Origin of the sequence: Streptomyces sp. NPDC057136 (assembly GCF_042670885.1) — a bacterium.
In the GTDB taxonomy this organism is placed as follows: domain Bacteria; phylum Actinomycetota; class Actinomycetes; order Streptomycetales; family Streptomycetaceae; genus Streptomyces.
In genome coordinates this window covers 57,672-115,342 of the sequence record NZ_JBHUUV010000003.1, presented here as the reverse complement: position 1 = coordinate 115,342, position 57,671 = coordinate 57,672, and the positions used below count along the sequence as shown (strand labels likewise).

Below are 57,671 nucleotides of genomic sequence, written 5' to 3'. Positions count from 1 at the left end.
AGGGCGACCGTCGATGTGGAACCACACCGCGGCGTCGTACCTGTGGGCGAACTGGAAGATGCCGGCGCGTCGGCCCAGGCTGATGCACTGGCCGGCGAAAACCTGGTTGAGGGTCGAGGGCTGCTCACCCGCGATCCGGCTGAGCACCGTGTCGGCGGCCCGCGCGCCCAGAGGCATCGCGGCCTGACAGCTCATCCGCAGCGGCAGGTCCGACGGTGCCGCCGAGTCACCGGCCGCGACGATGCGCACGTCGTCCACGCTGGTCAGCGTCTCGTCCGTGAGCAGGCGGCCCAGGGCGTCGGTGCTCAGCCCGCTGCGCACGGCCAGGTCCGGCACGCCGAATCCGGCGGTCCAGATGGTCACGTTGCTCGCCAGCTCGCGGTCACCACTGAGCTGCACGGCATCGCGGGTCACAGCCGTCACCTTCGCGTCGGGGCCGTCGAGCACGGTCACACCGAGCTTGGCCAGCCGCTTGGCGACCGAGCGTCGGCCCCGAGGGTGCAGGTACGGGCCGAGCACCGCTCCGCAGACCAGGGTCACGGCGCGGCCCGCCTCCGCCAGTTCGGCGGCGGTCTCGATGCCGGTCGGACCGGCTCCGACAACCGTCACCGCGGCCGTCGCGGGCGCGGCGTCGAGGACCGGCCGTAGCCGCTCCGCCTCCTCCAGACTGCCGATCGGGTAGGCGAACTCGGCCGCTCCGGGCACGCGCGGGTCGGCGCTGCCACTGCCCACCGCGTAGATCAGATAGTCGTAGCCGACCGTGCCGCCCGACGCCAACGTCACGCTGCGCCCGGCCGCGTCGATCCGGGCGACGGTGTCGACCACCAGCCGGACGCCCTCGCCCAGGACCTCTCGGTAGTCGACAACCGCGTCGTCCGACCCGCCCACCAGCTGGTGCAGGCGGATCCGCTCGACGAAGGTCCGACGCGAGTTGATCAGCGTCACTGTCACGTCGTCGCGCCGCATCAGGCGATTGGCCGCCATGACGCCGGCGTATCCGCCGCCGATCACGACCACTTGGGTGTTCTCAGTCATGGTGACTCCTTCGTATCCAGGGGTTCGGCCTCAAGACACCGCGCGATCGATCGTTGTGACAGCTTGTGAGGCAGATCACTTCCATGTCGCGTCCAGGACTTCGGTCGCCCGCGTACGCACCGGGGCCTTGCCTTGACGTCCGCGTCAAGGATTACCGTCGAGGTATGCGAATCGGGGAGCTGGCCGAACGGGCCGGGACGACCACGCGGACTCTGCGCTACTACGAGTCACGCGGGCTGCTTCACGCACGGCGGGCGGTGAACGGCTACCGCACGTACGACGAGGACGATCTGCGGATGCTCCAGCAGATCCGGACTCTGCAGGACTTCGGGTTCGATCTGGAGGAGACCCGCCCGTTCGTCGAATGCCTGCGCGCCGGCCACCCGGCCGGTGACGCATGCCCCGCCTCCCTCGCCGTCTACCGCCGCAAACTCGGTGAACTCGACACGCTCATCGAGCAGTTGCAGACGGTCAGGGCGGAAGTGGGTACGCAGCTGGCCCGCGCCGAACTGGAGGCGTCGGCCGACCTGCCCGGCGGCCCCGAACCACGTTGCGAACTGGGAGGATGACGAATGATTCACGCAGAAGGTGTGGCCGAGGTCACCGACGCGACCTTCGACGAGGAGGTACTGGGAGCGGTCCTCCCGGTCCTGGTGGAATTCACCGCCGACTGGTGCGGCCCCTGCCGCCAGCTCGCCCCGGTGCTCAGCGCCGTGGCGGCGGAGGAGAGCGACCGGATCAAGGTCGTCCAGATCGATGTGGACGCCAACCCGGGCATCACGTCCCGGTACGCGGTGCTCTCGATGCCGACCCTGATGGTGTTCCACGGGGGCGAACCCCTGAAGTCCATGGTCGGCGCCCGCCCCAAGCGCAAGCTCCTCCAGGAACTGGAGGACGTGTTCACGCCGGCTTGAGTGCCGCACCGGACCGCAGCGTCGGAATGCCGGCCGGGACCCGGCCGCCGCGTCTGCCGCGGGGAGGCGCCGGGCGTACTCCTGGGGGAGCGGTCGGGCAGCTCGGGGCCGGAGTGGGGCCCGTTGCTTACCTCGCGGGGGGTATCCCACAAATAAGTAGGTTCTTGGCGGGAGTCGTTGCCGCGATGACCATGGTGCGTATGACGACGCCTACGAACACCTCTTCCACTCCTGTCACAGTCATCGGCCTCGGCGCCATGGGTCAGGCTCTCGCCGGAGCCTTTCTCGACGCAGGTCTCCCCACCACCATCTGGAACCGCTCCGCGGACAAGGGCGAGGCGCTCGTCGGACGTGGGGCGGTCCGTGCCGCGTCCGTCGAAGAGGCCGTGCTCGCCTCCGAGTTGGTCGTCGTGTGTGTCGTCGACTACGACGCCGCGCAGAAGATCCTTGCTCCGCTGGCGGACGTCCTGGCCGGGCGAGTGCTGGTCAATCTGACCTCGGACACCCCGGAGCGGGCCCGTGAAGCCGCTGCCTGGGCCGAGGCGCACTCCCTCGACTACCTCGACGGCGCGATCATGGTGCCGGTCCCGGTCATCGGCGGGCCGGAGGCGCTGATCTTCTACGCGGGGGCCCGGGCGGCGTACGAGCGGTACGAGTCCGTCCTCAAGACGCTCGGTGCGCCCGCGGCCTTCCTCGGCGAGGACCACGGGCTGGCCGCCGCCTACGACATGGCGATGCTCGACTTCTTCTACGGGGCCATGGGTGGCCTGGTGCACGCCTTCGCGCTGGCCCGTGCCGAGGGGGTGGAGGCCGCGGCGCTCGCGCCGTATCTGAACACCATCGCCGGCATCCTGCCGCCGATCGTGGCGTCCACGGCCACGGACATCGACGCGCGTACGTACGACGGGTCCGGCGCCAATCTCGCCATGATGACCGCGAGCGTCGACCACATCCTGCACACCGCACGCGGGCGGGGCCTGGACACCGCGCAGTTGGAGGCGGTGAAGGCGGTCTCGGAGCGGGCGATCGCGAAGGGGCACGGCCGCGACTCGTGGGCGAGCACCTTCGAGGCCCTGGGCGGCGCGTGAAAGGGTGCCCGCACCGGCGGATGCGGTGCGGGCACCCAGGCGTGGGCTCAGCCGGTCAGGCAGGCCGGAAGTACACCGTGGCCAGCGGCGGCAGAGTCAGGAGCACGCTGGTCTGCCTGCCGTGCATGGCCACCGCCTCCGGCTTCAGCGGCTCCTCGTTGCGTACGTCGCCACCGCCGTAACGAGCCGCGTCCGTGTTGAGGACCTCCACCCAGCTCTCGAAGCCCTCCGGTACGCCGACGCGGTAGTCGTGGCGTACCACCGGGGAGAAGTGCGAGATCGCCAGGAGCGGCGAGCCGTCGGCGTCGTAGCGCAGGAACGCGAACACGTTGTCCTCGTACGCGTTCCCGTCGACCCAGGCGAAGCCCTCCGGCACGGTGTCGCGCTGCCAGAGGGCGGGCACCGCCCCGTACACCGCGTTCAGATCGCCCACCAGGGTGCGTACACCGCGGTGGTCGCCCGAGGCCTCGTACGAGGGGTCGAGCAGCCACCAGTCGGGGCCGTGCCCCTCGGACCACTCCGCTCCCTGGGCGAACTCCTGGCCCATGAAGAGGAGTTGCTTGCCCGGGTGGGCCCACATGAAGCCGAGGTAGGCGCGGTGGTTGGCGCGCCGCTGCCACCAGTCGCCCGGCATCTTGCTGACCAGCGCCTGCTTCCCGTGCACCACCTCGTCGTGCGAGATCGGCAGGACATAGTTCTCGCTGTACGCGTACACCATCGAGAAGGTCATCTCGTTGTGGTGGTACTTGCGGTGCACCGGCTCCTTCGACACGTATACGAGTGAGTCGTGCATCCAGCCCATGTTCCACTTCAGCCCGAAACCCAGGCCCCCGAAGCCGCCGGGACCGACATGGTGCGTGGCGCGCGTGACGCCGTCCCAGGCGGTGGACTCCTCGGCGATCGTGACGACACCGGGGTTACGCCGGTAGACGGTCGCGTTCATCTCCTGGAGGAAGGCGACGGCATCCAGATTCTCCCGGCCGCCGTGCTCGTTCGGCGACCACTGCCCGTCCTCGCGTGAGTAGTCGAGGTAGAGCATCGAGGCCACCGCGTCGACCCGCAGGCCGTCGATGTGGAACTCCTCGCACCAGTACGTGGCGTTGGAGACCAGGAAGTTGCGGACCTCCTTGCGGCCGAAGTCGAACTCCAGCGTGCCCCAGTCCGGGTGCGCGGCCCGGGACGGGTCCGAGTGCTCGTACAGCGGGCGGCCGTCGAACTCCGCGAGCGCCCAGTCGTCGCGCGGGAAGTGCGCGGGAACCCAGTCGATGATGACCCCGATGCCCGCCTGGTGGAGGGCGTCGACGAGGTGCCGGAAGTCGTCCGGGCCGCCCATGCGCGAGGTCGGGGCGTAGAAGCCGGTGACCTGGTAGCCCCAGGAGCCGCCGAAGGGATGCTCGGAGACCGGCATCAGCTCGACATGCGTGAAGCCCAGATCGCGTACATAGGCGGGGAGCTGGGTTGCAAGTTGGCGGTACGTCAGTCCCGGTCGCCAGGAGGGGAGATGGACCTCGTACGCCGAGAACGGGGCCTCGTGCACCGGGCGGTCGCCCCGGTGCGCCATCCAGTCCGCGTCCCGCCACTCGTAGTGCGAGGCCGTGACCACCGAGGCGGTGGCAGGGGGAACCTCCGCCTGCCGGGCCATCGGGTCGGCGCGCAGCGTGTGCGAGCCGTCCGGGCGGCAGATGTCGAACTTGTACAGGGCGCCCTCGCCGACCGCCGGGACGAACAGCTCCCATACGCCCGATGAGCCGAGCGAGCGCATCGGGAGGCCCTTGCCGTCCCAGTAGTTGAAGTCACCGCTGACCCGCACCCCGCGGGCGTTCGGCGCCCACACGGTGAAGCGGGTGCCGGTCACGCCCTGGTGCTCCATCGGCTGGGCGCCGAGAGCGGTCCACAGCTCCTCGTGCCGGCCCTCGCCGATCAGATGCAGGTCGAGTTCACCGAGCGCCGGAAGGAAGCGGTACGGGTCGTGGACCTCGATCTCGTTGTCCTCGTAGGCGACCGCGAGCTGATAATCGGGGACGGTGGACATCGGCAGGACCCCGGCGAAGAACCCGTCGCCGTCCTCGTGCAGTTCCGCCCGCAGCCCCTTGGCGAGCACGGTCACCGAACGCGCGAAGGGGCGCAGCGCACGGAACTCCACCCCGCCCCGGGTCAGGTGCGCGCCCAGCAGGTCGTGCGGGGCGTGGTGCTCACCGGCGAGCAGCCGGGCCCGGTCCCCGCCGTCCATGGCGACGGCGGGGAGCACGCCCTTGCTGCCACCGCCGCGCCGGGGACGGGGCGGCGTGGCGCCGGTCCGTGTGGCCCGGGTCTGCTTGGCCGGCGGCGCGGTGGCCGGGGTGGCCGCGGTCGCGGGTGCGCCCTTCGGCGCGGGTGCGGCGGGTGCAGCGGGTGCGGCAGAGGCGGTCGGGGCGGAGACCTCGGTGGTCACCGGCTGCTGGACGGGCGGGACCTCGATGGGGTCCGACGTTTTGCGGGACGGCTTGCGGGACGGCTTGCGGGCGGTCACAGGGACTGCCTCCTCGGAGGGGGAGAAGTGGGAAGAGCGGGTGGGGTTCAGTCGGTCGCCGTGGCCAGGCGCTGGATCGCGGCCATCGGCACCGGCAGCCAGTCGGGCCGGTTCCGTGCCTCGTACAGCACCTCGTACACCGCTTTGTCGGTCTCGTAGGCGCGGAGCAATTCCGGTTCGCCGCGCGGATCGGAGCCCGAGGCCTGCGCGTATCCCTCGCAGTACGCGGCGCGGCAGCGCGCCGCCCACTCGTCGTTCCACGGGCGGTGCGAGCGGGCCGCGTAGTCGAAGGAGCGGAGCATGCCCGCGACATCGCGCACCGGCGGCTGCGGACGGCGGCGTTCCGGAAGGGGCCTGGCGGGCTCCCCCTCGAAGTCGATCAGTGACCAGAAACCGTCCTCGGCGCGCAGCGTCTGACCGAGATGGAGATCGCCGTGGACCCGCTGGACCGCCCAGCCGGTGTCCTCGTGACCGAGCGCGGCGACGGCGTCGAAGGCGGTACGCAGCCCCGGCACGTAGGGCACGAGTGCCGGCACCGCCCGGGCGGCGGCCGCCAGCCGCTCCGTCATCCCGTCGACGAGCTGTCTGGTCTGCGAGCGGCGCAGCGCGGGCGTCGGCAGCGCGGCGGCGAGCGCGATGTGCACCTCGGCCGTGGCCCGGCCCAGGGCGTGGGCCTCCGGTACGAAGTCCCGGCCGGCCGCGAGCGCGCCGAGGGCGAGCTGCCAGCCGTCCCGCGCGCCGCGCAGGAATGGCTGCAGCACACCGAGCGTCACCGGCTGCGGAGCGGTGGCCTCGAACCAGGCGACCGGGGCGGGCACCCGTCGGCAGCCTTCGCGGGTGAGGGCGAGCGGCAGCTCCAGATCGGGGTTGGTGCCCGGGAAGACCCGGCGGAAGATCTTGAGGATGTAGGCGTCGCCGTAGACGAGCGAGGAGTTGGACTGCTCGGCGTCGAGCACCCGGGGCGCGAGCCCGGCGGGGATCGCGGTGGCCTGGTCGAAGCGGATCGGACCGAGGGGGCCGGGGCGGCGGAACCGTTCCAGCAGAAGTTCGGCGACGCGCGGGTCGTGCAGACCCTCGTAGACCGTGAGGCCGGCCAGCGGCCCGTCCTGGAGCCGGCCGATCCGGGCAGCGGCCAGCCGGGGCGGGAGCATGGCCCGCACCCCGAGCAGGAGCTGATAGCAGTCGCCCGGCGCGTTCGCGGGCAGACCGGGCTGATGGGCCCTGACCAGCAGATGGAGCAGCCCGGGACCCGTGCCGGCAGAGCTCACCGGCAGTATCTCGGTCGCCGACACGAGCGAGAAGCGGGTGACCGGCTGCCCCTTGCCCGCGAACCAGCGCTGGCCCGGCAGCCAGGCGTGGAGCAGGGGAGCGAGGGAGGACAGCAGAGCCGCGCCGTCGGCGGTACTGTCCGCCGCACCCGCCCCGGAGCTCGTCTGCGGCGGCGGGGCGCTCATGGTCGTGCTCGTTGTTGTGCTCTTCGTTTTACTTTTCGATGTGGCGACTCGAGTGGATGCAGCCTCCGACATGGCATCGCGTCCTTTCCCCGGGCACACCACAGGATGCGAAGAGTGTCCCGGATTGCGGCAATGGCTGTCCGGCTGTGCGGGACGTGTCGGGAGAGGAAGGTCCGTACGGACTCGATCTTTGGCCCGTAAAGGACCGGAGGAGACCGGAAGAGCTCGATATGGGGGAGAGTGCCCCCTGCGGGGCGGCGGAAACCGCCCCGCGAGAGGTCGTACGCAGCAGCTCGTCGTCAGGCGACGGGCGGGTCCTTCCGCAAGCGGAACCAGTAGAAGCCGTGCCCCGCGAGGGTGAGCAGGTAGGGCCACTGGCCGATGGCCGGGAAGCGCACCCCGCCGATCAGCTCCACCGGGTGACGGCCGTTGTACGCCCGCAGATCCAGTTCCGTCGGTTGTGCGAACCGCGAGAAGTTGTGGACGCACAGCACCAGATCGTCGGTGCCGTCGCCGTTCGGCGGGGCCTCCCGGATGAAGGCCAGAACGGCCGGGTTCGAGGACGGCAGTTCCGTGTACGAGCCCGTACCGAACGCGTGGTTCTGCTTGCGGATCTCGATCATCCGCCGCGTCCAGTGCAGCAGCGAGGACGGCGAGGCCATCGACGCCTCGACATTGGTGACCTGGTAGCCGTAGACCGGGTCCATGATCGTGGGGAGATACAGGCGCCCCGGATCGCTGGAGGAGAACCCGGCGTTCCGGTCGGGGGTCCACTGCATCGGGGTGCGTACGGCGTCGCGGTCGCCGAGCCAGATGTTGTCGCCCATCCCGATCTCGTCCCCGTAGTAGAGGATCGGGGAGCCGGGCAGGGACAGCAGCAGCGCCGTGAACAGCTCAATCTGGTTGCGGTCGTTGTCCAGGAGAGGCGCCAGCCGGCGGCGGATGCCGATATTGGCCCGCATCCGCGGATCCTTGGCGTACTCCGCGTACATGTAGTCGCGTTCTTCGTCCGTGACCATTTCGAGCGTGAGCTCGTCGTGGTTGCGCAGGAAGATCCCCCACTGGCAGTTCTTCGGGATCGCCGGGGTCTTCGCGAGGATTTCCGAGACCGGGTAGCGGCTCTCGCGCCGTACGGCCATGAAGATGCGGGGCATCACCGGGAAGTGGAATGCCATGTGGCACTCGTCGCCGTCGGCCTGGAAGTCACCGAAGTAGTCGACGACGTCTTCCGGCCACTGGTTGGCCTCGGCCAGCAGCACGGTGTCCGGGTAGTTGGCGTCGATCTCCTTGCGGACCCGCTTGAGGAAGGCGTGGGCCTCCGGCAGGTTCTCGCAGTTGGTGTTCTCGCTTTGGTAGAGATACGGCACGGCGTCCAGTCGGAAGCCGTCGATACCCAGGTCCAGCCAGAAGCGCAGCGCCGAGATGATCTCTTCCTGCACCGCCGGGTTCTCGTAGTTGAGATCGGGCTGGTGCGAGAAGAACCGGTGCCAGTAGTACTGCTTGCGCACCGGGTCGAAGGTCCAGTTGGACGTCTCGGTATCGACGAAGATGATCCGCGCGTCCTGGAACTGCTTGTCGTCGTCGGCCCAGACGTAGTAGTCGCCGTACGGCCCGTCGGGGTCGGTGCGGGACTGCTGGAACCAGTCGTGCTGATCGCTCGTGTGGTTCATGACGAAGTCGATGATCACGCGCATACCGCGCTGGTGCGCGGCGTCGACGAACTCGACGAAGTCGGCGAGGTCACCGAACTCCGGCAGGACGGCGGTGTAGTCGGAGACGTCGTAACCACCGTCGCGCAGCGGCGACTTGAAGAACGGCGGCAGCCAGAGGCAGTCGACGCCCAGCCACTGCAGATAGTCGAGTTTGGCGGTGATGCCCTTGAGGTCGCCGATGCCATCGCCGTTGGAGTCCTGGAAGGACCGGACGAGGACCTCGTAGAAGACGGCGCGCTTGAACCAGTCGGGATCGCGGTCCTTGGCGGGAGTGTCCTCGAACGTGTCGTGGACGGGCTCGTTGACGATCATGGTGTGGGTGACCCTCCGGTCGGCGGGGACGGTCGCAGAACGACGATGTGCGCGGGTGTCACGCCCGGCTCCAGACGCACATAGAAGGTCCTGCCCCAGTGATAGGTGTCGCCGGTGAGCTCATCGCGCACCGGTACGCGCTCATGCCGGTCGAGGCAGAGCTGTGGCATGTCCAACGAGACCGTGGCCTCCTGGGTGTGGTGGGGGTCGAGGTTGACGACTACCAGAACGATGTTCGGACCCGAGCGCTTGCTGTACGCGATCAGGGCCTCGTTGTCGACGGAGTGGAAGTGCACGTCGCGCAGTTGCTGGAGCGCCGGATGGCGTCGTCTGATCCGGTTGAGCGAGGTGATCAGAGGCGCCAGCGAACGGCCCTCGCGCTCCGCCGACTCCCAGTCCCTGGGCTTGATCTCGTACTTCTCCGAGTGCAGGTACTCCTCGCTCCCGGAACGCACCGGGGCGTTCTCGCACAGCTCGAATCCCGCGTACACGCCCCAGGACGGCGACAGGGTCGCGCCCAGGACGGCCCGCGCCTCGAAGGCGGGGCGGCCGCCCTCCTGGAGGTAGCCGGGAAGGATGTCGGGGGTGTTCACGAAGAAGTTGGGACGCATGTACGAGGCGGAGTCGCCCGAAAGCTCTGTGACGTACTCGGTGAGTTCCTGCTTGGTGTTACGCCAGGTGAAGTACGTGTACGACTGCTGGAAGCCCACCGCGGCGAGCGTGCGCATCATCGCGGGCCGGGTGAACGCCTCCGCCAGGAAGATCACGTCCGGATCGGTGCGGTTGATCTCGCCGATCACCTTCTCCCAGAAGACCACCGGCTTGGTGTGCGGATTGTCGACGCGGAAGATGCGCACGCCGTGGTCCATCCAGAACCGCAGGACGCGGACGGACTCCGTGACCAGCCCGCGCAGATCCTTGTCGAAGGCGATCGGGTAGATGTCCTGGTACTTCTTGGGCGGATTCTCCGCGTAGGCGATGGAGCCGTCGGGGCGGTGGTGGAACCACTCCGGGTGCTCGGTCACCCAGGGGTGGTCGGGGGAGCACTGGAGGGCGAAGTCCAGCGCGATCTCCATGCGCAGGGTGCGGGCGGTCTCCACGAAGTGGTCGAAGTCGTCGAGGGTGCCGAGCTCGGGGTGGACGGTGTCGTGGCCGCCCTCGGCCGAGCCGATCGCCCAGGGCACACCCGGGTCGTCCGGGCCGGGGGAGAGGGTGTTGTCAGCGCCCTTGCGGTGAGTGGTGCCGATGGGGTGGATGGGCGGGAGGTAGACGACGTCGAAGCCCATCGCCGCGACGGCGGGCAGCCGTTCGGCGGCCGTGCGGAACGTGCCGCTGATGATCCGGGTGGCGGGCGGCTGTGCCTTCGCGGCCTTGCCCGCCCGGCCCTTCTTCGTGTCCTTCGGCGGCTTGACCTCCTCGGTCCGCGCGCCTTCGGAGCGCGGGAACAGCTCGTACCAGGAGCCGTAGAGGGCCCGGCGGCGCTCCACGGTCAGGGGCAGCGGGCGGGAGGCGGTGACCAGTTCGCGCAGCGGGTGGCGGCAGAGCGCCTCGTCGGCGGCGGGGGCGAGCGCCGCGGCGAGCCGGGAGGCCGCCGGGCGCATGGTGTCGCGCAGGGCGTCGGCGGCGGCGAGCACCGCCTCCCGGCCGTCCTTTTTCGGTACGTCATCGGCGGCCCGCTCGTAGAGTGCGGCGCCCTCGGCCAGGACCAGTTCGGTGTCGATGCCCGCGGGGATCTTGATCTGGGCGGCGTGCCGCCAGGTGGCCACCGGATCGCTCCACGCCTCCACCGTGTAGGTCCACCGGCCTTCGGCCGACGGGGTGACGTCGGCTCCCCAGCGGTCCGTGCCGGGTGCCAGTTCACGCATCGGAGTCCACGGCCCCGGACGCCCGCTGGGGTCGTGCAGGACGACGTTGGCGGCCACGGCGTCATGGCCTTCGCGAAAGACGGTGGCGGTGACCTGGAAGGTCTCACCGGCAACGGCTTTCGCCGGCCTTCTGCCGCAGTCGACGAGCGGACGGACGTCGAGGACGGGAATGCGACCGATCATGGAATCACCTGGGGGCTGGAGCTGGGGAGGCGCGGGGCACGACGAAGCTGCGGAGAGCTGTACGGGCGTGTCGCGCTTGTTGGGGCTTGTCCTTTGTAGCCGCTCTGCTGTCGGCTGGCTGGCTGTGGGCATGGCCGCTCCTGTCCGCGTTCACTCGAATGGCACTCGAATGGGTGGTGCGCGGGGTATCCGCGCACCGAATTCGGTGCGCGGATACGGACTGCCGAGGCTGTGTACCGGGGAAGCCTGCCCACCGTTCTCGGGTGGGCAATCCGGTGGTGTGTTAACTACTCGGTCGTAGCTGCCGGGCGCCCCGCGGCGGTTCCCCGTTCCCCGGGCGCCACTCGGAAGCCTTCCTTGTGCCCCGAAGTGCCACAAGGCCACATGAGGGTGCGGAATCGGCCATATCGCCTGGGGTCAACGGGGCGGGTGGGGCGCGTGAATCGGGCCGTACGGCGGACGCGGGGCGGCGCCGGGGTGCGGGGGTGCGGGCGGGAGGTGACCGCCGGACCCGGTGAGCCGGTCGCGCGCCGTGGCCGGGTTTCGCGGCGCGCCGCTACCTTCGAGGGTGACGGAGAGGGCGCCCGCAGTCGTGCGTCCCCTCGGATTCGTACGTCCCCTGTAAAGGTGGAATACGTGAAGGCCATTCGTCGATTCACCGTGCGTCCTGTCCTCCCCGATTCCCTCCAACCGCTTCAGGATCTTGCGCGCAACCTGCGCTGGTCCTGGCACACCGAGACCCGTGAGCTCTTCCAGGCCGTCGACCCCGAGGGCTGGCGGCCCGCGGAGGCCGACCCTGTCCGTCTGCTCGGCGCCGTGTCCGCCGGACGCCTCGCCGAGCTGGCCCAGGACCAGCAGTTCCTGCGTCGGCTGACCGAGGTGTCCGACGACCTCCGCGAGTACCGAGACGGCCCGAGGTGGTATCAGGACCAGCTCGCCGCCGGTGCGGAACTCCCCGCCGCCGTGGCCTACTTCTCACCCGAGTTCGGAGTGACCGCGGCCCTGCCGCAGTACTCCGGCGGACTCGGCATCCTCGCCGGCGACCACCTCAAGGCCGCCAGCGACCTGGGCGTACCGCTCATCGGAGTGGGCCTGCTCTACCGGCACGGCTACTTCCGCCAGACCCTGTCGCGCGACGGCTGGCAGCAGGAGCACTATCCCGTCCTCGACCCGAACGAAATGCCGCTCACCCTGGTGCTGGAGGCCGACGGCACCCCCAGCCGGGTGGTGCTGGCGCTGCCCGGCGGACGCTCGCTCCATGCCTGCATCTGGCAGGCCCAGGTCGGCCGCGTACCGCTGCTGCTGCTCGACTCCGACGTGGAGGAGAACGCGGCGGGCGAGCGCGATGTCACCGACCGGCTGTACGGCGGTGGCAGCCACCACCGTCTGCTCCAGGAGATGTTGCTCGGCATCGGCGGGGTCCGCGCCGTGCGGACCTACTGCCGGCTGACCGGGACCCCCGCCCCGGAGGTGTTCCACACCAACGAGGGGCACGCCGGATTCCTCGGCCTGGAACGCATCCGGGAACTCTCCGAGACCGGGCTGGACTTCGACGCCGCCCTGGAAGTGGTGCGGGCCGGCACGGTCTTCACCACCCACACCCCGGTACCCGCCGGAATAGACCGTTTCGACCGCCAGCTGGTGGCCCGGCACTTCGGGGACGACGGCGAACTGCCCGGCGTCGCCGTCGAGTGGATTCTCCGGCTCGGCATGGAGACCTACGAGGGCGGCGAACCCGGCCTCTTCAACATGGCGGTCATGGGGCTGCGGCTCGCCCAGCGCGCCAACGGGGTCTCCACCCTGCACGGAGCCGTCAGCCGGGAGATGTTCTCCGGGCTGTGGCCGGGATTCGACCCCTCCGAGGTGCCGATCACCTCGGTGACCAACGGCGTGCACGCCCCGACCTGGGTGGCTCCGGAAGTCTTCCGGCTCGGTGCCGGGAAGGTCGGAGCCGGCCGCGCCGGGGACGTGCTCGCGGGCGGGCCGGTGGAAGGCGCCCTCGACGGCGAGCCGTCCGGACGCCCCACCGGCACACCCAAGCGATGGGACGCCGTGGCCGACATCCCTGACCGGGAGATCTGGGACCTGCGCCGGGTCCTGCGCGAACAGCTGGTCACGGAGGTGCGCAAGCGGCTCTACGCCTCCTGGCGCAGGCGCGGCGCCGGTACGGCCGAGCTCGGCTGGATCGACGGAGTGCTGGACCCGGACGTGCTGACCATCGGGTTCGCCCGCCGTGTGCCCTCGTACAAGCGCCTCACGCTCATGCTCCGTGACCGCGGCCGGCTGACGGAGCTGCTGCTCCACCCGGAGCACCCCATCCAGATCGTCGTCGCGGGCAAGGCGCACCCGGCCGACGACGGCGGCAAGCGGCTGGTGCAGGAGCTGGTGCGCTTCTCGGACGACCCGCGGGTGCGCCACCGCATCGTCTTCCTGCCGGACTACGGCATGGGCATGGCGAAGAAGCTCTACCCGGGCTGCGACGTCTGGCTCAACAACCCGCTGCGTCCGCTGGAGGCGTGCGGTACCAGCGGGATGAAGGCGGCGCTCAACGGCTGCCTCAACCTCTCGGTGCGTGACGGCTGGTGGGACGAGTGGTACGAGCCCGACTTCGGCTGGGAGATCCCCACCGCCGACGGTGCCGCCACGGACGAGGACCGGCGCGACGAGCTGGAGGCGAACGCCCTCTACGCGCTGATCGAGGACCGGGTCGCGCCGCGCTTCTACGACCGGGACGCCGAGGGGCTGCCGGAGCGCTGGATCGAGATGGTCCGCCGCACCCTGGCCACCCTCGGACCCAAGGTGCTCGCGGGCCGCATGGTGCGTGAGTACGTGGAGCGGCTCTACGCGCCCGCCGCGCAGGCCCGGCGCTCCCTCGACCCGGCGGCGGCGCGGGAACTCGCGGCGTGGAAGGCCCGGGTGCGGGCCGCCTGGCCCGGGGTCGCCGTCGACCATGTGGAGGCGTCGGCCGCCATCGTCACGGGTGGCTCGGCGGAGCTGGGGTCCACCCTGTCGCTCCGGGTGCGGGTCGCCCTGGGCGGGCTGGACCCGGACGACGTCGAGGTGCAGGTGGTCGCAGGGCGGGTCGATTCCGGTGACGCGATCGCGGACGCCCAGGCGTTCCCGCTGAAGCCGGCCGGCGGTCATGACCTGGACGACTGCTGGCTGTACGAGGGTCCGCTCACCCTGGACCGCACGGGACCGTACGGCTACACCGTGCGGGTCCTTCCGTCCCATCGGCTGCTGGCTTCCGGCGCGGAGCTCGGCCTGGTCGCGCTGCCGGCGGACGGTGCGGTGGAGGGCTCGGGCGTACTGCTGCGCTGACGGCATGGCGAACGGCCCGGGAGGAGAGTGAACTCCGCCCGGGCCGTTCTGTTTCATGGGACCTCAGAAGTCAGCAGACTTCAGAAGCCGATGACCTCAGAAGGTCAGCTTGAAGCTGTTGATCTTGCCGGTGTCCTGCGCGGCGACGTCCTGGACCTTGAGCTTCCAGGCGCCGTTCGCCACCTCGGACGAGGCGTTGGCCGTGTACGTCGTGACCACGTTGTCCGCTGAGTCGCTCGACGAGGAGTTCTTCAGCCGGTAGGTGCTGCCGTCGGGGGCGACGAGGTCGATGACCAGGTCACCGCGCCAGGTGTGCGTGATGTCCACGCCGACCTGGAGGGCGGTCGGCGCGTTGCCCGTGACACCGGTGACGTTGACCGTGCTGGTGACGGCCGCGCCGTTGTCCGGGATCGACACGGCGGTGGTGTTCTCGAAGACGGTGCCACCGCCGCCGCCACCGGGACGCGAGCCCACGTTGATGCCGGCCCAGGCGTCGGCCACGGCCTTGTACTCGGCGCTGGTGGTCCCGTACAGCTCACCGGCCACGGCGAGCGTGCCGGTGCGGGCAGCGGCGTAGTTCGTCGTGGAGGTGAACTTGGTGGTGAGCGCCTTGAACCAGATCTGCAGGGCCTTGTCCCGGCCGATGCCGGTCACGGGCAGACCGTCGGAGGTCGGGGAGTTGTACGAGACGCCGTTGACGGTCTTGGCGCCGCTGCCCTCGGAGAGCAGGTAGAAGAAGTGGTTCGCCGGGCCCGAGGAGTAGTGGACGTCGATCGAGCCGATGCCCGAGTACCAGGCGTCCTTGGAGCCGCCGTCCTTGCTCGGCTTGTCCATGTAGCGCAGCGGGGTGCCGTCGCCGTTGATGTCGATCTTCTCGCCGACGAGGTAGTCGCCCGGGTCGGCCGTGGTGTTGGAGTAGAACTCCACGCCCGCGGCGAAGATGTCGGAGGTCGCCTCGTTGAGACCGCCGGACTCGCCGCTGTAGACCAGCTTGGCCGTGGCGGCGGTGACGCCGTGCGTCATCTCGTGGGCCGCGACGTCGAGGGAGGTCAGCGGCTTGAGGTTGCCCTCGCCGTCCCCGTACGTCATGCAGAAGCAGCTGTCCTGCCAGAAGGCGTTGACGTACGCGTTGCCGTAGTGGACGCGGGAGTACGCGGCGACGCCGTCACCCTTGATGCCCGTGCGGCCGTGCACGTTCTTGTAGTAGTCCCAGGTTTCGGCCGCACCGTAGTGCGCGTCCGCACCCGCGGTCTCCAGGTTCTGCGGGGTGCCGTTGCCCCAGATGTCGTCGGTGCCGGAGAAGAGGGTCCCGGTGCCGGACGTGCCGCGGTTCAGGTTGTACGTCTTGCCGTTGCCGCGCGTGGTGTCGGTCAGCGTGTACGAGGGCGCGGTGCCGAGCGTCACCTGGCCGTTGTACTGGGTGTTGCCCGTGCCGTTCTCGACGGCCTGCCACTCGTGGAGCTTGGCGCCGCTTGAGGCGTCCGTGACGACGTGCAGCTCGTTCGGGGTGCCGTCGTGCTGGAATCCGCCGACGACGGTCTCGTAGGCGAGCTGCGGAGTGCCGCTCGCCAGCCAGACCACCTTGCGCGGGGCCTCGCTGGCCTTGGTCGCCTTCGAGCCCTCGGTCTTCGCGGCGCCCAGCGCCTGCTTCTCGGCGGTGGCCGGCGCGACGTCCGCCGTGGTGCCGACTGCCTTCAGCTGGGCCGTGGTGGCCTTGGACGCCTTGGTGACGCTCTCGGTCTTCCCCGCCTTGGTCTCCTGCACGACGAGGTCGCCGCCGAGGACCGGAAGTCCGTCGAGGGTGCGCTCGTAGCGGGTGTGCGTGGTGCCGTCGCGGTCCTGGACGACATCGCGGACGACGAGCTTCTCCTGCGACCCGAGACCGAGCTGCTTGGCGGTGGCCGCCTTGGTGGAGTTGGCCTCGCGGAGCAGCTCGGCGCGCTGGGAGGGCGAGAGCTGTGCGGGGAGCGAGCCCGGGTCCGCCTTGGTGGCGGCCGGGGCGGCGACGGGACCACTGCCGGGAGTGGCGGTGGCGGTGCCGGTCTGGATTCCGACGGCGAGCATGGCTGCCGCGGCTATCAGAGCGCCGGTCGCGGTGGCACGACGGCTGTGCGTGGATCTCACGCTGACTCCTTCTGCGAGGGGGGTATTCGGGCGGCCGGGTGAGCCATCCGGGCAGAGCAAGCGGTGCGCAGAACGGGGTGAAGAGTGTCAGCAGATGTGGGCACCTGTCAGGACCGCGTCAACAATTTGGCCGGAAATCGTCCGTTGCCCGATGGGCCATGTTCGTTAAGCGGACGTTTCCGCGATCATTGCCGCGATGTCGTCCGGAGTTCGGCGGAGCCCGTAATCCCAGGGTGTTCGGGGGTTCTGAGCATCCGGGGTGTGTTCGAACGACCCATGCGTTTCCGGCCGATGACCACCTGATGAGACGGCGCGGAGTGTGGCTCGTTCCGCGCCGTCCCGGCAGGCTTCGGCCCGGGTCCGCGCGGGGTCAGGCCAGGCTCTCCCGCCACGCCCTGTGCAGCCCGGCGAACCGGCCCGTGCCGCCGATGAGTTCGGCCGGGGCCCCGTCCTCCACGATCCGGCCGTGCTCCATCACCAGCACCCGGTCCGCGATTTCCACGGTCGACAGCCGGTGCGCGATCACCACCGCCGTACGGCCGTGCAGCACCGTGTCCATGGCTCGCTGGACGGCCCGTTCACCCGGGATGTCCAGGGAACTCGTCGCCTCGTCGAGGATCAGCACCGCCGGATCGGCGAGCAGGGCGCGGGCGAACGCGACGAGCTGGCGCTGCCCCGCGGAGATCCGGCCGCCCCGCTTCCGTACGTCCGTGTCGTAGCCGTCGGGCAGGCTGCTGATGAAGTCGTGCGCGCCGATGGCCTTCGCCGCGCGCTCGATCTCCCCGGGCGTCGCGTCCGGCCGGCCGATCGCGATGTTCTCGGCGACCGTCCCGGAGAACAGGAACGCCTCCTGGGTCACCATCACCACGCCCCGCCGCAGCTCGGCCGTGGCGAGGTCCCGCAGATCGGTGCCGTCCAGCAGGACCCGGCCCTCGGTCGGATCGTAGAAACGCGCCACCAGCTTCGCCAGCGTCGACTTCCCCGCACCCGTCGAACCGACCACGGCGACGGTCTGCCCGGCCGGCACCGTCAGATCGAAGCGCGGCAGGACCTCACCGCCCGTGCGGTAGGCGAAGCGCACCCCCTCGAAGGTCACCTCGCGGCCCGGGTGGTCACCGGTCAGCGCCGGGAGCTCCTTCGGCGCGGTCGTCTCCGGGACCGTGGGCGTCTGCGCCAGCAGGCCGGCGATCTTGTCCAGCGACGCGGCGGCGGACTGATAGGAGTTCAGGAACATCCCGAGCCGGTCGATCGGGTCGTAGAGCCGCCGCAGATACAACACGGCCGCGGCCAGCACCCCGAGCGCGAGCGTCCCGGACGCCACGCGGTAGGCGCCCCACAGCACCATCGCGGCCACTGCCGTGTTGGCGACCAGCCGGGAGCCGATGACATAGCGCGCCATCTCCAGCATCGCGTCGCCGTTCGCCCGCTCGTGACGGTGGTTGAGCGCCGCGAAGTCCGCGTCGTTGCCCCGCTCCCGGCGGAATGCCTGGACCGGCCGGATGCCGTTCATCGTCTCCGCGAACTTGACGATGACCGAGGCGATCGTCGTGGACCGGGTGGCGAACGCCTTCCCCGCCCGCCGCTGGTAGAGGCGCACCAGCAGATACAGCGGTACGAAGGAGAGCACCGCGATCGAACCCATGGCCGGGTCCAGCCAGAGCAGCAGCACGGAGATGGACACGAACGACAGGATCACGCCGATCAGTTCCTGGAGCCCCTCGCTCAGCAGCTCCCGCAGCGACTCCACATCCGTGGTGGAACGCGAGATCAGCCGGCCGGAGGTGTAGCGCTCGTGGAAGTCCACGCTCAGCGCCTGCGCGTGACGGAAGATCCGGCCGCGCAGATCGAGCAGGACGTCCTGGTTGATCCGTGCGGAGCCCCTGATGAACGCGTACTGGAGGATTCCCGCACCGAGCGAACAGAGCACGTACCCGACGGCCACGGCGATCAGCGGCCCGTAGTCGCTGTCCCGGAACGCCGGTACGCCGCTGTCGATGGCGTACGCCACCAGCAGCGGCCCCGCCTGGACCGCCGCCTGCTGGAGCACCAGGAACAGGGCGGCCACCCAGACCCGGCCGCGCAGCGGACGGAGCAGCGAGAAGAGCAGCGCCCGCGTCGCGCCACGCGGCGCGGGCAGGGCGTCCCGGTCGAACGGATCACCGGCGGGCCCGGCCTTGGCCGGCTCCTTGCGAGGCACCTCGTCGTCGGCGAGAGAGGGTCCGTCGGTCGTGGCACTGGTCATCGGGTGCTGCTTTCCTCGGCAGTGGCGTCCTCGGGGGCGGCCGGGGTGTCCTCAGGGATCCCCGGCTCCGCCGCACCCGACATCAGCCAGGCGTACTCGGCGTTGCTGCGCAGCAGTTCCTGGTGCGTGCCGACGGCACTGATCCGGCCCTCGGAGAGCAGCGCCACCCGGTCCGCGAGCATCACGGTGGACGGCCGGTGCGCCACGACCACCGCGGTCGTCCGCTCCAGCACCTGGCGGAGCGCCGCCTCGACGAGCGTCTCCGTGTGGACGTCCAGGGCGGAGAGCGGGTCGTCCAGCACCAGGAAGCGGGGACGGCCGACGACGGCGCGGGCGAGCGCGAGACGCTGCCGCTGACCGCCGGAGAGGCTGAGCCCCTGCTCGCCGACCTGGGTGTCCAGACCGTGCGGAAGGTCGTACACGAAGTCCGCCTGTGCGACGGCGAGGGCCCGGCGCAGCTCCTCCTCGCCCGCCCCTTCGGCGCCCATCAGCACGTTCTCGCCGACGGTCGCCGAGAAGAGGGTCGGCTCCTCGAACGCCACCGACACCAGCTCGCGCAGCCGTGGCCGAGCCATCCCGGCGATGTCCTCGCCGTCCAGCATGATCCGGCCGCCGGTGACCTCGTGCAGCCGGGGAACGAGCGCCGTGAGCGTCGTCTTCCCCGAGCCCGTGGCGCCCACCAGGGCCATCGTCTCGCCGGGACGGATCCGCAGATCGATGCGCGCGAGCACGGGCGCCGAGCCGGGATCGGCGTCGGGATACCGGAACTCGACACCTTCGAAGACCATGCCGGGCTCGTCGGCCTCGCGGCCACGGCCGTCCCCGTCGGCGCCGCGCTCCTCCGCCACGTCCATGACCTCGAAATACCGCTCGGTCGCCGTCGCCGACTCCTGGCTCATCGCCAGCAGGAACCCGATCGACTCCACCGGCCAGCGCAGCGCCAGGGCCGTCGACAGGAAGGCCACGAGCGTGCCCGCCGACAGCGCGCCGTCGGCCACCTGGATCGTGCCGAGCACCAACGCCGCACCGATCGCCAGCTCCGGAATGGTGGTGATGAGGGCCCAGATACCGGCGAGCAGCCTGGCCTTGCCCAGTTCCGTACCGCGCAATCGCTGCGACAGCTCGCGGAACGCCAGGGCCTGGCTGCGGTGCCGGCCGAAGCCCTTGACGATCCGGATGCCGAGCACGCTCTCCTCGACGACCGTGGTCAGATCACCCACCTGGTCCTGTGCCTTGCGCGCCACCACGGAGTACTTGGTCTCGAAGAGCGAACAGAGGATCACCAGGGGTACGGCGGGCGCGAGGAGCACCAGTCCCAGCGTCCAGTCCTGGGCGAACAGAATGATGAAACCGACCAGAATCGTTGTGGCGTTGACCAGCAGAAAGACCAACGGGAAGGCCAGGAACATCCGCAGCAGCATCAGATCCGTGGTCCCGCGCGAGAGCAGCTGCCCCGACGGCCATCGGTCGTGGAAGGCCACGGGCAGCCGTTGCAGATGCCGGTAGAGGTCGGCGCGCATCGATGCCTCGACCCCCGCGAGCGGCCGCGCCACGAGCCACCGCCGCAGGCCGAAAAGCCCCGCCTCGGCCATCCCGAGGAGCAGCAGATACAGCGCCCCCAGCCATACGCCGCCGGGGTCCCGGTCAGCGACAGGACCGTCCACCATCCACTTCAGTACGAGCGGGATCACGAGCCCGAGGCACGAGGCCAGGATCGCCACGAACGCCGCGCTGAACAGCCGGACGCGGATGGGACGGACATAGGGCCACAGACGCAGCAACGAGCGCACGGCGGACCGGTCCGTGTGCTCTGCAAGTGTTTCGGGCATCAGGAGCGAGCCTACGGTTCACCACTGACATCTCTCATGTCCTTTTCCCGCCGTATCGGCCCTCACATGTCACGCCCCCACCCGCAACAGCAGCACCGCCCGCGCCGGCACGGTCAGGGTCGTGCCGCCCGGGTGCAGGGTTCCCGGGGCGGCCGACTGGTCCTCCAGCGAGGTGTCCAGGACCAGTTCGTACGTGGTCGCCCAGGGCGGTCCGGGCAGCGTGAATCCGGTTGGCCGGTCGCCCGCGTGGAAGACCGTCAGGAAGCTGTCGTCGGTCACCTGTTCGCCGCGGGCGTCCCGGCCCGGGATGTCCCGCCCGGACAGATACAGGCCGAGGGCCGCCGCGGGCGCGTACCAGTCCTGCTCCGTCATCTCCTTGCCCTCACGGGTGAACCACGCCAGGTCGCGCAGACCGTCCGGCGCCTGGGCGCGGCCTGAGAAGAAGGCCCGGCGCCGCAGCACCGGGTGGGTGTGGCGCAGGGCCAGCACCCGGGCGGTCAGCTCGGTCAGCCCGCGCCACTCCGGCTGGTCGAGGAGCGACCAGTCCAGCCAGCTGACCTCGTTGTCCTGGCAGTACGCGTTGTTGTTGCCCCCTTGCGTACGTCCCATCTCGTCGCCCGCCACCAGCATCGGGACACCGGTCGAAAGGAGCAGCGTGGTAAGGAGGTTGCGCAGCTGGCGGCGGCGCAGCGCGTTGATGCCGGGATCGTCCGTCTCGCCCTCGGCGCCGCCGTTCCACGCGCGGTTGTCGTGCGTACCGTCGCGGTTGCCCTCACCGTTCGCCTCGTTGTGCTTCTGCTCGTAACTGACCAGGTCGCGCAGGGTGAAGCCGTCGTGCGCCGTGACGAAGTTGACCGAGGCGTACGGCCGCCGGCCGCCCCAGGCGTACAGGTCGCTGGAGCCGGTCAGCCGGTAGCCGAGGTCCCTCACGTCGGGCAGGGCGCCGCGCCAGAAGTCGCGTACGGCATCGCGGTAGCGGTCGTTCCACTCGGTCCAGAGCGGCGGGAACGCGCCCACCTGATAGCCGCCGTTGCCGACGTCCCAGGGTTCCGCGATCAGTTTGACGCGGCGCAGCACCGGGTCCTGGGCGATCACCGCGAGGAACGGGGACAGCATGTCGACGTCGTGCATCGAGCGGGCGAGCGCCGCCGCCAGGTCGAAGCGGAAACCGTCGACGCCCATCTCCGTCACCCAGTACCGCAGCGAGTCGGTGATCAGCCGCAGGACCTGCGGCTGCACCACATGCAGTGTGTTGCCGCAGCCGGTGTAGTCCGCGTATCTGCGGGCGTCGGCCTGGAGCCGGTAGTAGCCCCGGTTGTCGATGCCGCGCAGCGACAGCATCGGGCCGAGCTCGCCCGCCTCCGCCGTGTGGTTGTAGACCACGTCGAGGATCACCTCGATCCCCGCGTCGTGCAGGGCGTGCACCATCCGTTTGAACTCGCCGACCTGCTGGCCCGCGGTGCCGCTCGCCGAGTAGCCGGCGTGCGGGGCGAAGTAGCCGATGGAGTTGTAGCCCCAGTAGTTGTGCAGCCCGCGGCGCAGCAGATGGTCCTCGTGCGCGAACTGGTGCACCGGCAGCAGCTCGACCGCCGTCACCCCGAGCCGCTTCAGATGGCCGATGGCCGCCGGATGCGCGAGACCGGCGTACGTACCGCGCAGCTCCGGGGGGATGTCCGGGTGGAGCTTGGTGAAGCCGCGTACGTGGAGTTCGTAGATGACGGAGTCCGCCCAGGGTGTCTTGGGGCGCCGGTCCTCCACCCAGTCGTCGTCGTCATGGACGACGACACCCTTGGGGACGAAGGGGGCCGAGTCCCGGTCGTCGCGCACCGTGTCCGCGACATGCTGTTGCGGCCAGTCGCGCACATGGCCGTACACCTCGGACGGCAGGGTGAATGAGCCGTCCACCGCCCGTGCGTAGGGGTCCAGGAGCAGCTTCGCCGCGTTCCAGCGGGCGCCGGTCCACGGGTCCCAGCGGCCGTGCACCCGGTAGCCGTAGCGCGTGCCGGGCCCGACGCCCGGTACGAAGCCGTGCCAGATCTCGTGGGTCAGCTCGGTCAGCGGGCAGCGCGTCTCGTTGCCCTGCTCGTCGAAGAGGCAGAGGTCGACGGACTCCGCCCCGCCCGCCCAGAGGGCGAAGTTCGTCCCCGCCACGCCGTCCGGGCCCACCCGGAAGCGGGCACCGAGCGGCATGGGCGCCCCCGGCCATACGGGTGGTGCGGGCGGTGCACCGCGAGCGGCGACGGCCCCGGAATCCCCTTCCACCGCCTTCCCGGTCGACTCCTGCACTGTCTCCTGCTCGGCTGCGCTCGACACCTCTCAGCCTCCCGCGGCTCGTTCGGGCCGGCACCGGCGAGGGAGCTCACGGCGTCCCGGCCGCGGCCTTCCCGATGTGGTCCTTCCCTCTGTTCTGCCCACGGCGGCCCCCGCACTCACGTTTCCCCCGGGCGGCCCTGCTCGTTGAGGGTGCGTGAACCACGAAGCGAACAGGGCACGGGCGGGTTCGGCCGCCGTGCTGACAGGAGCAGGACTGCTCACCGTGCTGGCCGCAATGACGGGCTGCACCGACGGAAAGCCGGTCATCTTCGGCGGGGGCAAGCCGCGCTCGGCCGGCGACGCGATCCGGATCTTCCCGGAGGACGGAGCCAAGAGCGTCGGGTCGGAGAGCCGGATCGAGGTGAAGGTCCCCGACGGACGGCTGGAGCGTGTGGAGGTGACGCGAATCGAGGACGCGCAGAAGGAGGTGGTACCCGGCCGGATCTCGCAGGACGGGCTTTCCTGGCTGCCGGAAGGCGGCACCGGCCGGCTCGGTCTCGCCTCGAAGTACAGCATCGCGGCGGTGGCCGTGGACGGCGCCGGACACCGCTCGGCCCGTAACACCACCTTCACCACGGTGGTCCCCGACGACCGCTTCATCGGCTACTTCAAACCGGAGAACCGGTCCACGGTGGGCACCGGCATGATCGTTTCCTTCGACTTCAACCGCCCCATCCGCAACCGCGCGGCCGTGGAGAAGGCCATCAAGGTCACCGCGGACCCGGCGGTTGAGGTGGTGGGCCACTGGTTCGGCAAGGACCGCCTCGACTTCCGCCCCGCAACGTACTGGAAGCCGGACACCGAGGTAACCGTCGAGGTGGGGCTGCGCGATGTGCAGGGCGCGCCCGGGGTGTACGGAAGCCAGCAGAAGACGGTCGGATTCACGGTGGGCCGTTCACACGTGTCCCTGGTGGACGCGGCCGAGCACACCATGGAGGTCCGCCGCGACGGCGAGCTCCTCAGTGCCGTGCCGATCACAGCGGGCTCCCCTTCGACGCCCACCTACAACGGGAAGATGGTGGTCACCGAGTTGCTGGAGGTGACCCGGATGAACGGGGCCACCGTCGGCTTCGGCGGCGAGTACGACATCAAGGACGTCCCGCACGCCATCCGCCTCACCGAGTCCGGCACCTTCCTGCACGGCAACTACTGGGCCTCGTACGACACGTTCGGTTCCTTCAACACCAGCCACGGCTGTATCGGCCTGCGCGATGCGAAGGGGGGCAGCGAGGACACCCCGGCCGGCTGGTTCTTTGACCGGACGCTCATCGGGGACGTGGTCGAAGTGGTCAACTCCCGCGACAAGAGAGTCGCTCCCGACAACGGTCTCGGCGGCTGGAACCTCGACTGGAAGAAGTGGAAGGCAGGCTCCGCGCTGCGCTGATGCCCGGCCGGCCCCCGTTCCGCCGCACCCCGTGCCACCTGCGTATGTCCCCGGACAAGTTGGGACTGAACGGTGACATTCGTAGGGGAGCACTCCCTGCTTCCGGTGTGATTATCTAGCGCCGGGCGCGCATGTTCAGCGCGCGGGGGTGCGGGTTCCGGCGGGTCGCCGGGCCGTGCGAGGGGAGACAACCACATTGAACGGGCAGCCCATATGGGGGGCATCGGCCGGAGCCGGCAGCGGACGGCGTGGGCGCGGGGCGTCCGGACTCCTGGCTCTGGTACTGGGTGCGCTGCTGTTGCTGGTGACGGCGTGCGGCGGTGACGCGACCGGGGGCGGGAACAAGCCCCGGAAGGACGACGGGCCGAAGACCGCCGACACCAGCGCCTCGCAGGCGGTCGTGACCATCGTTCCGAAGGACGGCGCGGACTCCGTGGCGACGAGCGGAGCACTGAAGATCTCGGCCGCGAAGGGCAAGCTCAGCGCGGTGAAGGTCGCCGACCCCAAGGGCAACGAGGTCGAGGGAAAGATCGCGGCGGACGGGGCGAGCTGGGTCCCGGACCGGCATCTGGCCGCGGCGACGAAGTACGCGGTGCACGCGGTCGCCAAGGACGCCAAGGGGCGTGAGTCGGCGAAGGACACCACATTCACCACGCTCGTTCCGCAGAACACCTTCATCGGGCAGTACACGCCGGAGGACGGTTCGACCGTCGGCGTCGGCATGCCGGTGTCGATCCACTTCACCCGGGGGATCACCGACCCGGACGCCGTGGAGAACGCCATCCGCGTAACGGCCGATCCGCCGGTGGAGGTGGCGGGTCACTGGTTCGGCAACGACCGGCTCGACTTCCGCCCGGAGGAGTACTGGGCCGCGGGCACGAAGGTGACCGTGCGGCTCGACCTCGACGGTGTCGAGGGGCGGCCGGGGGTCTACGGCAAACAGGCCAAGACGGTGTCGTTCACCATCGGCCGCAGCCAGGTCTCCACGGTCGACGCGAGCTCGCACCGGATGAAGGTGGTCAGGGACGGGAAGCAGATCAAGGACATCCCGATCTCCGCGGGCGCCCCGGCGACGACCACGTACAACGGTCAGATGGTCATCAGCGAGAAGCTCAAGGTGACCCGGATGAACGGTGACACCGTCGGCTTCGGCGGCGAGTACGACATCAAGGACGTGCCGCACGCGATGCGCCTGTCCACCTCGGGCACCTTCATCCACGGCAACTACTGGGGCGGCTCGGGCATCTTCGGCACGACCAACACCAGCCACGGCTGTGTCGGTCTGCGCGATGTGCGCGGCGGTTACGACGGCCAGACCCCGGCCGCCTGGTTCTTCGACAAGTCCCTCATCGGGGACGTGGTCGTCGTGAAGAACTCCAAGGACAAGACGATCCAGCCGGACAACGGCCTCAACGGCTGGAACATGGACTGGTCGGAGTGGAGCAAGTAGCTCCCGCAGGAGAACGATGGCGGGCCCGGTGCTGTGACCAACAGCACCGGGCCCGCTGTCGTTAGCCACGGTTAACCTGCCTCCCATGACCGCAACCCTCGAAGTAAGCGACAACGTCGGTACGATCCGGCTGGACCGCCCGCCGATGAACGCCCTGGACGTCGCCACCCAGGACCGACTGCGCGAGCTGGCCGAAGAGGCCACCCGCCGCGACGACGTGCGTGCCGTGATCCTCTACGGCGGCGAGAAGGTGTTCGCCGCCGGCGCGGACATCAAGGAGATGCAGGCGATGGACCACACGGCCATGGTCGTGCGGTCCAAGGCGCTCCAGGACTCCTTCACCGCCGTCGCGCGCATCCCCAAGCCCGTCGTCGCCGCCATCACCGGCTACGCGCTCGGCGGCGGCTGCGAGCTGGCGCTCTGCGCCGACTTCCGGATCGCGGCGGACAACGCGAAGCTGGGTCAGCCGGAGATCCTGCTCGGCCTGATCCCGGGCGCGGGCGGCACCCAGCGGCTCGCCCGGCTGGTCGGTCCGTCCCGGGCCAAGGACCTCATCTTCACGGGTCGTCATGTGAAGGCGGCAGAGGCCCTGACGATCGGTCTGGTGGACCGGGTGGTGCCCGCGGCCGAGGTGTACGAGCAGGCGCACGCATGGGCCGCGCGGCTGGCCCAGGGGCCCGCGCTGGCGCTGCGCGCCGCCAAGGAGTCCGTGGACGCGGGCCTGGAGACGGACCTCGACACCGGGCTCACGATCGAGCGGAACTGGTTCGCAGGTCTGTTCGCCACCGAGGACCGCGAGCGCGGAATGCGCAGTTTTGTGGAGGAGGGTCCGGGCAAGGCCAAGTTCCTCTGACCGAACGCCAGTTGGGCACGGAGTGCCGTGCGTTCATCCGTGCGGGCGGATTAGCTGGGCCTTAGGAGAACCTTAAGGCCCAGCGGTCCGACGGCTGTGGCACATCCCGTTCTGGATGGTGTTTCCGCAGGTCGGGCGGGCTATGTGGGCGCGCATTCTGCCATTGGCATATGCCTGTCCGTGCCTACGGAATGGATGATTCCGGGGGAGGGATTCCCCTGGAACGCCCCCGGGACCCGCTCCGTGCGGCCATGATGGTGGACATGGCGGGCCTGGAGGGTGTGGAACAGCCGCGACCGCGCAGCAGCGCAACCGCGGCACGCTGGACATCGACCATTGAGGATGAACAGGCGTTCAAGGCACTGGAGTTGTTCGGGAATCCGACGGAGGACGAGGTCCGGTTACCCTCGCGCCCGGAGTCCGCGGCGACCGCCCGTCGGCTCACCTCGGGTGTGGTGCTGCGACAGTGGGCACTCTCCCCGCTGATCGCCGAGCACGCGGTCCTGCTCGTCTCGGAACTGGTCGGCAATGCGGTACGGCATACCGGCGCCCGGGTCTTCGGGCTGCGGATGCTGCGCCGCCGGGGCTGGATCAGGATCGAGGTACGCGACCCCTCACGCGGGCTGCCCTGTCTGATGCCCGTCCGGGAGATGGACATCAGCGGGCGAGGCATCTTCCTCGTCGACAAGCTCTCCGACCGGTGGGGTGTGGATCTCCTGCCGCGCGGCAAGACGACCTGGTTCGAGATGCGGATCTCCGACCGCTGACCCCGCCCGCCACCGCGTCCGGATACACAGAAGCCCCCGGTCAGCCGTTGTGCGGCGCGTCGGGGGCCTCTATGGGGGGCCGTGAATTGGGGGGTGTGTTCACGGCCGCTCTGGACGACCTGGCCCGGGTCAATGGGGGTCGTGTCACCGACTATGGCAGACCGGTGCCCCCGGTGCCAAAGTCGCAAGCCGGGCAAATCGCTACGTAAGCGTCCATCTCGCAAGTGAATCGTAGGTGTGATGGGTCACGCGCCTGGCTTTCAGTGCATATCCATGGGGGCGGTCGTGTAATTCATTGATCATCCATTTGCTGGTCGGGCTTAAAGGCCCGGTGCTGCCGCGAGTGGCGTCAGCAGCGCCTCGGCGCCCACCGCCCGGAAGCCGGCCGCCTGGAACGTACGCACACTGCGCGCGTTCCCCGGCGACTGCTGCGCCCACACCACGGTGTCCGGCACCAGCCGCCGGGCGGCCAGGGCCAGCCGCTCACCGATACGCCGGCCCCGGGCCGCCTCGTCCACCTCGATGCCGGCCTCCCAGCGCCCCGCGACCCCGCGGCCGAGGATCACCACCCCGCCGTCCGCCGCCCAGACGCGCACCTCGTCGCGGTACTTCTTCGCCCGCGCCACCCGCGGGTGGTCCGGATCGAGGATCTCCCGCAGTCCGGGCCCCGGTCCGCCCGGCAGCGCGTCGGCCACCGTCAGCAGGTCGATCGTGTTCATGCCGCGCCCGCTGCGGGCCATCAGGGTGCTCAGGAAGTACGGATGCATCGTCGCGGCCAGCGGGTCGCCGGGTGTGGCCGCCAGCGTGGACCGTACCCACTCCGGATCCTCGTCGGTGAACACCACCGAGTGCGCGGTGAGCGCCAGCACTCCGGCATCCCGCTTGCCCGGCTGCGCGACGACGGTCGTGGAGCCGTCCGGCGGCGGGAACTCCCCCCGTGCCGCTGCCGCCAATACGTCTGCCAGTGCACCGGACATGACGGTCGACTCCTCGGTTCGCCTCGGCCCGTCCCGCGACGGGCGCGCCGCCATGATCGTTTACCGGCCGCCGCTCGTGCCACTGAATACGCCCGATAATCTGACCCACGTCAGAGACGCATTACGAAGGGGCGGAACAGTGGCGGACATCGAGTCGGCACGCAAGGCATTCGACCGGTTCGACCAGAACGGCGACGGCCTCATAACGGCGAGCGAGTACAAGAGCGCGATGGCGCAGCTCGGCGACCCGTTCGTCACCGAGACGGTGGCGCAGGCGATCATCAACTCGAACGACGCGAACGGTGACGGCCTGCTCACCTTCGACGAGTTCTGGGCCGCGCAGAACAAGGCCTGACCGCCTGGAGGACCCCCGGCCGCAGGGCCGGGGGGCCGCCGGACGCGGCTCCCCGTCAGCCGCGGTACGGGTCCCGGTCGCGCAGTTCCCCGGTTGGCGGGCGCGTCGGGGAGGACGCCGGCGGGACACGGTCACGTTCGGCCCGACGGCGCCCAAACGGGGGTAGGCGCCACCGCTGGACCGGCTCCTGCCGGACCGGAGGTGGCGGGCGACGGCTGCCTCAACCGGTGTACGACGGGGCCGCGTTCGCCCGGGACGGCGTGGTCCTCGTCTCGGTCTGGGCCGCGTACGGGATGCCGCGGAAGACCGCCACACCCTGCTCCACCGTGCCGCGTACGGTGGCGGCCTGCGGGGGGATGTCCACCTGGGTCTCGGACATGGTGTGCATCGGCCCTTTCGCAGATCGACCGGAACCGGTGACTCGATGCGTACCCGTTTCAGGACGTGGCGGTCAGGGCGCGCTTGAGGACCTTGCCGGTCGGGCCGAGCGGCAGCTTCTCGGTGAACCGGACGAGCCGCGGGTACTTGTGCCGGCCGAGCCGCTCGCGCGACCAGACAATCAGCTCGTCCGCCGTGACTGGGTCCGCGTCCGGGCGCACCACCACGACCGCGCAGATCTCCTCGCCCCGCGCCTCGTCAGGCACCCCGATCACCGCGACCTCGGAGACCGCGGGATGCCGGACGAGGACCTCCTCGACCTCACGCGGACAGATGTTGAAGCCGCCCCGGATGACCAGGTCCTTCTTCCGGTCGACGATGCTCCTCAGGCGGCGAAGTACCCCGACATCACTTCCCGTTCGTCGAGCTCCAGCAGATCGGGGCGGGTGTACCGCTCCGCGCACGCGTGGTAATCGAAATCGCCCCGGACCAGCCCGCGATAGTCCTGGACGCAGCGCTCCAGGGCGGCCTTGGTTCCGCCGTCAATACTCGCCGCGTATATTTCCTCGGCAAGTTCCTTTTCGGCCCGCTGTACGCGCTCGGCGACGCGGGCCAGCTGAATTCCCGCCTCGTCGACCGCTTCCTGGAGTGTGCACCTGCGGTCCCGCTGAATGAGCCGGACGGCGTTGTGCTCGTAACCGAGCAGGGCCTCCTTCTCGAAGGAACAGATGTCGTTGCAGAGACCCGAATGATCCGTCACCGCGTTGCGCAGTGCGATATACGCGGGAAGGCTGCGGGCGGACTCGGGGAGATCAATTCCCGCGGTGATCTCGTGCAGGTCGAGGAACGGCTGCATCGCCACCGAATCCCGGCGGTGCTTCACAAAATCGGCCCGGCTCGGCACCTGTCCCGCGGCCCGCTCGACGGCCTCCGCGTAGTACGTCCACAGCCAGGCGACGGTGTCCCGGCGGAACTGCCGGATCCAGCGCTGGGACCGGTCCTGGCAGGTTCGCCACCGCAGTCCGTCGAGCGCGCGCTCCATCGGGCCGTGCGGTACGGCTCCGTCCAGGACGTCCACGAGCCGGGCGATCGCCTCCTCGCACATCTGCGGATCGCGTCCGGCCGGTCCGTCGTCGAACTCGTCGTCCACCAGGAAGGCCCAGAAGAGCCATTGGCAGAAGAGATCGAGATGTTTCTGCGAAGCGGACGGAAAGATGAGAGATATCCAGAGTTCCGGCCGCGTCCGCAGCATCTTCTTCCTGGCCACCGGAGACAACAGGAGATCATTGGATTCCGCCCACTCCCAGGCGGCCTTCCTCGTTTGGTCCATACCTGGATTGCACCCTGCGCTCTGGAACGGCATATGAAACGCCGGCAACACAATCTGGCTCATTGGTGCCCCTCGTCGAGACGATGCGGGAGACGATGCGGATGAACGATACGAACGGGGAATTGATCGAATTCACGCATCGGTGCCGGCTCATCGGCGAGAGGGCGCCCCGGGTGCGTCAGCCCTGGCCAGAGGGTCACCGTACGAGGTGAGACGGTCATCGCGTCCTCTTCCCTCCGCCGGGTGCCCGGGGCATCGGAGCCGTGTGCGCGAGCCGTCGGAACCGCTCACGTCACCATGCGTGACACCTAGTGAACCCTTTGTCGGCGGCTGGCGGAAGCGGTTTGTGACCGAAATTGCGTGATCGCCACGAACCCCTGAACGTTTCTGAGCATTCGGGGAACTCCTGGGGTTGTACGCCGAGTTGAGGCGATGACTCGCACAAGCAACGGCTCGGGCCGGGCCGTGACAGGGCCCGGACGCACGACAGCGCCGGTCCCCGCACGATGCGGGAACCGGCGCTGCCTGCTCAGTGGCTACGGGTTGACGCAGCCGATCGAGCCGACCGGAAAGTCGTTGCCGGTCGATGTCGCCGTGAACCCGAAGGTGGCGCTGCCCTCCGGCGGGATGGTCCGGTTGTAGTCGAGGTTCTTGACTGTGAGCGTGCCACCGGACCCCGTGGTCAGCGCACCGTTCCACACACTGCTGACGGGACAGGCGGGGTCGCCGGGGTCCGCGTCCTGTGCGTGGGAGGCGATGGGGCGAGCACGGAATCGGGAGCCCCGGCCACCTACTATTGGGAGCGCTCCCACTGCTGAGTCGTAGGGGACTGTAGGAGTGTGGCCGTGTCCTGACAACCCATCGGAACAAAATGCGCCGAGCGGATTTTTGACTTCACCCCGGAAGATTCCGACCCCAGGAGCAGGCGCCACCGTTCCGCGTGGAGGTCGGCCGAACGTCCCCCGAACCCCACAGTGGCGGCGAATCCTGTCCAACAGCTTGACGGCGCGTCTCGCGATCTACGAGATTGGGAGCGCTCCCATTCCTGATCACCCAACCGGATGCAACGCCGGTGCGCCAGTCACTGCGTGCCTTTCCCCCCTCCCGTAAGGACTTCAGTGTGCCGCGACCTCAGCCGCTCTCTCCCCGCCCGTCCCGTACGTTCCGCCGACCGGGCCGTTCCGGAGGCGCAGGTGTATTAGTGGGCTTGGCGGCCACCGCCGGGCTGCTGGCCGCCGGTCTCGTCGCACCCGCCGGTGCGGCCGAACCCGCCGACGAGGCCCCCGAGGTCATCGTCAACGGGGAATTCTCCGCGGGCACCGCCCCCTGGTGGTCGACGGCCAACAGTCCCGTCGCGGTCTCGGACGGACGCCTCTGTGCCGATGTCCCCGCCGGCACGGCCAACGCCTGGGACGCCATCGTCGGGCAGAACGGGCTCGCCCTCACCGCCGGCGAGGGATACACCCTGAGCTACACGGCGACGTCCACCGTGCCGGTCACCATGCGCGCCAACGTGCAGATGGCGACCGAACCGTGGACCACGGAACTCGCCACCGCGCAGCCGGTCGGGACGACCGCCGAACGCGTCACCGAGACCTTCACGGCCGGAGCCGACCACGAGGACGCACAGCTCGTCTTCCAGATCGGGGGCAGCGCCGAGGCGCTCACCTTCTGTATCGACGACGTGTCGCTGCGCGGCGGGACCGCGCCACCGCCGTACGAACCGGACACCGGATCCCCGGTCCGGGTCAACCAGGTCGGATACCTCACGCACGGCCCCAAGGGCGGCACCGTCGTCACCGACGAGGCCGGCCCGCTGCCGTGGACGCTCGACTCCGCCGACGGGACACGCCTGGCCGACGGCACCACCACTCCGGCGAGCGTGGACACCGCCTCGCGGCAGAATGTCCACACCTTCGACTTCAGTGCGGTGACCACGCCGGGGGAGGGCTACACCGTCACGGTCGCGGGGGAGGAGAGCGAGCCCTTCGCCATCGGCGACGACCTGTACGCGTCGCTGCGCACCGACGCGCTGGCGTACTTTTACCACAACCGCAGCGGCATCGAGATCGACGCGGAGATCGTGGGCGAGCAGTACGCGCGGCCGGCCGGCCACATCGGCGTGAGCCCCAACCAGGGCGACAACGACGTGCCCTGCCAGCCTGGCGTGTGCGACTACCGTCTCGACGCGGCGGGAGGCTGGTACGACGCCGGTGACCACGGCAAGTACGTCGTCAACGGAGGAATAGCCCTCGGGCAGTTGATGTCCACGTTCGAACGGACCCTGTACGAGGAGACCGCCGACGCCGGGCCGCTCGGCGACGGCGAACTCCGGCTCCCCGAACACGGCAACGCCACTCCCGACATCCTCGACGAAGCCCGTTGGGAGCTGGAGTTCCTCATGCGGATGCAGGTGCCCGCGGGGGAGCCGCTGGCCGGCATGGCCCACCACAAGCTGCACGACAAGGCGTGGACGGGACTGCCGACCCGGCCGGACCGCGACCCCCAGCCCAGGGAACTGCATCCGCCGACCACGGCGGCCACCCTCAACCTGGCGGCCACCGCTGCCCAGTGCGCCCGCCTCTTCCGGGTCTACGACGCGGACTTCGCCACCCGGTGCCTGGAAGCCGCGCGGACGGCGTGGACGGCGGCGAAGGCCCACCCGGACATCCTCGCCGACCCGCAGGACGGCACGGGTGGCGGCGCCTACAACGACAACGACGTGCGGGACGAGTTCTACTGGGCAGCGGCGGAACTCTTCCTCACCACAGGCGAGGACGGGTACCGCAACGCAGTCGTCGACTCCCCGCTGCACGGCGACACCGACGCGGTCTTCCCGCGCGGCGGCATGTCCTGGGGGTCGGTCGCCGGGCTCGGCGCGCTGAACCTCGCGAACGTGCCGAGCAAGCTCTCCGCCGACCAGCTCACGAGGGTGCGGGGCATGGTGACCGAAGCCGCCGACGGCTACGCGGCCGACTCGGCCGAGGCCGCGTACGGGCTTCCGTACGCTCCCGACAACGGGCACTACGTATGGGGTTCGAACAGTCAGGTCGCCAACAACATGGTCGTCCTGGGCTCGGCGCACGACCTGACCGGCAAAACCGCCTACCGTGACGCCGTACTGCGCGGACTGGACTACCTCCTGGGCCGCAACGCGCTGAACCAGTCCTACGTCACCGGATACGGCGAGCGGGACTCGCGCAACCAGCACCACCGTTTCTGGGCCCACCAGCTCGACCCGGCCCTGCCGCATCCCGCACCCGGGTCCCTGGCCGGTGGCCCGAACGCCTCCATCGAGGACCCGGTCGCGCAGGCCAAACTGAAGGGCTGCGCACCGGCGATGTGCTACATCGACGACATCGAGTCCTGGGCCACGAACGAGATCACCATCAACTGGAACGCCCCGCTCGCCTGGGTCGCGTCCTACGTGGACGATCTGGGGAGCGGTGAGACCGTGAAGACGCAGTGCGAGGTCACCTACACCTCGCAGCGCTGGGGCAACGGCTTCACCACCCAGGTCGTGGTGAAGAACACCGGCACCCTGCCCGTTCAGCCCTGGCAGCTCGACTGGACGTTCGCCGACCAGCAGCGGGTGACCGACACCTGGGGCGCCGCCGTCCGGCAGACCGGTCCCCGGGTCACCGCCGAGGCCCTGAGCTGGAACGCCACTCTCACGCCCGGCGGCACCGTGCGGTTCGGCTTCAACGGCCGGCCCACCGGCCTCGTGAACGACCCGCAGGTCTTCAGGCTGAACGACAAGGTCTGCGCGACGACATCACGACGATGAGCGGCCAACCCGTCCCCCACTGAGTACGAGGAGAAATGCTGTGAAACGCTTCTTGGCCTCACTGGCGACCTGCGCGACGATTCTGGGCCTCACCGCCCTGTTCAGTCCCCAGGCGGTGGCTGCCACCGGATGCAAGGTCGACTACACGGTCACCAGCCAGTGGCAGGGCGGCTTCCAGGCCCGAGTGAAGGTGACCAACCTGGGTGAACCCGTCGCCGGATGGACGTTGAAGTTCACGATGCCCGACGCGGGGCAGAAGGTCGTCCAGGGCTGGAACGCCACCTGGTCGCAGTCCGGCTCCACGGCCACCGCCGTCGGCGTCGACTGGAACCGCGCACTGGCCACCGGCGCGTCGGCCGAGGCGGGACTGGTGGGTTCCTTCACGGGCGCCAACCCGAAGCCCACGGCGTTCACACTCAACGGCGTCGCCTGTACGGGCTCCGCCGAAGAGCCCCCGCCCGTCGACCCGCCCGGCCCGGGCACCGGCACCCCCGTGGACATCAACGGTCAGCTGCACGTCTGCGGCGTACACCTGTGCAACCAGTACGACCGCCCCGTACAACTGCGGGGGATGAGCACGCACGGCATTCAGTGGTTCAGCGACTGCTACAACGCCGCGTCCGTGGATGCGCTGGCGAAGGACTGGAAGTCGGACCTGCTGCGCGTCGCCATGTACGTCCAGGAGAGTGGCTACGAGACCGACCCGGCGGGCTTCACCAGCCGGGTGAACAGCCTCGTCGACATGGCCGAGGCGCGCGGCATGTACGCGATGATCGATTTCCATACCCTGACGCCGGGTGACCCGAACTACAACCTCGATCGCGCGAAGACGTTCTTCGCGTCCGTCGCGGCCCGCAACGCCGACAAGAAGAACGTGATCTACGAGATCGCCAACGAGCCCAACGGTGTGAGCTGGGCGGCCGTCAAGAGCTACGCCGAACAGGTCATCCCGGTGATCCGGGCCGCCGACCCGGACGCTGTCGTCATCGTCGGCACCCGCGGCTGGTCCTCACTGGGAGTCTCGGACGGCTCCAACGAGAGCGAGGTCGTCAACAATCCCGTCAGGGCCACCAACATCATGTACGCGTTCCACTTCTACGCCGCGAGCCACAAGGACGCCTACCGCGCAACGCTGAGCCGGGCGGCCTCCCAACTTCCGCTGTTCGTCACCGAGTTCGGTACGGTGAGCGCCACCGGCGGGGGAGCGATGGACCGGGCGAGCACCACGGCCTGGCTGGACCTGCTCGATCAGCTGAAGATCGGCTACGCGAACTGGACCTACTCCGACGCCGACGAGAGCAGCGCGGCGTTCAGGCCCGGCACCTGCAACGGCAGCGACTACAGCAGCAGTGGTGTGCTGACCGAATCGGGGGCGCTGCTCAAGAGCCGGATCAGCACCCCCGACTCCTTCCCCACCAGCTGACCCGGGGGGCGGGGCTCCGGCCGGCGCCGGAACCCCGGCCCGCCCCGCAACGTCAGCACTCGATGATGTTCACCGCGAGCCCGCCGCGCGCCGTCTCCTTGTACTTGACGCTCATGTCGGCGCCGGTCTCCTTCATGGTCTTGATGACCTTGTCGAGGGAGACCTTGTGTGTGCCGTCGCCGCGCAGAGCCATCTTGGCCGCGGTGACGGCCTTGACCGCCGCCATGCCGTTGCGCTCGATGCAGGGGATCTGGACGAGGCCGCCCACCGGGTCGCAGGTCAGACCCAGGTTGTGTTCCATGCCGATCTCCGCGGCGTTCTCCACCTGCTCGGCCGAGCCGCCGAGCACCTCGGCGAGGGCGCCCGCCGCCATGGAGCAGGCGGAGCCGACCTCGCCCTGGCAGCCGACCTCGGCGCCGGAGATCGAGGCGTTCTCCTTGAAGAGCATGCCGATGGCTCCGGCGGAGAGGAGGAAGCGTACGACGCTGTCCTCCTTCTCGGCCTCGGTGCAGCCGCCGGCCGCGAAGTTCATGTAGTAGTGCAGAACGGCGGGGATGATGCCCGCGGCGCCGTTGGTCGGGGCGGTGACGACACGGCCACCCGCGGCGTTCTCCTCGTTGACGGCCATCGCGTAGAGGGTGATCCACTCCATGGCGTTGGCCTGCGGGTCGCCCTCGGCCCGCAGCTGGCGGGCGGAGTTCGCGGCGCGGCGGCGGACCTTCAGGCCGCCGGGAAGGATGCCCTCGGTGGCCATGCCGCGCGCGACGCACGCCTGCATGACGCGCCAGATGTCCAGCAGACCGGAACGGATCTCGGCCTCGGTGCGCCAGGCCTTCTCGTTCTCCAGCATCAGCGAGGAGATGGACAGACCGGTCTCGCGGGCGAGACGCAGCAGCTCGTCGCCGGTGCGGAAGGGGTGCTTGAGCACGGTGTCGTCCGGGACGATCGGGTTCTCCCCGGCCACCGCGTCCTCGTCGACGACGAAGCCGCCGCCGACCGAGTAGTACGTCTTCTCCAGGAGCGGGGCGCCCTCGGCGTCGTACGCGAAGACCGTCATCCCGTTGGCGTGGTACGGCAGTGCCTTGCGGCGGTGCAGGACCAGTTGCTCGTCGGTGTCGAAGGGGATCTCGTGCATACCGAGGAGGTTGAGGCGCCCGGAGGAGCGGATCTCCTCGACGCGTGCGTCGGCTCCCTCGACGTCGACCGTACGGGGCGACTCGCCCTCCAGGCCGAGCAGGACGGCCTTGGGGGTGCCGTGGCCGTGGCCGGTCGCGCCGAGCGAACCGTACAGCTCGGCCCGTATCGAAGCGGTGTGGGCCAGCAGGCCCTCGTTCTTCAGACGGCGGGCGAACATACGGGCCGCGCGCATCGGACCGACGGTGTGGGAGCTGGACGGGCCGATGCCGACCGAGAAGAGGTCGAAGACCGAGATGGCCACGGGAGGACTCCTAAAAAGGCTTGGTAGACGCCGTTGTCTGCCGGGAGGTGCGGAACGGGCCGGCGGGCCCGCGGAGCGCGGGGCAGCGGTGGGGGCACCGTGCTCACTGTTCAGTGTGCGCGGTGCCCCCACCGGATGTGCAAACTGCGGATGACCTGGGGCGCTTCCGGCGGATCATGGCCGGGGCCGCGGCCTGTCCGACCCTGATCCGCCGGACACGCCCTACTTGAGGCCGGGGTACAGCGGGAACTTCTCGGCCAGCACGATGACGCGGGCCTTGAGGTCATCGGCGTCGTAGGACGGCTTCAGGGCCGACGCGATGATCTCCGCGACCTCGGTGAAGTCCTCGGCCTGGAAACCGCGGGTGGCCAGGGCCGGCGTACCGATCCGCAGACCCGAGGTGACCATCGGCGGCCGCGGGTCGTTCGGGATGGCGTTCCGGTTGACCGTGATGCCCAGCTCGTGGAGCCGGTCCTCGGCCTGCTGGCCGTCGAGCTCGGAGTTGCGCAGGTCGACGAGGACCAGGTGCACGTCCGTACCGCCGGAGAGGACGGAGACGCCGACCTCGGTGACGTCCGGCTGCACCAGACGCTCGGCGAGGATGCGGGCACCGTCCAGGGTGCGCTGCTGGCGCTCCTTGAACTCCTCGCCCGCCGCGATCTTGAACGAGACGGCCTTGGCCGCGATCACGTGCTCCAGCGGGCCACCCTGCTGACCGGGGAAGACCGCCGAGTTGATCTTCTTGGCGAGCTCCTGCGTCGACAGGATCACACCACCGCGCGGACCGCCGAGGGTCTTGTGCGTGGTGGTCGTGACGACGTGGGCGTGCGGCACCGGGTTGGGGTGCAGGCCCGCGGCCACCAGACCGGCGAAGTGCGCCATGTCGACCATCAGGTACGCGCCGACCTCGTCCGCGATGCGGCGGAAGGCGGCGAAGTCGAGCTGACGCGGGTAGGCGGACCAGCCCGCGACGATCAGCTTCGGCTTGGTCTCCTTGGCCAGGCGCTCGACCTCGGCCATGTCCACGATGCCGGTCTCGTCGACGTGGTACGGGACCACGTTGTAGAGCTTGCCGGAGAAGTTGATCTTCATGCCGTGGGTCAGGTGACCGCCGTGGGCCAGGCTCAGGCCCATGATCGTGTCGCCCGGCTTCAGCAGCGCGAACATCGCCGCGGCATTGGCCTGCGCACCCGAGTGCGGCTGGACGTTCGCGGCCTCGGCGCCGAACAGCGCCTTGATGCGGTCGATCGCGATCTGCTCGACGACGTCGACGTGCTCACAGCCACCGTAGTAGCGGCGGCCCGGGTAGCCCTCGGCGTACTTGTTGGTGAGGACGGAGCCCTGCGCCTCCATGACCGCGACCGGAGCGAAGTTCTCCGAGGCGATCATTTCGAGGGTGGACTGCTGACGGTGGAGCTCGGCGTCGACAGCGGCGGCGACGTCCGGGTCCAGCTCGTGGAGGGAGGAGTTGAGAAGCGACATCAGGGGATCCCTTGGGTCTCAGTTGCCGGAGAACTCGGTGTACTCGTCGGCGGAGAGCAGGTCCTTCGGCTCGTCCGCGACGCGTACCTTGAACAGCCAGCCGCCCTCGAAGGGAGCGGAGTTCACCAGCGACGGGTCGTCCACGACGTCCTGGTTCGCCGCGGTGACCTCGCCGGTGACCGGCGAGTACAGGTCGCTGACCGACTTGGTCGACTCCAGCTCGCCGCAGGTCTCGCCCGCGGTCACCGTGTCACCGACCTCGGGGAGCTGGGCGTAGACGACGTCACCGAGCGCGTTGGCGGCGAATTCGGTGATGCCGATCGTGGCCACACCGTCCTCGACGGCCGACAGCCACTCGTGCTCCTTGCTGTACCGCAGCTGCTGGGGGTTGCTCATGACCTGAATTCTCCTGTACGCGGGGGAGTGCTGATGAACGGTGGTCTTACGGTGTGAGACGCAACTGCGTCACGCCAGGAACGCCGGGATGTCCCGGATATCACTTCTGGCGCTTGTAGAACGGCAGGGCCACGACCTCGTACGGCTCGTGGGTGCCCCGGATGTCGACTCCGACGCCCGCGGTGCCGGGCGCGGCGTGCGCCGCGTCCACGTACGCCATGGCGATCGGCTTGCCCAGCGTGGGCGACGGGGCACCGGAGGTGACCTCGCCGATGACCTTGCCGTCGGCCACCACCTGGAAGCCGGCGCGGGGGACCCGGCGGCCCTCGGCGATCAGGCCGACGAGCTTGCGCGGGGGAGCGGTCTCGGCGCGCTCGGCCGCGGCCTGGAGGGCCCCGCGCCCGACGAAGTCGCCCTCCTTCTCGAACTTCACGACCCGGCCGAGACCCGCGTCGAACGGGGTCAGCGCGGTGGTCAGCTCGTGCCCGTACAGCGGCATGCCCGCCTCCAGGCGCAGCGTGTCGCGGCAGGAGAGCCCGCACGGGATCAGGCCGACAGGGGCGCCGGCCTCGGTGAGGGCCTTCCACAACTGCTCGGCGTGCTCGGGGGCGACGAAGAGCTCGAAGCCGTCCTCGCCGGTGTAGCCGGTACGGGCGATCAGCGCGGGGACGCCGGCGACGGTGCCGGGCAGGCCCGCGTAGTACTTGAGTCCGTCGAGGTCGGCGTCCGTGACGGACTTGAGGATGCCGGGGGACTCCGGGCCCTGGACGGCGATCAGCGCGTACGCGTCACGGTCGTCCCGTACGACGGCGTCGAAACCGGCGGCACGCTCGGTGATCGCGTCGAGGACGATCTGCGCGTTGCCCGCGTTGGCGACCACCATGTACTCGGTCTCGGCCAGGCGGTACACGATCAGGTCGTCCAGGATTCCGCCGTCTTCGCGGCAGATCATGGTGTAGCGGGCGCGGCCGAGGCCGATCGTGCCGATGTTGCCGACGAGCGCGTGGTTCAGCAGGTTGACGGCCTGCGGGCCCTTGACCGTGATCTCGCCCATGTGCGACAGGTCGAAGAGACCGGCCCTGGTGCGTACGGCGTTGTGCTCGTCGCGCTCACTGGCGTAGCGCAGCGGCATGTCCCAGCCCGCGAAGTCGGTCATGGTCGCGCCCAGCGAACGGTGCAGGGCATCCAGCGCGGTATGACGGGGGGCAGTGCTCGGGGCAGTGCTCATGGATATGGCTCCAGGGCATGACGACAGAGGACGATCCCTCCCCATCTGTCATCGGAACCTGAGAGGTTCGCCGAGAGGCCCTGAAGGGGTCGTCCCTACAGAGGTCGGCTTGCACCTTGGGTGGAGCCGCGGAACGGCTCGCTTTTCAGATCTGCCTCATCCACGCGGTACGGGGCCTGAGAGATTCAAGGGAGGAACTTGCTCCTTCGGCGCCCGGCACACACAGTGTCCGGAACTCTCCCGCGCGGATTCAAACGGCCGGTATGCAGTTGGCGGGGTCATCATCGCACGCCGTACGGGAGAGTGGGGCGTCCGGTCCCGACGGATAAGGGCCGGTGAGCCGGGTTGTGCCGCATTACCATTTCTTTACACTTCTTGGGCAGACGTGGGTCACCGGACACGGGGAGGCGATGACGTTGCAGCGTTACGCGACGACCGCGGGGGTCGCGCACGGCGCGGTGCCGCCGCAGCAGGCGGCGCCCGTCCGCGAGGTGCTGGGCACGCACGCACCCGTCGTGCGCGATCTGCGCAGCCGGGACGGGCGCAGCCCGCGCAGCCTGGACTTCGCCGCGGGCGATGTGGTGGTCGTCTCCGGGCTGCCCGGCAGCGGCAAGTCGACCCTGATCCGCCGCACCGTGACGGACCGGGCGATCGACTCCCAGGACACCAGGGACCGCTGGGCCCGCGCCCTGCCGCGTTTACTCCCGTACGCCCTCTATCGCCCTCTCGTGAGGGCCGCCCATTACACCGGGCTCTGGCAGGCCCTGCGTTCCGGTGAGGCCGTCGTGGTCCACGACTGCGGTACGCAGACCTGGGTACGGCGCTGGCTGGCCCGGGACGCCCGGCGCCGGGGCCGCATCCTGCACCTCGTGCTGCTCGACGTCACCCCCGAGGTGGCCAGGGAGGGCCAGCGGGAGCGCGGACGCGGAGTCTCCGGCTACGCCTTCGCCCGCCACCGGCGCTCGGTCGGCAGGCTGATGCGCGATACCGAGACCGGGCTGCTCCCGGCGGGATGCGCCTCGGCGGTGCTGCTGGACCGCGAGGCCGCGGACGCACTCGACCGGATCTCGTTCGCACGGACGTAGGTCCTCTCGCCCGGTCGGTGGGCGCCGCTCGTCTACGATCGCTGCCGCAAGGCAGGACAAGAAGGGGAAGCAGGGGACCAGTGGACAATCCGGCGCCGTTCGAGACGCAGCCGCACCATGGCTGGCCGGCCAACGAGCTCGAAGAAGTACTGGTCGCCTCCCTCGGCGTCCCGGAAGCGGGCGGCCGGCTGCTCGAAGTGCTCGGCCGCAGCCGGCTCTGGGTGCCGCTGCCCAACGGCGGCAATCCCGCCGCCGCCGACCTCGATCTGCCGATGATGGACATCGACGGCGCCGCGTACGTCCCCGTGTACAGCTCCGAGGCCCAGTTCCTGCTGTGCGTCGGCACCCACCTCTCCTTCGCCGTGGCGCCCGCCCGCGAGTTCGCCCGCGGCCTGCCCCCGCAGGTCGGCATCGCCGTGAACCCGGGCGGCGCCGTCGGCCTGCCCCTGCCACCGCCCGCCGTCGCCGAACTGTGCCGGGCGGGCCGCACCCCGCTGGACGGTCCCGCCGGCGGCGGCCGGGTCACGCTCCACGAGCCGGACTGGCAGGAGGACCCCGTCGACTTCCTCGCCGCGGTGTCCGGCGAATTCCAGGCGACCGGCGTCGTGAGCACCGCCCGCCGGGCGCTGGCAAGCATCGAGGGCGGCGACCCGGTCCTCTTCGTCGGTGTCGAGTTCGCCACCTGGGACGGCGCCGGGCAGAGCGCCCCGATGGACGCACTCGGCCGTGCGCTCGGCCGGGTCCAGCCGCCCTGGCCGGTCAATCTCGTCCTGCTCGACGTGGCGCAGGACCCCGTCGGGGACTGGATGCGCGAGAAGATACGTCCCTTCTACCGGCGCGACGGACACTGATCCACCAGGGCGACCGACGCCGATCCGGCGCGCAGGACACCGACCGTCGTCAAGTCGGTGTCAGAAGCGAGGCATAAGCTGGTTTGATGGCATGGCGGGGTCGCACCCGTGTGCCCGGAAGTGGCGGGGCGACACAGCGGATCGATGAGGGGCGGGACCCAGGGTGAGCGCGTCAGGCACCGCGGCGGCCGGGCAGATCGAGCACATGCTGGGCCAGGTGACGCCCGGGCGTTACGACGCGTACGAAGCTCTTCTCCAGGCCCTCACCGACGGCCGGGTCTGGATGCTCCTCTGGCACGGCACCGCGGGCTCCCCCGACGCCCAGTACGGGAACATGGAGGTCGACGGGCTGGGCTACGCCCCCTGCGTGACCTCCGCCCAGGAGCTCTCGGCCAGCGGCTGGAACCGCGCCCACGAGCTGGTCACCGGACGTGACATCGCCCGCGCGCTCTTCCCCGACCGCTGGGGGATCTGGCTCAACCCGCACGCCCCGGGCGGCGGCGTCGGCATCCCCTGGCTCGACCTGCGCCGGATCGCCACCGGCCTCGACCGGATGCCCGCGGGACCGCTGCGGCTCTCCGAGCCCGCCATCGAGATCCCGCAGTTCTACGCCATGCTCACCCAGAACGCCCACCGCACCCCGGCCGTCCGCTCGTTGCGCCGCGCCTGGGTGCAGCCCGCGCTCGGCGTCCCGTATCTCGCGATCGGCCTCGATCTCTACGACACCGGCCGGCCCTCCGTCGACGCCGTGCGCGCGATGATGCAGCAGTCGATCGGAGCGGTTCCCGACGGCCTGCCCGTCTCCACCGTCTCCATGTCCGACGAGTACGACCCCGTCGCGATGTGGCTGCGCGCCAACGCCCGGCCGTTCTACGACCGCGAGGCACACGCCCCGGCCGGACAGCCGCCCGCCGCGCCCGGATACGGCTACCCGCCGGCCGCAGGCACGGCCCCGCGCGCCTTCTAGGGGCCATCCGGCCGTTTCGCCCCCAATCGGGGGGCGAGTTGCATTTCACCCCCTCTGATTGCTGGTGCCACCCAACGCGGCGTTGGCGGTGGTCCGTACCCTAATCCACGCCAACCTCCCTGTGTCCGGGGGGCGTTCACGTGCGTCCGGATAACGGATCGGTCCTGGTGCATCACGGTTAGGCATCCATTCACCGCCAAGTCTGGCAACCTGTCGCGGCCCCGATGAAGACTCCCGCAACAAGGGATGTTCCGTCCCTGAACACAAACGGACTGATCAAGCCGCCACAGCGGCAAGTGTGTACCGGCCACCGCCGGTTGAGAGGGGTCCCTGGCACGATGACGGCACCACTTCACGAGCCGACAACGGAAGCGGCCCCGACGGCGGGATTCGAGGCCGGCGTCCCGGAGAAGGCGGTGCAAGGCCGCTCCCTGGGCCGTATCGCCTGGGAGCGTCTGAAGCGGGACAAGCTGGCCCTCGGCGGGGGCGTCGTGGTGCTGGTGCTCGTCCTCGTCGCCGTGCTGGCGCCGCTGATCACGAGTCTGGTCGGGCAGTCGCCGTACGAGCGCCACGAAGAACTGATCGACCCTCTCTTCTCCACGCCCATCGGATCGTTCGGCGGGATGAGCTCGGAGCATCTGCTCGGGATCGAGCCGGTCAGCGGCCGCGACATCTTCGCCCGCATCGTCTACGGCGCCCAGGTCTCGCTGCTCGTCGGCTTCGCCTCCGCCGTGGTCGCCATCGTGCTGGGCACCATCCTCGGTGTACTCGCGGGCTTCTTCGGCGGCTGGCTGGACACGATCATCAGCCGCGTGATGGACATGCTGCTCGCCTTCCCGCAGCTCCTCTTCATCATCGCGCTGGTCTCCGTCATGCCGAACGAGATGCTGGGTCTGACCGGTACCGGAGTCCGGCTCTTCGTGATGATCCTGGTCATCGGATTCTTCGGCTGGCCGTACGTCGGCCGGGTCGTCCGCGGCCAGACGCTGTCCCTGCGCGAGCGGGAGTACGTGGACGCCGCCCGCAGCCTCGGGGCCGGGCGGATCTACATCCTCTTCAAGGAGCTCCTGCCCAACCTCGTCGCGCCCATCATCGTGTACGCCACGATGATGATCCCGACCAACATCCTCACCGAGGCGGCCCTGAGCTTCCTGGGTGTCGGAGTGAAGCCGCCCTCCGCCTCCTGGGGCGAGATGCTGTCCGCGGCTCTGAGCTACTACGAGGCCGACCCGATGTACATGGTCGTCCCGGGTGTGGCCATCTTCATCACCGTGCTCTCCTTCAACCTCTTCGGCGACGGCGTACGTGATGCGCTCGACCCGAAGGGCTCCCGCTGACTGCCGTACCCCGCGGAGCCCGTGCACCGCACGGGCCGCTTCTACACACGGAGGATCCGAATCGTGACTACCCGACGGAACGCACGGCGCAAGCAGGCAGTGGCCGCTGCTGCCGTGGTCGCGGCGCTGCTCTCCACCGCGGCGTGCGGCGGCGGTGATGACGGCAAGGACGGCAAGGACAAGGGCGGTTCGGCGGCCGGCTTCGACGCGGCCAACAACAAGGTCGCCAACGCCTCGGCGAAGAAGGGCGGCACGCTGAAGTTCGCCGGTGCCCAGGACGCCGACTCCTGGGACACCACGCGTGGCTACTACGGCTTCGTGTGGAACTTCATGCGCTACTACAGCCGCCAGCTGGTCACCGGCAAGGCCGAGCCGGGCAAGGCCGGAGCCGAGCTGACGCCGGACCTCGCCACCGAGCGCGCCAAGATCACGGACGGCGGCAAGACCTACACGTACACCCTGCGCGACGGCGTCACGTGGGAGGACGGCAAGCCGATCACCTCCCAGGACATCAAGTACGGCATCGAGCGCCAGTGGGCGCAGGACGTGCTGTCCGGTGGCCCGGTCTACCTGCGTGACATCCTCGACCCCAAGGGCGAGTACAAGGGTCCGTACAAGGACACCTCGAAGGACAAGCTGGGCCTGAAGGCCATCGAGACGCCGGACGAGAAGACCATCATCTTCAAGCTTCCGACGGCGAACTCGGACTTCGAGGAGATCCTGGCGCTGACCTCGTCCTCGCCGGTCCGTCAGGACAAGGACACCAAGTCGAAGTACGGCCTGAAGCCGTTCTCTTCCGGCCCGTACAAGTTCGAGTCGTACTCGCCGGGCAAGTCCGTGGTGCTGGTCCGCAACACGAACTGGAAGCAGGCCTCGGACCCGGTCCGCAAGGCGCTCCCGGACAAGATCACGCTGAACCTGTTCTCCAACGCGGACGACATGGACAACCGCCTGATCGCCGGCGACTTCGACCTGGACATCAACCAGACGGGTCTCTCCCCGCAGGGCCGTATCAAGGCGCTGAAGGAGCACAAGGAGAACCTGGACAACCCGGTCTCGGGCTACATCCGTTACGCGGTCTTCCCGCAGAACGTCGCGCCGTTCGACAACATCGACTGCCGCAAGGCCGTCATCTACGGAGCCGACCACAAGTCGCTCCAGACCGCGCGCGGCGGCCCGGTCGCCGGTGGCGACATCGGCACCAACATGCTGCCCCCGTCGGTGCCCGGCTCCGAGGGCCAGAAGTACGACCCGTACGGCACCTCCGCCAACGACGGTGCGCCGGACACCGCCAAGGCCAAGGCCGCGCTGAAGGCCTGTGGCAAGCCCGACGGGTTCTCCACCACGATCGCCGTGCGTAACAACAAGCCGGTCGAGGTCGCCACCGCCGAGTCGCTCCAGGCGTCGCTCGGCAAGATCGGCATCAAGGTCGACATCGACAAGTTCGACGGTTCGCAGACTTCGGGCATCATCGGTAACCCGTCCGTGGTCAAGAAGAAGAACTACGGAATCATCATCATGGGCTGGGGACCGGACTTCCCCTCGGTCCAGGGTTATGGCGCGCCCCTCTGGGACAGCAGCTACATCCTCGAGAGCGGCAACAACAACTTCGCCATGATCGACGACAAGGCGATCGACGCCAACTTCGACAAGTTCTCCGTCGAGCTCGACGCGGAGAAGAAGAAGGCCATCTCCACGGAGATCAACCACCAGGTGATGGAGGGCGCGTACTACCTGCCCTTCGTCTTCGAGAAGTTCATCAACTGGCGCTCCCCGCGACTGACGAACGTCTACACGACGGACGCCTACAGCGGTACGTACGACTTCGCCAGCCTGGGCGTTGTGAAGTAACCACCACACCGGCACACCCGCCGTACGGCACGAAAGGCAGGTGAAGGCCGGAGCGGTGCGCCGCGGGCCATCGGACGACCTCCGGTGGCCCGCGGTCCCCCGCCGGGCCGAGAGCAGTGCTCACATACCTCATCAGGCGGCTCATGGCCGTCGCAGTAATGCTTGTGGTCATCGTCGTGGTGGTCTTCTGCATTTTCTTCCTCATCCCCCAGTGGACCGGCGTCGACCCCGCCACGATGTACGTGGGCAAGACCTCGGACGCGGCGGCAGTGGAAGGCATCCGGCAGAAGCTCGCGCTGGACGAACCGATCCTCATCCAGGTCATGGAGTTCTTCAAGGGCATCTTCGTCGGGCGTACCTACGCCTCGGGCGGCGACGTCACGAACTGCGCCATGCCCTGCTTCGGCTACTCCTTCCGCAGCGAGCAGGCCATCTGGCCGGTGCTCACCGACCGTCTTCCGGTCACCATGACGCTCGCGCTCGGCGCGGCCGTCCTGTGGCTGCTCTTCGGTGTCGCGGCCGGTGTGCTCTCCGCCCTCAAGCGGGGCACGACGTGGGACCGTTCGGCCATGGTCGTCGCGCTCGCGGGCGTCTCGCTGCCGATCTACTTCACCGCCATGGTCTCCCTCGCGGTCTTCGACTACGGACTCGGCTGGATCGACTCCGGATACGTGCCCATCGGGGACAGTGTCGGCGGCTGGTTCCAGGGCATGTTGCTGCCCTGGGTCACTCTCGCCTTCCTGTATGCGGCGATGTACGCCCGCATCACCCGGGCCACCATGCTCGAAGTCATGGGCGAGGACTACATCCGTACCGCCCGGGCCAAGGGCCTGAGCGAGCCGGTCGTCATCGGCAAACACGCCATGCGCTCGACCATGACACCGATCCTGACCATGCTCGGCATGGACCTCGGCGCACTCATCGGTGGCGCGATCCTCACCGAGACCGCCTTCAGCCTTCCCGGCCTCGGCCAGGCGGTGCTCCAGGCGATCAGAGAGCGCGACCTGCCGGTGATCCTGGGCGTCGTCCTGATCACTTCGCTCGCGGTGATCATCGCCAACCTCGTCGTGGACATCCTGTACGCCGTGATCGACCCCCGAGTGAGGCTGTCATGACCGAGCTGAGCAAGAGCGGAGCCGCCCTGGGCGAGCCCGTCGCCTCCGCCTCGCCCGCATCCGACGCCTTCCTCGACGTCCGCGATCTGAAGGTGCACTTCCCGACCGACGACGGCCTGGTCAAGTCCGTCGACGGGCTCAGCTTCACGCTGGAGAAGGGCAAGACCCTCGGCATCGTGGGCGAGTCCGGCTCCGGCAAGTCCGTGACCTCGCTCGGGATCATGGGTCTGCACACCGCCGGCCAGTACGGCAAGCGCAAGGCCCAGCTCTCCGGCGAGATCTGGCTGAACGGCAAGGAACTCCTGTCCAGCGACCCGGACGAGGTGCGCAAGCTCCGCGGCCGGGACATGGCGATGATCTTCCAGGACCCGCTGTCCGCGCTGCACCCGTACTACACGATCGGCAAGCAGATCGTGGAGGCGTACCGGGTCCATCACAACGTCACCAAGAAGGCGGCCCGCACCCGCGCCGTCGAGATGCTCGACCGCGTCGGCATCCCGCAGCCCGACAAGCGCGTCGACAGCTATCCGCACGAGTTCTCCGGCGGTATGCGTCAGCGCGCGATGATCGCGATGTCGCTGGTCAACAACCCCGAGCTGCTGATCGCCGACGAGCCGACCACGGCTCTCGACGTGACCGTGCAGGCGCAGATCCTCGACCTGATCCGGGATCTGCAGAAGGAGTTCGGCTCCGCGGTCATCGTCATCACGCACGACCTGGGCGTGGTGGCGGAGCTCGCCGACGACATCCTTGTGATGTACGGCGGGCGTTGCGTGGAGCGCGGACCGGCCGAGAAGGTGTTCTACGAACCGCGGCACCCCTACACCTGGGGACTGCTCGGCTCCATGCCGCGCCTCGACCGGGACCAGACCGAGCGGCTCATCCCGGTCAAGGGCTCCCCGCCCTCGCTCATCAACATCCCGTCGGGCTGCGCCTTCAACCCGCGCTGCCCGTACGCGGATCTGCCCAAGGACGACGTCACCCGCACCGTGCGGCCCGAGTTGCTGGAGGTCGGCAGCCGGCACTCGGCCGCCTGCCACATGTCGCAGGAGCAGCGGGAGCGTATCTGGACCGAAGAGATTGCGCCCAAGCTGTGAGCGAGGACAAAAGCGAGGACAAAGCCGTGACGAGCCAGGACAAGAGCGCCGACGTTCCCGCGCAGAGGGCCTCCGGCAAGAGCGCCTCTCCGGAGGTGCTGCTCCGGGTGAGCGGCCTGAAGAAGCACTTCCCCATCAGGAAGGGCCTGCTCCAGCGCACGACCGGTGCGGTGAGGGCCGTCGACGGGATCGACTTCGAGGTGCACGCGGGGGAGACCCTGGGTGTGGTCGGGGAGTCCGGCTGCGGTAAGTCGACGATGGGCCGGCTGATCACGCGGCTGCTCGAACCGACCGCGGGCACGGTCGAGTTCGGGGGCAAGGACATCACGCACCTCGGTGTCGGCGGCATGCGTCCGCTGCGCCGGGACATGCAGATGATCTTCCAGGACCCGTACTCCTCGCTGAATCCGCGGCACACGATCGGCACGATCGTCGGAGCTCCCTTCAAGCTGCAGGGCGTCAAGCCCGAGGGCGGCGTCAGGAAGGAAGTGCAGCGGCTGCTGGAGGTGGTCGGCCTCAACCCCGAGCACTACAACCGCTATCCGCACGAGTTCTCCGGCGGCCAGCGCCAGCGCATCGGGATCGCCAGGGCGCTCGCGCTCAACCCGAAGCTGGTCGTGGCCGACGAGCCGGTGTCGGCGCTGGACGTCTCCATCCAGGCGCAGGTCGTCAACCTCCTGGACGACCTCCAGACCGAGCTGGGCCTCACGTACGTGATCATCGCCCACGACCTCTCGGTGGTCCGGCACGTCTCGGACCGGATCGCGGTGATGTACCTCGGCAAGATCGTGGAGCTGGCCGACCGCGAGTCGCTCTACAAGGCGCCGATGCACCCCTACACCAAGGCGCTCCTGTCGGCGGTGCCGATCCCCGACCCCAGGCGTCGGTCGGCCAAGAGCGAGCGGATTCTGCTGAAGGGCGATGTCCCCTCGCCCATCTCGCCGCCGAGCGGCTGCCGCTTCCACACGCGCTGCTGGAAGGCGACGGAGGTCTGCAAGACGCAGGAGCCGCCGCTGGTCGCGCTGAAGACCGGGCACCAGGTGGCCTGCCACCACCCGGAGAACGCGCCGGACCAGGTCCCGGGCGACACCGTGCTGGCGACGGCGCGGGAAGCGATCGAGATCGTGGCCCTGAAGAAGGAGCCGGAGGAAGTCGCTCCGGAACCCGCTCCGGAACCGGCGGCTCCGAAGGAGCCCGAGGAGCCGGGGGACAGCCCGAAGGAGTAGTACCGGCACAATTGCCCGGGTGCTCCTCGAACTGTTCACGCCCTCCGTCCAGCATGCGCTCGACATCGCCGGAATCTTCGTCTTCGCGATCTCCGGCGCACTGCTCGCCGTACGCAAGAACTTCGATGTCTTCGGCATCGCGGTACTCGCCGAGGTGACAGCGCTGGGCGGAGGGCTGTTCCGTGACGTGATCATCGGCGCGATCCCGCCCGCCGCCTTCACGGATCTCGGCTACTTCACCACCCCGCTGCTCGCCGCGGGACTGGTCTTCTTCCTGCACCCCCACGTCGAGCGCATCCAGGTCGGCGTCAACGTCTTCGACGCCGCCGGTCTCGGGCTCTTCTGCGTCACCGGCACGGTGAAGGCGTACGAGTACGGCCTCGGCCTGACCGCATCGGCGGCCCTGGGACTCACCACCGCGGTCGGTGGCGGTGTCCTGCGCGACGTACTGGCCAATGAGGTGCCCTCGCTGCTGCGCTGGGACCGCGATCTGTACGCGGTGCCCGCGATCGTCGGGGCCGCGATGGTCGTCCTGTGTATCCGCTTCGACACACTGAATGCCTTCACCAGCGGTACGGCGGTGATCACCGCGTTCGCTCTGCGGCTGCTGGCGATGCGCTTCCACTGGCGGGCGCCTCGTGCGTACAACCGCCGCTCGGCGACGGCCGACGAGGGCTGAAATCAAGCCCGTCGGGGGCCCCATGCTTCAGGCAATGGGGGAGATTGAGGACAGAGAGCGGCCGAAGGTCGCGAAACCAGGTAAACATATTCGGTCACGGCACTGGCCGCCAAAAAGCTACCGCTCAGTAATACATCGGTGTACCGTGCATTCCATGGCACAGGCAGCGCAGATGGCGCGGACAGCGCAGGCAACCATCGGGGACAGCGAGTTCGACCGCGACACCGCGGTCACGCTCCGCGAGGAGGGCGTTTACGACGCGGAACTCTCCGCCGGGTGGACGATCATCCGCGCCGTCAACGGTGGATATCTCCTGGCCATGCTCGGCCGGGCCCTCGGGCAGGCACTTCCGCACTCCGACCCGTTCTCGGTCTCGGCGCACTACCTCACCGCCTCCGAGCCCGGCCCCGCGGTGATCCGTACGCAGATCGTCCGCACCGGCCGCACGCTCTCCACCGGCCAGGCGTCCCTCTTCCAGTACGCGGAGGACGGTACCGAGACCGAACGCATCCGGGTCCTCGCCACCTACGGCGACCTGGACGGCCTCACCGACGACATCCGCACCTCGGCGCAGCCGCCCGCGATCCCGCCGCTGGAGCAGTGCCTCGGCCCGAGCGACGGACCGGCCCCGATCCCCGGCAGCTCCGCCATCACCGAGCGCCTCGACATCAAGCTCGACCCGGCGACGATCGGCTGGGCCATCGGCGCACCGTCCGGCAAGGGCGAAATGCGCGGCTGGTTCGGCCTGGCGGACGGCCGCGACGCGGACCCGCTCTCCCTGCTGCTCACGGTGGACGCCATGCCGCCGACCTCGTTCGAGCTGGGCCTCAAGGGCTGGACGCCCACGATCGAGCTGACGACCCACATCCGCTGCCGCCCGGCCCCCGGACCGCTGCGCGTCTCCATCACCACCCGGAACCTCGCGGGCGGCTTCCTGGAGGAGGACGCGGACGTCTGGGACAGCGCGGACCGCCTGGTCGCCCAGTCCCGCCAACTGGCCAGGGCCCCGCGCGCCTGAGGAGTGCCGTTCTTCCGTCGAAGAGCGTCGAAGAGCAACGTCAGAGCTGGGCGCCGGCGGGATGGGCACCGTCTATCTGGCCCGCTCGCACGGCGGGCGCTCGGTGGCGGTGGGCCCGCACACGGGTCCGGGCGACGCGGCCGGCCGGGCCGCACTCAACCCGCGCAGCGAGCCATCCATGCCTCGACGTCGTCCGCCGACCGCGGCAGGCCCGCCGACAGATTCTCGTGGCCGTCGTCGGTGACGACCAGGTCGTCCTCGATCCGGACGCCGATGCCGCGCCACTCCTCGGGCACGGTGAGATCGTCCGGCTGGAAGTACAGGCCGGGCTCGACGGTGAGCACCATGCCCGGCTCCAGTACGCCGTCGACGTACGCCTCGTTCCGCGCCTGCGCGCAGTCGTGGACGTCCAGACCGAGCATGTGACCGGTGCCCGCCATGGTGAAGCGGCGCTGGAGGCCGAGTTCGTACGCGCGGTCGGCGGGGCCCTCGATGAAGCCCCACTCGACCAGCCGGGCTGCCAGGTGACGTTGGGCCGCCTCGTGGAAGTCGCGGTACGCGGCGCCGGGCTTGACGGCGGCCATGCCGGCCTCCTGGGCCTCGTACACCGCGTCGTAGACCTTGCGCTGCAGAGGCGTGAAGGTCCCGCCGATCGGAAGCGTGCGCGTGACGTCGGCGGTGTAGAGGGTGTGCGTCTCCACGCCGGCGTCGAGCAGGAGCAGGTCGCCGGGGCGCACCGGACCGTCGTTGTCCGTCCAGTGCATGATCGTGGCGTGCTCGCCCGCGGCGCAGATCGAGCCGTAGCCTACGGAGTTGCCCTCAAGACGGGCGCGGCGGAAGAACGTGCCCTCGATCCACCGCTCGGACGACGCGATCGCCCCGGAGAGCTCACCGATCACATCGGTGAATCCCCGCACGGTGGAGTCAACGGCCTTGCGGAGCTCGGCCAGCTCCCACTCGTCCTTGACGAGGCGGAGATCGCTGAGCGCCCCTTCCAGCTCGGCGTCGCGCTCCTCCTCGGTGGTGACGGCGGCCTCCAGGGACGCGTCGAGACCACGGACGATCCTGGTCGGCGCACCGGAGGCGGCTGCCAGGTCGCGGGCCGCCGTGCGGACGTCGCGGCAGGGCAGGCCGAGTACGAGCGCCGCCTCGGCGAGGGAGTGGCGCCGGCCCATCCACAGCTCGGCCGTGGCGCCGGTCCAGAACTCGTCGTTGTCCCTGCTGTCCCGCGGCAGCTGGTAGCAGTAGGCGTCGTGGCCGCCGTCCGCGCGGGGTTCCAGGACGAGAGCGCCGTCCCGGGCCTGGTCCCCGGTCATGTGTACGTAGCCCGAGTAGGGGCGGAAGGAGTAAGTGTCGTCGTTCGAACGGACCTTGAGATTCCCGGAGGGGATCACGAGGCGCTCGCCGGGGAAGCGCGCGGAGAGCGCGGCGCGGCGGAGGGCCGCGTACGGAGCCTGCTCGCCGAGCCGCAGGTCGTGCTGCTCGGTGTCCGCCCAGCCCGTCCGCATCAGCGCGGACAGCTCTTCGGAGATCCCTGAGTAGAGACCGTTCTTTCGGCCTTTCGCCACGTCGAACACCTTCTTCTGGAGGGTTGCCGGTCGCCGGCGGTTCCTGGACGGTATGGCGCACGGCGCACGCTTGGTGCCCAGGAGTGCCACTGGCACAGATCAGCCACCGCCCCTGACGGGAGCCGTCGATAATGCGGTGTATGACGAACGCGAAACTCGGCGATGCCCTTCGGCTTCTGGGAATCGATCACGCGGCGGTCCAGGTCTATCTGGCGCTGCTGGAGCTGGCCCCTGCTCCGCTGAGTGCGATCGGAACCGCAGCCGGTCTGGGCGATGAGGAGCTCACCACGGCGTACGTCACCCTGGTCGACGCGGGTCTGGCCAGTGCCGCCGAGGTGGGTGAAGGCGTGGTGGCCCCGGTTCCGCCCACCGCGGGCCTGGAGATCCTCGCCCGGCACCGGGCGGCCGAGGTCGAGGAGTCGCGCATCACCGTCGGGGGCGCATTCGAGTCGTTCCGGCGGCAGCGGCTCGCCGCGTACAACGACCATCTCGTCGAGGTCGTCACCGGCGATGCCATCGGCCCCAGGGTCCGTCACGCCTGGGCCAGCGCCCGCGACCAGATCCGGCAGTTCGAGTCACCGCCGTACTTCCCCCTGCCCGGCGCCACGGACGACGCGCTGGCCACGCTCGCCCGCGGTGTGACGCAGCGTGTCGTGTACTCGCGGGAGTCGCTGGAGCATCCGGGCCGCTTGAAAGACGTCATCGAACCGTGCGTCAAGGCCGGCGAACAGGCCAGGGTGCTGCCGTCGGTGCCGGTCAAACTCGTGATCATCGACGAGGCGTACGCACTCGTGTCGTTGTCGATCCAAGAGGCCGACGTGCACAACACCATGCTGGTCGTGCAGCCGTGCGGTCTGCTCTCCGCGCTCATGGCACTGTTCGAGCAGTCCTGGCAGAACGCCCTGCCGTTCCACGGCCGCACCACCGCCCCGGGCGGCCTGCCGCCAGCCGATCGCCGCCTCCTGTGGCTCCTCGCCGGCGGCGCGAGCGACGACGTCATCGCCCGCGAGATGGGAATCAGCCGCCGCACGCTGTTCCGCCGCCTGCAGATCCTGATGGCCCGGCTGGGCGCCGCGAACCGCTTCCAGATGGCCTTGCAGGCACAGCGCTCCGGATGGCTGTGACCGGCCACGGGTATGGGGCGCTCCCGCGCCCGCTCACCCCGCCCGCAGGAAACCCGCGAGCGCCGCGGTCAGTTCGGCCGGTGCGTCCTCCTGGACGAGATGCCCGGCCCCCGGGATGAGGCGCAGGACCGCGCCCGGGATCAGCCCGGCCAGCTCGTGCCCCCGGGCGACCGGAATCCAGGTGTCCTCGGTGCCCCAGCAGATCAGTACGGGCAGCTCCAGCTCCCCGTACCTCTCCTGGATCTCGTCCGTGAACCGCTGGTCGTTCTGCGTGATCTGCTGGTAGAACGCGGGCTGCCCGTCCTCCGTGCACCACGGCGCGACGAGCCGGTCGAGCACATCCGGGTGCAGCCCCGGGTGGCTCGCGGAGCCGACGTACTCCTTCACCAGCGCCCGGTGAAGCCCGGGCGGCAGCTGCCCGAAGACCTCGGGATGACTGCCGAGCAGCCGGTACGTGGATGAGCCCCACGGAGCCAGCGCCACCGGGTCGACGAGTGCGAGGCGGCGGTATCGGGCCCCGTGCAGCAGGTGGGCGCGCAGGGCGACGCAGCCGCCGAAGTCGTGGGCGGCCACGGCCGGTTCGCGCAGTCCCCAGTGGCCGAGTAGCTCGGTGAGGACGACGGCCTGGGCGCGCAGCGAGACGTCCTGGAGCGCGTACTTCTCGGACGCGCCGTAGCCGGGCAGATCCCAGACGTGCACCCGGTGGTCCTGTGCCAGCGCGCGGGCGACGCCACGCCACACGTACGAGGAGAACGGCGTGCCGTGCACCAGGACGACCGGCGGCGCCTCCTCGGGGCCGAGCACCGCCCAGCGCACCTCGCCCGACGAACTCGTGAATGTCCGGTCCAGAACCCAGTCGCTCATGAGACCGACCCTAGGGCCTCGTACGGGCGTTGCGAGCGAGTCCCGTACGAGCCCTACGAGCTGCCGTCGAGCCAGTGCGCCCGGCCCAGCGTCACCAGGCGCAGCCGTCTGCGGGCCACCTGGATCACCTCTCGTTCGCCGTCGGGGCCCGCCTCCAGGAGGGCGGAGGTGGTGAGGACCATGTGGTCCACGTACAGCCCGCCCAGCATCAGCAGGTCCTCCTGGTTCCAGCCCGCCGACTCCGGCTCCGTGCCGAGCGCCGCGGCCACTTCCGCGGCGAACAGACCGAGTTGGGCGGCGATGGCCGCGCGGACCGGGCCGACGCCGCCGTGCAGCTCACGGGCGATGAAGCGGAAGTGGGCGGGCTGCTCGCCGACATGGCGCGCTATCAGCTCCACACTGCGGTCCAGGCGCACCTCGCTGTCGCCCGTCTCGGCGAGGATCGCGCCGATCATGCCGTGCAGGCTGCCCAGCGTCTCTTCGACCAGGGCCACACCGAGCGCCGCCGTGTCCTCGAAGTGGCGGTAGAAGGCGGTCGGGGCCACACCCACCGCGCGGGTCACCTCACGCAGCCCCAGGCTGCTCAGGCTCTGGTGCTCCAGGAGGCGGAGCGCGGCGTCCAGCAGCGCCTGGCGCGTCTTCAGTTTCTGGGTCTGGCGGATGCCGGCGGTGTGACTCATGCCATTCAGTAAACAACCGTTCTCCCAACGAAGGAAGGGCTGTGGCGTTTAGGCTGAGAAGTCAGTGAACACTCGTACTCTCAAGCGCTCACGGAGAGGCCGCACCATGTTTGTCCTCGTCGCCGCACTGCTGCTCCTGGGGGTCGTCCTCGGAGCCGTCGCCCACCTTCCGCTGTCCGTGGCTCTGGCCGCCGCTGCCGTGATCGGCGGCTGGCTGGCGGTTTTCGCCGTACGTGAAGGCCTCGCCCGCCGGGCCCGCTGACCCTTCACCGCTCACCCGCTCACCCGCTCACCGCTCATCGCGAAGGAGCTTGTTCCATGACACTCACCGCATTCGCCCGCCGCGCCGGGAGCCGGACCGACGTCCGACCCGCCGCACCCGTCCCGCCCGCCGCACCCGTCCCGCGCGACACCCGCAGGCCCCGCATCCGGGAGGCCGACGGGCTGGCCGTCGCCTCGTTCGTGCTCGGGCTGACCGGCCTGCTGGTGATGAACATCGTGCTGGGGCCCGTTGCCATCACCATGGCCCTCATCGCTCTCGCACGCTCCACCGCCCGCCGCGGCCGCGCCCTGCTCGGTCTCGCCCTCGGCATCGCGGACCTCGTCGTCCTGGCCGTCCTCGTCACCGCGAACGGCACCGTCTCCTGGAGCCTCGGGGGCTGAACAGGGCCGCGTTTCACGAGCGCTCCGCGTACCGGATCGGGCTCCGGAACGGGGGCAGTTCGCACGCCGCCGGAGCGTGCGCGGACGGCCCGCAGTGATGCGCCCGGCATGCGCCCCGCCGCAGGCTCGTAGAATCGAGCCCACCATGGCTTACCTCGACCACGCCGCGACCACGCCGATGCTTCCGGAAGCGATCGCTGCGATGACCACCCAGCTCGCCGTCACCGGCAACGCGTCCTCCCTGCACGCCGCGGGGCGCCGGGCCCGCCGCACCGTCGAGGAGTCGAGAGAAGCCCTCGCCGACGCCCTCGGCGCACGCCCCAGCGAGGTGGTCCTCACCTCCGGCGGCACCGAGGCCGACAACCTCGCGGTGAAGGGCCTCTACTGGGCCCGCCGCGACGCCGACCCCCGCCGTACCCGGGTCCTCGCCAGCCCCGTCGAACACCACGCCGTACTGGACGCCGTCGACTGGCTCGCCGAACACGAGGGAGCCACCGTCGACTACCTCCCCGTCGACGCCTACGGACGCGTCCACCCCGAAGCGCTGCGCGAGGCCATCCTCCGCGACCCCGACGACGTCGCGATGATCACCGTGATGTGGGCCAACAACGAGATCGGCACCGTCATGCCGGTACGTGAACTGGCCGCCGTGGCCCGTGAGTTCGACGTACCCATGCATGCCGACGCGGTGCAGGCGTTCGGTCAGCTGGAGGTCGACTTCGCCCGCTCCGGACTGGCGGCGATGACCGTCAGCGCCCACAAGATCGGCGGCCCGTTCGGCATCGGGGCGCTGCTTCTGGGCCGCGAATACACCCCCGTACCCGTCCTGCATGGCGGCGGGCAGGAGCGCCATGTGCGCTCCGGCACCCTCGACGTGCCCGCCGTCGCGTCCTTCGCCGTCGCCGGACGGCTCGCCGCCGAGGGGCGCGACGACTTCGCCCACCGGATCGGCTCGCTCCGCGACGAGCTGGCCGCAGCCGTGCTGTCGGCCGTGCCGGACGCCGTCCTCGGCGGCGACCCCGCCCCGGGCGGCCGGCTCCCGGCCAACGCCCACTTCACCTTCCCGGGCTGCGAGGGCGACTCGCTGCTCCTGCTCCTGGACGCCCAGGGCATCGAATGCTCCACCGGCTCCGCCTGCACGGCCGGGATCGCCCAGCCCAGCCACGTACTCCTGGCCACCGGCACCGATCCGGACCTGGCCCGCGGCACCCTGCGCTTCTCGCTCGGCCACACCTCGACCAAGCAGGACGTGGAGGACGTGGCCCGCGCGATCGGCCCGGCGGTGGAACGCGCCAGGACGGCGGGCCTCAGCTAGGGCCTGGCCGGCGGATCATGGCCGGGGCCACGGCGTCTGGCACTTCCCCGAGCTCTCGGCTTCGCTCGAGCAGGGGAGGCCC

General features: G+C 69.7%; 45 protein-coding genes, 1 pseudogene and 1 riboswitch (1 of these 47 only partly in view). Of the genes and pseudogenes, 25 read left to right on the top strand and 21 right to left on the bottom strand.

From position 1 onward, the window contains the following. Positions 1–1,035 carry the 5' portion of an NAD(P)/FAD-dependent oxidoreductase gene (locus ACFT7S_RS04945; RefSeq protein WP_382727039.1) on the bottom strand. Its footprint begins 171 nt before the window's first position, so the window shows 1,035 of its 1,206 coding nt (coding positions 1–1,035); the start codon lies at positions 1,033–1,035; its stop codon lies off the left edge, out of view. A 164-nt stretch (positions 1,036–1,199) separates the two neighbouring features. Here ACFT7S_RS04945 and ACFT7S_RS04940 point away from each other — a divergent pair, with 164 nt between their 5' ends. The 3 genes from ACFT7S_RS04940 to ACFT7S_RS04930 all read left to right on the top strand — a co-directional run bounded on the left by ACFT7S_RS04940 (position 1,200) and on the right by ACFT7S_RS04930 (position 3,037). Further along, a complete protein-coding gene (locus ACFT7S_RS04940; protein ID WP_382727036.1) occupies positions 1,200–1,604 on the top strand; it encodes a MerR family transcriptional regulator in 405 nt (134 codons plus the stop codon). Positions 1,605–1,607: 3 nt separating this feature from the next. Next, a complete protein-coding gene (gene trxA / locus ACFT7S_RS04935) occupies positions 1,608–1,949 on the top strand; it encodes a thioredoxin (protein ID WP_382727033.1) in 342 nt (113 codons plus the stop codon). A 185-nt stretch (positions 1,950–2,134) separates the two neighbouring features. Continuing rightward, positions 2,135–3,037: an NAD(P)-dependent oxidoreductase gene (locus tag ACFT7S_RS04930; RefSeq protein ID WP_382727032.1), complete on the top strand. Its 903-nt coding sequence runs from the start codon at positions 2,135–2,137 to the stop codon at positions 3,035–3,037. A gap of 55 nt (positions 3,038–3,092) precedes the next feature. On the opposite strand, the gene glgB is transcribed toward ACFT7S_RS04930, so the two are convergent. The 4 genes from glgB to ACFT7S_RS04910 all read right to left on the bottom strand — a co-directional run bounded on the left by glgB (position 3,093) and on the right by ACFT7S_RS04910 (position 11,072). After that, positions 3,093–5,546, bottom strand: a complete 2,454-nt coding sequence (gene glgB, locus ACFT7S_RS04925; protein WP_382727029.1) for a 1,4-alpha-glucan branching enzyme — start codon at positions 5,544–5,546, stop codon at positions 3,093–3,095. A 47-nt stretch (positions 5,547–5,593) separates the two neighbouring features. Continuing rightward, the gene (locus ACFT7S_RS04920; protein WP_382727027.1) at positions 5,594–7,072 is read right to left on the bottom strand and encodes a maltokinase; all 1,479 of its coding nucleotides are present in this window, start codon (positions 7,070–7,072) and stop codon (positions 5,594–5,596) included. A 227-nt stretch (positions 7,073–7,299) separates the two neighbouring features. Beyond that, positions 7,300–9,024 (bottom strand): maltose alpha-D-glucosyltransferase, encoded by a 1,725-nt coding sequence (gene treS / locus ACFT7S_RS04915; RefSeq protein ID WP_382727024.1) that lies wholly within the window; start codon positions 9,022–9,024, stop codon positions 7,300–7,302. Then, positions 9,021–11,072, bottom strand: coding sequence for an alpha-1,4-glucan--maltose-1-phosphate maltosyltransferase (locus tag ACFT7S_RS04910; RefSeq protein ID WP_382727021.1), 2,052 nt, complete (start codon positions 11,070–11,072; stop codon positions 9,021–9,023). The genes treS and ACFT7S_RS04910 overlap by 4 nt, the downstream gene beginning before the upstream one ends. A 636-nt stretch (positions 11,073–11,708) precedes the next feature. Between ACFT7S_RS04910 and glgP the strand changes: the two genes are divergently transcribed. Continuing rightward, positions 11,709–14,393: an alpha-glucan family phosphorylase gene (gene glgP / locus ACFT7S_RS04905; RefSeq protein ID WP_382727018.1), complete on the top strand. Its 2,685-nt coding sequence runs from the start codon at positions 11,709–11,711 to the stop codon at positions 14,391–14,393. A 96-nt stretch (positions 14,394–14,489) separates the two neighbouring features. Here the strand turns inward: glgP and ACFT7S_RS04900 are convergent, their stop codons facing one another. The 4 genes from ACFT7S_RS04900 to glgX form a co-directional block, all read right to left on the bottom strand. Beyond that, positions 14,490–16,517 carry a M4 family metallopeptidase gene (locus tag ACFT7S_RS04900; protein ID WP_382727015.1) on the bottom strand — a complete coding sequence of 676 codons (2,028 nt, stop codon included), beginning with the start codon at positions 16,515–16,517 and terminating at the stop codon, positions 14,490–14,492. A gap of 370 nt (positions 16,518–16,887) precedes the next feature. After that, on the bottom strand, positions 16,888–18,759 hold the full coding sequence (locus tag ACFT7S_RS04895) for an ABC transporter ATP-binding protein (protein ID WP_382727013.1): 1,872 nt from the start codon (positions 18,757–18,759) through the stop codon (positions 16,888–16,890). Beyond that, on the bottom strand, positions 18,756–20,588 hold the full coding sequence (locus ACFT7S_RS04890; protein WP_382727010.1) for an ABC transporter ATP-binding protein: 1,833 nt from the start codon (positions 20,586–20,588) through the stop codon (positions 18,756–18,758). The genes ACFT7S_RS04895 and ACFT7S_RS04890 overlap by 4 nt, the downstream gene beginning before the upstream one ends. Positions 20,589–20,657: 69 nt before the next feature. Continuing rightward, a complete protein-coding gene (gene glgX / locus ACFT7S_RS04885) occupies positions 20,658–22,901 on the bottom strand; it encodes a glycogen debranching protein GlgX (RefSeq protein WP_382727007.1) in 2,244 nt (747 codons plus the stop codon). A 154-nt stretch (positions 22,902–23,055) separates the two neighbouring features. On the opposite strand from glgX, the gene ACFT7S_RS04880 reads away from it, so the two are divergent. From ACFT7S_RS04880 to ACFT7S_RS04865, 4 genes are all read left to right on the top strand, one after another. Beyond that, positions 23,056–24,285: an Ig-like domain-containing protein gene (locus ACFT7S_RS04880; RefSeq protein WP_382727004.1), complete on the top strand. Its 1,230-nt coding sequence runs from the start codon at positions 23,056–23,058 to the stop codon at positions 24,283–24,285. A gap of 196 nt (positions 24,286–24,481) precedes the next feature. Continuing rightward, positions 24,482–25,735: an Ig-like domain-containing protein gene (locus ACFT7S_RS04875; RefSeq protein ID WP_382727002.1), complete on the top strand. Its 1,254-nt coding sequence runs from the start codon at positions 24,482–24,484 to the stop codon at positions 25,733–25,735. Between the two features lie 85 nt (positions 25,736–25,820). Beyond that, positions 25,821–26,588, top strand: a complete 768-nt coding sequence (locus tag ACFT7S_RS04870; protein ID WP_382727000.1) for an enoyl-CoA hydratase/isomerase family protein — start codon at positions 25,821–25,823, stop codon at positions 26,586–26,588. A gap of 251 nt (positions 26,589–26,839) precedes the next feature. Further along, positions 26,840–27,355 (top strand): ATP-binding protein, encoded by a 516-nt coding sequence (locus ACFT7S_RS04865; protein ID WP_382727672.1) that lies wholly within the window; start codon positions 26,840–26,842, stop codon positions 27,353–27,355. A gap of 320 nt (positions 27,356–27,675) precedes the next feature. On the opposite strand, the gene ACFT7S_RS04860 is transcribed toward ACFT7S_RS04865, so the two are convergent. Then, on the bottom strand, positions 27,676–28,332 hold the full coding sequence (locus ACFT7S_RS04860; RefSeq protein WP_382726998.1) for a GNAT family N-acetyltransferase: 657 nt from the start codon (positions 28,330–28,332) through the stop codon (positions 27,676–27,678). Between the two features lie 139 nt (positions 28,333–28,471). On the opposite strand from ACFT7S_RS04860, the gene ACFT7S_RS04855 reads away from it, so the two are divergent. After that, positions 28,472–28,687: an EF-hand domain-containing protein gene (locus ACFT7S_RS04855; protein ID WP_382727670.1), complete on the top strand. Its 216-nt coding sequence runs from the start codon at positions 28,472–28,474 to the stop codon at positions 28,685–28,687. A gap of 220 nt (positions 28,688–28,907) precedes the next feature. On the opposite strand, the gene ACFT7S_RS04850 is transcribed toward ACFT7S_RS04855, so the two are convergent. From ACFT7S_RS04850 to ACFT7S_RS04835, 4 genes and pseudogenes are all read right to left on the bottom strand, one after another. Then, on the bottom strand, positions 28,908–29,066 hold the full coding sequence (locus ACFT7S_RS04850) for a hypothetical protein (RefSeq protein ID WP_382726995.1): 159 nt from the start codon (positions 29,064–29,066) through the stop codon (positions 28,908–28,910). A 58-nt stretch (positions 29,067–29,124) separates the two neighbouring features. Beyond that, entirely contained in the window at positions 29,125–29,529 is a 405-nt protein-coding gene (locus ACFT7S_RS04845) for a hypothetical protein (protein ID WP_382726992.1), read from the bottom strand. Next, positions 29,451–30,428: a terpene synthase family protein gene (locus ACFT7S_RS04840; protein WP_382727667.1), complete on the bottom strand. Its 978-nt coding sequence runs from the start codon at positions 30,426–30,428 to the stop codon at positions 29,451–29,453. The genes ACFT7S_RS04845 and ACFT7S_RS04840 overlap by 79 nt, the downstream gene beginning before the upstream one ends. Before the next feature lie 503 nt (positions 30,429–30,931). Continuing rightward, positions 30,932–31,105: pseudogene (locus ACFT7S_RS04835) on the bottom strand (cellulose binding domain-containing protein); the annotation flags it as partial. 497 nt (positions 31,106–31,602) lie between these two features. On the opposite strand from ACFT7S_RS04835, the gene ACFT7S_RS04830 reads away from it, so the two are divergent. After that, a complete protein-coding gene (locus tag ACFT7S_RS04830; RefSeq protein ID WP_382726990.1) occupies positions 31,603–34,182 on the top strand; it encodes a glycoside hydrolase family 9 protein in 2,580 nt (859 codons plus the stop codon). A gap of 40 nt (positions 34,183–34,222) precedes the next feature. Then, positions 34,223–35,605 (top strand): cellulase family glycosylhydrolase, encoded by a 1,383-nt coding sequence (locus ACFT7S_RS04825; RefSeq protein ID WP_382726988.1) that lies wholly within the window; start codon positions 34,223–34,225, stop codon positions 35,603–35,605. A gap of 52 nt (positions 35,606–35,657) precedes the next feature. On the opposite strand, the gene ACFT7S_RS04820 is transcribed toward ACFT7S_RS04825, so the two are convergent. From ACFT7S_RS04820 to gcvT, 4 genes are all read right to left on the bottom strand, one after another. Further along, entirely contained in the window at positions 35,658–37,043 is a 1,386-nt protein-coding gene (locus tag ACFT7S_RS04820) for an L-serine ammonia-lyase (protein ID WP_382726986.1), read from the bottom strand. A 222-nt stretch (positions 37,044–37,265) separates the two neighbouring features. Then, positions 37,266–38,525 carry a serine hydroxymethyltransferase gene (glyA, locus tag ACFT7S_RS04815; RefSeq protein ID WP_382726983.1) on the bottom strand — a complete coding sequence of 420 codons (1,260 nt, stop codon included), beginning with the start codon at positions 38,523–38,525 and terminating at the stop codon, positions 37,266–37,268. An 18-nt stretch (positions 38,526–38,543) separates the two neighbouring features. Continuing rightward, entirely contained in the window at positions 38,544–38,921 is a 378-nt protein-coding gene (gene gcvH, locus ACFT7S_RS04810) for a glycine cleavage system protein GcvH (protein WP_382726980.1), read from the bottom strand. 100 nt (positions 38,922–39,021) lie between these two features. Next, entirely contained in the window at positions 39,022–40,149 is a 1,128-nt protein-coding gene (gene gcvT, locus ACFT7S_RS04805) for a glycine cleavage system aminomethyltransferase GcvT (protein WP_382726977.1), read from the bottom strand. Positions 40,150–40,304: 155 nt separating this feature from the next. Continuing rightward, positions 40,305–40,402: riboswitch (glycine riboswitch) on the bottom strand. Positions 40,403–40,559: 157 nt separating this feature from the next. On the opposite strand from gcvT, the gene ACFT7S_RS04800 reads away from it, so the two are divergent. The 10 genes from ACFT7S_RS04800 (at position 40,560) to ACFT7S_RS04755 (ending at position 51,375) form a co-directional block, all read left to right on the top strand. Next, positions 40,560–41,234 (top strand): AAA family ATPase, encoded by a 675-nt coding sequence (locus ACFT7S_RS04800; protein WP_382726974.1) that lies wholly within the window; start codon positions 40,560–40,562, stop codon positions 41,232–41,234. 80 nt (positions 41,235–41,314) lie between these two features. Further along, the gene (locus ACFT7S_RS04795) at positions 41,315–42,085 is read left to right on the top strand and encodes an enhanced serine sensitivity protein SseB (RefSeq protein WP_382726972.1); all 771 of its coding nucleotides are present in this window, start codon (positions 41,315–41,317) and stop codon (positions 42,083–42,085) included. Positions 42,086–42,248: 163 nt separating this feature from the next. Further along, positions 42,249–43,052, top strand: coding sequence for an enhanced serine sensitivity protein SseB C-terminal domain-containing protein (locus ACFT7S_RS04790; RefSeq protein WP_382726969.1), 804 nt, complete (start codon positions 42,249–42,251; stop codon positions 43,050–43,052). Between the two features lie 338 nt (positions 43,053–43,390). Continuing rightward, a complete protein-coding gene (locus tag ACFT7S_RS04785) occupies positions 43,391–44,389 on the top strand; it encodes an ABC transporter permease (protein WP_382726966.1) in 999 nt (332 codons plus the stop codon). Positions 44,390–44,452: 63 nt separating this feature from the next. After that, entirely contained in the window at positions 44,453–46,240 is a 1,788-nt protein-coding gene (locus ACFT7S_RS04780; RefSeq protein ID WP_382726963.1) for an ABC transporter substrate-binding protein, read from the top strand. 116 nt (positions 46,241–46,356) lie between these two features. Continuing rightward, positions 46,357–47,355 carry an ABC transporter permease gene (locus ACFT7S_RS04775; protein ID WP_382726960.1) on the top strand — a complete coding sequence of 333 codons (999 nt, stop codon included), beginning with the start codon at positions 46,357–46,359 and terminating at the stop codon, positions 47,353–47,355. Further along, positions 47,352–48,452, top strand: coding sequence for an ABC transporter ATP-binding protein (locus tag ACFT7S_RS04770; protein WP_382726957.1), 1,101 nt, complete (start codon positions 47,352–47,354; stop codon positions 48,450–48,452). Before ACFT7S_RS04775 ends, ACFT7S_RS04770 begins: the two co-directional genes overlap by 4 nt. A 26-nt stretch (positions 48,453–48,478) precedes the next feature. Next, complete coding sequence (locus ACFT7S_RS04765; RefSeq protein WP_382726955.1) at positions 48,479–49,678, top strand: ABC transporter ATP-binding protein; 1,200 nt, start codon at positions 48,479–48,481, stop codon at positions 49,676–49,678. 19 nt (positions 49,679–49,697) lie between these two features. Further along, positions 49,698–50,357, top strand: a complete 660-nt coding sequence (locus tag ACFT7S_RS04760) for a trimeric intracellular cation channel family protein (protein ID WP_382726952.1) — start codon at positions 49,698–49,700, stop codon at positions 50,355–50,357. A 154-nt stretch (positions 50,358–50,511) separates the two neighbouring features. Next, on the top strand, positions 50,512–51,375 hold the full coding sequence (locus tag ACFT7S_RS04755) for a thioesterase family protein (protein ID WP_382726949.1): 864 nt from the start codon (positions 50,512–50,514) through the stop codon (positions 51,373–51,375). A gap of 155 nt (positions 51,376–51,530) precedes the next feature. On the opposite strand, the gene ACFT7S_RS04750 is transcribed toward ACFT7S_RS04755, so the two are convergent. Continuing rightward, positions 51,531–52,943, bottom strand: coding sequence for an aminopeptidase P family protein (locus ACFT7S_RS04750; protein WP_382726946.1), 1,413 nt, complete (start codon positions 52,941–52,943; stop codon positions 51,531–51,533). 140 nt (positions 52,944–53,083) lie between these two features. Between ACFT7S_RS04750 and ACFT7S_RS04745 the strand changes: the two genes are divergently transcribed. Continuing rightward, the gene (locus ACFT7S_RS04745) at positions 53,084–54,067 is read left to right on the top strand and encodes a LuxR family transcriptional regulator (RefSeq protein WP_382726943.1); all 984 of its coding nucleotides are present in this window, start codon (positions 53,084–53,086) and stop codon (positions 54,065–54,067) included. Positions 54,068–54,100: 33 nt separating this feature from the next. Here ACFT7S_RS04745 and ACFT7S_RS04740 read toward each other — a convergent pair whose 3' ends face one another. Both ACFT7S_RS04740 and ACFT7S_RS04735 read right to left on the bottom strand, forming a co-directional pair. Beyond that, positions 54,101–54,931: an alpha/beta fold hydrolase gene (locus ACFT7S_RS04740; protein WP_382726940.1), complete on the bottom strand. Its 831-nt coding sequence runs from the start codon at positions 54,929–54,931 to the stop codon at positions 54,101–54,103. A 53-nt stretch (positions 54,932–54,984) separates the two neighbouring features. Then, positions 54,985–55,611, bottom strand: a complete 627-nt coding sequence (locus ACFT7S_RS04735; RefSeq protein WP_382726939.1) for a TetR family transcriptional regulator — start codon at positions 55,609–55,611, stop codon at positions 54,985–54,987. Positions 55,612–55,717: 106 nt separating this feature from the next. On the opposite strand from ACFT7S_RS04735, the gene ACFT7S_RS04730 reads away from it, so the two are divergent. The 3 genes from ACFT7S_RS04730 to ACFT7S_RS04720 all read left to right on the top strand — a co-directional run bounded on the left by ACFT7S_RS04730 (position 55,718) and on the right by ACFT7S_RS04720 (position 57,589). Further along, positions 55,718–55,873, top strand: coding sequence for a hypothetical protein (locus ACFT7S_RS04730; protein ID WP_382726936.1), 156 nt, complete (start codon positions 55,718–55,720; stop codon positions 55,871–55,873). Positions 55,874–55,929: 56 nt separating this feature from the next. Further along, complete coding sequence (locus tag ACFT7S_RS04725) at positions 55,930–56,274, top strand: DUF4190 domain-containing protein (RefSeq protein ID WP_382726933.1); 345 nt, start codon at positions 55,930–55,932, stop codon at positions 56,272–56,274. Between the two features lie 145 nt (positions 56,275–56,419). Continuing rightward, entirely contained in the window at positions 56,420–57,589 is a 1,170-nt protein-coding gene (locus ACFT7S_RS04720) for a cysteine desulfurase family protein (protein ID WP_382726930.1), read from the top strand. Positions 57,590–57,671: the final 82 nt, after the last annotated feature.

Bases quoted from the DNA above. Each gene is read 5' to 3' on its own strand.
- ACFT7S_RS04940 (WP_382727036.1), top strand. From the start codon at position 1,200: ATGCGAATCGGGGAGCTGGCCGAACGGGCCGGGACGACCACGCGGACT.
- trxA (WP_382727033.1), top strand. From the start codon at position 1,608: ATGATTCACGCAGAAGGTGTGGCCGAGGTCACCGACGCGACCTTCGAC.
- ACFT7S_RS04930 (WP_382727032.1), top strand. From the start codon at position 2,135: ATGACCATGGTGCGTATGACGACGCCTACGAACACCTCTTCCACTCCT.
- ACFT7S_RS04920 (WP_382727027.1), bottom strand. From the start codon at position 7,072: ATGTCGGAGGCTGCATCCACTCGAGTCGCCACATCGAAAAGTAAAACG.
- treS (WP_382727024.1), bottom strand. From the start codon at position 9,024: ATGATCGTCAACGAGCCCGTCCACGACACGTTCGAGGACACTCCCGCC.
- ACFT7S_RS04910 (WP_382727021.1), bottom strand. From the start codon at position 11,072: ATGATCGGTCGCATTCCCGTCCTCGACGTCCGTCCGCTCGTCGACTGC.
- ACFT7S_RS04895 (WP_382727013.1), bottom strand. From the start codon at position 18,759: ATGACCAGTGCCACGACCGACGGACCCTCTCTCGCCGACGACGAGGTG.
- ACFT7S_RS04890 (WP_382727010.1), bottom strand. From the start codon at position 20,588: ATGCCCGAAACACTTGCAGAGCACACGGACCGGTCCGCCGTGCGCTCG.
- ACFT7S_RS04870 (WP_382727000.1), top strand. From the start codon at position 25,821: ATGACCGCAACCCTCGAAGTAAGCGACAACGTCGGTACGATCCGGCTG.
- ACFT7S_RS04865 (WP_382727672.1), top strand. From the start codon at position 26,840: ATGATGGTGGACATGGCGGGCCTGGAGGGTGTGGAACAGCCGCGACCG.
- ACFT7S_RS04860 (WP_382726998.1), bottom strand. From the start codon at position 28,332: ATGTCCGGTGCACTGGCAGACGTATTGGCGGCAGCGGCACGGGGGGAG.
- ACFT7S_RS04850 (WP_382726995.1), bottom strand. From the start codon at position 29,066: ATGTCCGAGACCCAGGTGGACATCCCCCCGCAGGCCGCCACCGTACGC.
- ACFT7S_RS04840 (WP_382727667.1), bottom strand. From the start codon at position 30,428: ATGCCGTTCCAGAGCGCAGGGTGCAATCCAGGTATGGACCAAACGAGG.
- glyA (WP_382726983.1), bottom strand. From the start codon at position 38,525: ATGTCGCTTCTCAACTCCTCCCTCCACGAGCTGGACCCGGACGTCGCC.
- gcvH (WP_382726980.1), bottom strand. From the start codon at position 38,921: ATGAGCAACCCCCAGCAGCTGCGGTACAGCAAGGAGCACGAGTGGCTG.
- gcvT (WP_382726977.1), bottom strand. From the start codon at position 40,149: ATGAGCACTGCCCCGAGCACTGCCCCCCGTCATACCGCGCTGGATGCC.
- ACFT7S_RS04800 (WP_382726974.1), top strand. From the start codon at position 40,560: ATGACGTTGCAGCGTTACGCGACGACCGCGGGGGTCGCGCACGGCGCG.
- ACFT7S_RS04785 (WP_382726966.1), top strand. From the start codon at position 43,391: ATGACGGCACCACTTCACGAGCCGACAACGGAAGCGGCCCCGACGGCG.
- ACFT7S_RS04770 (WP_382726957.1), top strand. From the start codon at position 47,352: ATGACCGAGCTGAGCAAGAGCGGAGCCGCCCTGGGCGAGCCCGTCGCC.
- ACFT7S_RS04755 (WP_382726949.1), top strand. From the start codon at position 50,512: ATGGCACAGGCAGCGCAGATGGCGCGGACAGCGCAGGCAACCATCGGG.
- ACFT7S_RS04745 (WP_382726943.1), top strand. From the start codon at position 53,084: ATGACGAACGCGAAACTCGGCGATGCCCTTCGGCTTCTGGGAATCGAT.
- ACFT7S_RS04740 (WP_382726940.1), bottom strand. From the start codon at position 54,931: ATGAGCGACTGGGTTCTGGACCGGACATTCACGAGTTCGTCGGGCGAG.
- ACFT7S_RS04735 (WP_382726939.1), bottom strand. From the start codon at position 55,611: ATGAGTCACACCGCCGGCATCCGCCAGACCCAGAAACTGAAGACGCGC.
- ACFT7S_RS04730 (WP_382726936.1), top strand. From the start codon at position 55,718: ATGTTTGTCCTCGTCGCCGCACTGCTGCTCCTGGGGGTCGTCCTCGGA.
- ACFT7S_RS04725 (WP_382726933.1), top strand. From the start codon at position 55,930: ATGACACTCACCGCATTCGCCCGCCGCGCCGGGAGCCGGACCGACGTC.
- ACFT7S_RS04720 (WP_382726930.1), top strand. From the start codon at position 56,420: ATGGCTTACCTCGACCACGCCGCGACCACGCCGATGCTTCCGGAAGCG.